General features: G+C 29.8%; 50 protein-coding genes, 8 tRNA genes and 2 riboswitches (2 of these 60 cut by a window edge). Of the genes, 7 read left to right on the top strand and 51 right to left on the bottom strand.

Features of this window, described 5'->3' with window-relative positions; genetic code table 11:
- The 10 genes from guaD to ACJDTP_RS07940 all read right to left on the bottom strand — a co-directional run.
- Positions 1–1,023, bottom strand: the 5' portion of a protein-coding gene (gene guaD / locus ACJDTP_RS07985; RefSeq protein WP_406760885.1) for a guanine deaminase. It extends 255 nt beyond the left edge of the window; the window shows 1,023 of its 1,278 coding nt (coding positions 1–1,023); the start codon lies at positions 1,021–1,023; the stop codon falls past the left edge of the window.
- Positions 1,024–1,104: 81 nt separating this feature from the next.
- The gene (gene dpaL / locus ACJDTP_RS07980; protein ID WP_406760884.1) at positions 1,105–2,319 is read right to left on the bottom strand and encodes a diaminopropionate ammonia-lyase; all 1,215 of its coding nucleotides are present in this window, start codon (positions 2,317–2,319) and stop codon (positions 1,105–1,107) included.
- 326 nt (positions 2,320–2,645) lie between these two features.
- Positions 2,646–3,182 (bottom strand): helix-turn-helix domain-containing protein, encoded by a 537-nt coding sequence (locus tag ACJDTP_RS07975; protein ID WP_039768184.1) that lies wholly within the window; start codon positions 3,180–3,182, stop codon positions 2,646–2,648.
- A 469-nt stretch (positions 3,183–3,651) separates the two neighbouring features.
- Complete coding sequence (locus tag ACJDTP_RS07970) at positions 3,652–5,655, bottom strand: methyl-accepting chemotaxis protein (protein ID WP_078115821.1); 2,004 nt, start codon at positions 5,653–5,655, stop codon at positions 3,652–3,654.
- 76 nt (positions 5,656–5,731) lie between these two features.
- Positions 5,732–6,736, bottom strand: coding sequence for a BMP family protein (locus tag ACJDTP_RS07965; RefSeq protein WP_078115820.1), 1,005 nt, complete (start codon positions 6,734–6,736; stop codon positions 5,732–5,734).
- Positions 6,737–6,811: 75 nt separating this feature from the next.
- Positions 6,812–7,753 carry an ABC transporter permease gene (locus ACJDTP_RS07960; RefSeq protein ID WP_078115819.1) on the bottom strand — a complete coding sequence of 314 codons (942 nt, stop codon included), beginning with the start codon at positions 7,751–7,753 and terminating at the stop codon, positions 6,812–6,814.
- Positions 7,753–8,823: an ABC transporter permease gene (locus ACJDTP_RS07955; protein WP_039773871.1), complete on the bottom strand. Its 1,071-nt coding sequence runs from the start codon at positions 8,821–8,823 to the stop codon at positions 7,753–7,755. Before ACJDTP_RS07955 ends, ACJDTP_RS07960 begins: the two co-directional genes overlap by 1 nt.
- On the bottom strand, positions 8,820–10,355 hold the full coding sequence (locus tag ACJDTP_RS07950) for an ABC transporter ATP-binding protein (RefSeq protein WP_406760883.1): 1,536 nt from the start codon (positions 10,353–10,355) through the stop codon (positions 8,820–8,822). Before ACJDTP_RS07950 ends, ACJDTP_RS07955 begins: the two co-directional genes overlap by 4 nt.
- A gap of 548 nt (positions 10,356–10,903) precedes the next feature.
- Positions 10,904–10,978: transfer RNA gene (locus ACJDTP_RS07945), tRNA-Trp, on the bottom strand.
- Positions 10,979–11,166: 188 nt separating this feature from the next.
- Complete coding sequence (locus tag ACJDTP_RS07940; protein WP_406760882.1) at positions 11,167–12,069, bottom strand: metal ABC transporter substrate-binding protein; 903 nt, start codon at positions 12,067–12,069, stop codon at positions 11,167–11,169.
- A gap of 447 nt (positions 12,070–12,516) precedes the next feature.
- Here ACJDTP_RS07940 and tsaE point away from each other — a divergent pair, with 447 nt between their 5' ends.
- Genes tsaE through rimI form a run of 3 tightly spaced genes read left to right on the top strand, consistent with a single transcriptional unit; the run spans position 12,517 to position 14,146 of the window.
- Complete coding sequence (tsaE, locus tag ACJDTP_RS07935; protein ID WP_011967818.1) at positions 12,517–12,978, top strand: tRNA (adenosine(37)-N6)-threonylcarbamoyltransferase complex ATPase subunit type 1 TsaE; 462 nt, start codon at positions 12,517–12,519, stop codon at positions 12,976–12,978.
- Positions 12,975–13,706, top strand: a complete 732-nt coding sequence (gene tsaB / locus ACJDTP_RS07930) for a tRNA (adenosine(37)-N6)-threonylcarbamoyltransferase complex dimerization subunit type 1 TsaB (protein WP_406760881.1) — start codon at positions 12,975–12,977, stop codon at positions 13,704–13,706. The genes tsaE and tsaB overlap by 4 nt, the downstream gene beginning before the upstream one ends.
- A complete protein-coding gene (rimI, locus tag ACJDTP_RS07925; protein WP_077841452.1) occupies positions 13,706–14,146 on the top strand; it encodes a ribosomal protein S18-alanine N-acetyltransferase in 441 nt (146 codons plus the stop codon). The genes tsaB and rimI overlap by 1 nt, the downstream gene beginning before the upstream one ends.
- A gap of 152 nt (positions 14,147–14,298) precedes the next feature.
- Here rimI and ACJDTP_RS07920 read toward each other — a convergent pair whose 3' ends face one another.
- The 7 genes from ACJDTP_RS07920 to kduD all read right to left on the bottom strand — a co-directional run bounded on the left by ACJDTP_RS07920 (position 14,299) and on the right by kduD (position 20,523).
- Positions 14,299–15,063, bottom strand: a complete 765-nt coding sequence (locus ACJDTP_RS07920; protein WP_077841451.1) for a DeoR/GlpR family DNA-binding transcription regulator — start codon at positions 15,061–15,063, stop codon at positions 14,299–14,301.
- Positions 15,064–15,258: 195 nt separating this feature from the next.
- Positions 15,259–15,420, bottom strand: coding sequence for a rubredoxin (gene rd, locus ACJDTP_RS07915; protein WP_023974876.1), 162 nt, complete (start codon positions 15,418–15,420; stop codon positions 15,259–15,261).
- A 772-nt stretch (positions 15,421–16,192) separates the two neighbouring features.
- On the bottom strand, positions 16,193–16,774 hold the full coding sequence (locus tag ACJDTP_RS07910; RefSeq protein WP_271812223.1) for an ECF transporter S component: 582 nt from the start codon (positions 16,772–16,774) through the stop codon (positions 16,193–16,195).
- A gap of 188 nt (positions 16,775–16,962) precedes the next feature.
- Positions 16,963–17,080: riboswitch (FMN riboswitch) on the bottom strand.
- A gap of 158 nt (positions 17,081–17,238) precedes the next feature.
- The gene (locus tag ACJDTP_RS07905; RefSeq protein WP_078115817.1) at positions 17,239–17,628 is read right to left on the bottom strand and encodes a bacteriohemerythrin; all 390 of its coding nucleotides are present in this window, start codon (positions 17,626–17,628) and stop codon (positions 17,239–17,241) included.
- A gap of 317 nt (positions 17,629–17,945) precedes the next feature.
- Complete coding sequence (locus tag ACJDTP_RS07900; protein WP_011967811.1) at positions 17,946–18,572, bottom strand: bifunctional 4-hydroxy-2-oxoglutarate aldolase/2-dehydro-3-deoxy-phosphogluconate aldolase; 627 nt, start codon at positions 18,570–18,572, stop codon at positions 17,946–17,948.
- An 88-nt stretch (positions 18,573–18,660) separates the two neighbouring features.
- Positions 18,661–19,608, bottom strand: coding sequence for a sugar kinase (locus ACJDTP_RS07895; protein WP_077841449.1), 948 nt, complete (start codon positions 19,606–19,608; stop codon positions 18,661–18,663).
- 132 nt (positions 19,609–19,740) lie between these two features.
- Positions 19,741–20,523, bottom strand: coding sequence for a 2-dehydro-3-deoxy-D-gluconate 5-dehydrogenase KduD (gene kduD / locus ACJDTP_RS07890; protein WP_406760880.1), 783 nt, complete (start codon positions 20,521–20,523; stop codon positions 19,741–19,743).
- Between the two features lie 243 nt (positions 20,524–20,766).
- Between kduD and ACJDTP_RS07885 the strand changes: the two genes are divergently transcribed.
- Positions 20,767–21,576 carry an IclR family transcriptional regulator gene (locus ACJDTP_RS07885; RefSeq protein WP_078115814.1) on the top strand — a complete coding sequence of 270 codons (810 nt, stop codon included), beginning with the start codon at positions 20,767–20,769 and terminating at the stop codon, positions 21,574–21,576.
- A gap of 242 nt (positions 21,577–21,818) precedes the next feature.
- Here ACJDTP_RS07885 and ACJDTP_RS07880 read toward each other — a convergent pair whose 3' ends face one another.
- The 3 genes from ACJDTP_RS07880 to ACJDTP_RS07870 all read right to left on the bottom strand — a co-directional run bounded on the left by ACJDTP_RS07880 (position 21,819) and on the right by ACJDTP_RS07870 (position 24,150).
- Positions 21,819–22,631, bottom strand: coding sequence for a Cof-type HAD-IIB family hydrolase (locus ACJDTP_RS07880; RefSeq protein WP_078115813.1), 813 nt, complete (start codon positions 22,629–22,631; stop codon positions 21,819–21,821).
- 131 nt (positions 22,632–22,762) lie between these two features.
- On the bottom strand, positions 22,763–23,380 hold the full coding sequence (locus ACJDTP_RS07875; RefSeq protein WP_406760879.1) for a DeoR/GlpR family DNA-binding transcription regulator: 618 nt from the start codon (positions 23,378–23,380) through the stop codon (positions 22,763–22,765).
- Positions 23,381–23,682: 302 nt separating this feature from the next.
- The gene (locus tag ACJDTP_RS07870) at positions 23,683–24,150 is read right to left on the bottom strand and encodes a methylated-DNA--[protein]-cysteine S-methyltransferase (protein ID WP_078115811.1); all 468 of its coding nucleotides are present in this window, start codon (positions 24,148–24,150) and stop codon (positions 23,683–23,685) included.
- Positions 24,151–24,903: 753 nt separating this feature from the next.
- On the opposite strand from ACJDTP_RS07870, the gene ACJDTP_RS07865 reads away from it, so the two are divergent.
- Positions 24,904–26,997: a glutamine synthetase III family protein gene (locus tag ACJDTP_RS07865; RefSeq protein ID WP_078115810.1), complete on the top strand. Its 2,094-nt coding sequence runs from the start codon at positions 24,904–24,906 to the stop codon at positions 26,995–26,997.
- 155 nt (positions 26,998–27,152) lie between these two features.
- Here ACJDTP_RS07865 and ACJDTP_RS07860 read toward each other — a convergent pair whose 3' ends face one another.
- The 8 genes from ACJDTP_RS07860 to ACJDTP_RS07825 form a co-directional block, all read right to left on the bottom strand.
- Positions 27,153–28,046: an ROK family protein gene (locus ACJDTP_RS07860; RefSeq protein WP_078115809.1), complete on the bottom strand. Its 894-nt coding sequence runs from the start codon at positions 28,044–28,046 to the stop codon at positions 27,153–27,155.
- Between the two features lie 548 nt (positions 28,047–28,594).
- Positions 28,595–29,518 (bottom strand): DMT family transporter, encoded by a 924-nt coding sequence (locus ACJDTP_RS07855; RefSeq protein WP_406760878.1) that lies wholly within the window; start codon positions 29,516–29,518, stop codon positions 28,595–28,597.
- A gap of 56 nt (positions 29,519–29,574) precedes the next feature.
- Entirely contained in the window at positions 29,575–30,531 is a 957-nt protein-coding gene (locus ACJDTP_RS07850; RefSeq protein ID WP_406760877.1) for a Gfo/Idh/MocA family protein, read from the bottom strand.
- 256 nt (positions 30,532–30,787) lie between these two features.
- The gene (locus ACJDTP_RS07845; RefSeq protein ID WP_406760876.1) at positions 30,788–32,965 is read right to left on the bottom strand and encodes a Tex family protein; all 2,178 of its coding nucleotides are present in this window, start codon (positions 32,963–32,965) and stop codon (positions 30,788–30,790) included.
- Between the two features lie 155 nt (positions 32,966–33,120).
- Positions 33,121–33,456: a hypothetical protein gene (locus tag ACJDTP_RS07840; RefSeq protein ID WP_406760875.1), complete on the bottom strand. Its 336-nt coding sequence runs from the start codon at positions 33,454–33,456 to the stop codon at positions 33,121–33,123.
- Positions 33,457–33,473: 17 nt separating this feature from the next.
- Complete coding sequence (locus ACJDTP_RS07835) at positions 33,474–34,385, bottom strand: site-2 protease family protein (RefSeq protein WP_406760874.1); 912 nt, start codon at positions 34,383–34,385, stop codon at positions 33,474–33,476.
- 198 nt (positions 34,386–34,583) lie between these two features.
- Positions 34,584–36,083, bottom strand: coding sequence for a sensor histidine kinase (locus ACJDTP_RS07830; RefSeq protein WP_078115804.1), 1,500 nt, complete (start codon positions 36,081–36,083; stop codon positions 34,584–34,586).
- Complete coding sequence (locus ACJDTP_RS07825; RefSeq protein ID WP_011967784.1) at positions 36,073–36,768, bottom strand: response regulator transcription factor; 696 nt, start codon at positions 36,766–36,768, stop codon at positions 36,073–36,075. The genes ACJDTP_RS07830 and ACJDTP_RS07825 overlap by 11 nt, the downstream gene beginning before the upstream one ends.
- A gap of 194 nt (positions 36,769–36,962) precedes the next feature.
- Here ACJDTP_RS07825 and ACJDTP_RS07820 point away from each other — a divergent pair, with 194 nt between their 5' ends.
- Positions 36,963–37,295 (top strand): hypothetical protein, encoded by a 333-nt coding sequence (locus ACJDTP_RS07820; RefSeq protein ID WP_017213034.1) that lies wholly within the window; start codon positions 36,963–36,965, stop codon positions 37,293–37,295.
- A gap of 138 nt (positions 37,296–37,433) precedes the next feature.
- On the opposite strand, the gene prfB is transcribed toward ACJDTP_RS07820, so the two are convergent.
- From prfB to ACJDTP_RS07745, 15 genes are all read right to left on the bottom strand, one after another.
- Positions 37,434–38,532, bottom strand: a protein-coding gene (prfB, locus tag ACJDTP_RS07815; protein ID WP_406760873.1) for a peptide chain release factor 2 whose coding sequence is annotated in 2 segments (ribosomal slippage) — positions 37,434–38,459 and positions 38,461–38,532 — 1,098 coding nt in all. Because the reading frame shifts where the segments join, the coding sequence is not laid out codon by codon here.
- Positions 38,533–38,702: 170 nt separating this feature from the next.
- On the bottom strand, positions 38,703–41,261 hold the full coding sequence (gene secA, locus ACJDTP_RS07810) for a preprotein translocase subunit SecA (RefSeq protein ID WP_168982696.1): 2,559 nt from the start codon (positions 41,259–41,261) through the stop codon (positions 38,703–38,705).
- 344 nt (positions 41,262–41,605) lie between these two features.
- Positions 41,606–42,139 (bottom strand): ribosome hibernation-promoting factor, HPF/YfiA family, encoded by a 534-nt coding sequence (hpf, locus tag ACJDTP_RS07805; RefSeq protein WP_077839666.1) that lies wholly within the window; start codon positions 42,137–42,139, stop codon positions 41,606–41,608.
- Between the two features lie 415 nt (positions 42,140–42,554).
- Complete coding sequence (locus ACJDTP_RS07800) at positions 42,555–43,211, bottom strand: ComF family protein (protein WP_171773313.1); 657 nt, start codon at positions 43,209–43,211, stop codon at positions 42,555–42,557.
- Positions 43,184–44,200 carry a hypothetical protein gene (locus ACJDTP_RS07795; protein ID WP_173711351.1) on the bottom strand — a complete coding sequence of 339 codons (1,017 nt, stop codon included), beginning with the start codon at positions 44,198–44,200 and terminating at the stop codon, positions 43,184–43,186. The genes ACJDTP_RS07800 and ACJDTP_RS07795 overlap by 28 nt, the downstream gene beginning before the upstream one ends.
- A gap of 18 nt (positions 44,201–44,218) precedes the next feature.
- Positions 44,219–46,447 carry an SF1B family DNA helicase RecD2 gene (gene recD2, locus ACJDTP_RS07790; protein WP_406760872.1) on the bottom strand — a complete coding sequence of 743 codons (2,229 nt, stop codon included), beginning with the start codon at positions 46,445–46,447 and terminating at the stop codon, positions 44,219–44,221.
- A gap of 284 nt (positions 46,448–46,731) precedes the next feature.
- Positions 46,732–47,907, bottom strand: a complete 1,176-nt coding sequence (gene metK / locus ACJDTP_RS07785) for a methionine adenosyltransferase (protein WP_077839670.1) — start codon at positions 47,905–47,907, stop codon at positions 46,732–46,734.
- Positions 47,908–48,143: 236 nt separating this feature from the next.
- Positions 48,144–48,240: riboswitch (SAM riboswitch) on the bottom strand.
- A 135-nt stretch (positions 48,241–48,375) separates the two neighbouring features.
- A tRNA-Tyr gene (locus ACJDTP_RS07780) sits at positions 48,376–48,460 on the bottom strand.
- Positions 48,461–48,472: 12 nt separating this feature from the next.
- A tRNA-Thr gene (locus ACJDTP_RS07775) sits at positions 48,473–48,547 on the bottom strand.
- Positions 48,548–48,577: 30 nt separating this feature from the next.
- Positions 48,578–48,653 (bottom strand) — tRNA-Val (locus ACJDTP_RS07770).
- Between the two features lie 9 nt (positions 48,654–48,662).
- Positions 48,663–48,747, bottom strand: a tRNA-Tyr gene (locus ACJDTP_RS07765).
- Between the two features lie 12 nt (positions 48,748–48,759).
- Positions 48,760–48,834 (bottom strand) — tRNA-Thr (locus ACJDTP_RS07760).
- Between the two features lie 31 nt (positions 48,835–48,865).
- Positions 48,866–48,941: transfer RNA gene (locus tag ACJDTP_RS07755), tRNA-Val, on the bottom strand.
- A gap of 9 nt (positions 48,942–48,950) precedes the next feature.
- Positions 48,951–49,035: transfer RNA gene (locus ACJDTP_RS07750), tRNA-Tyr, on the bottom strand.
- A 159-nt stretch (positions 49,036–49,194) separates the two neighbouring features.
- On the bottom strand, positions 49,195–49,599 hold the full coding sequence (locus ACJDTP_RS07745; protein ID WP_077842703.1) for a hypothetical protein: 405 nt from the start codon (positions 49,597–49,599) through the stop codon (positions 49,195–49,197).
- A 100-nt stretch (positions 49,600–49,699) separates the two neighbouring features.
- On the opposite strand from ACJDTP_RS07745, the gene yyaC reads away from it, so the two are divergent.
- Positions 49,700–50,236: a spore protease YyaC gene (yyaC, locus tag ACJDTP_RS07740; protein WP_077842704.1), complete on the top strand. Its 537-nt coding sequence runs from the start codon at positions 49,700–49,702 to the stop codon at positions 50,234–50,236.
- A gap of 67 nt (positions 50,237–50,303) precedes the next feature.
- Here the strand turns inward: yyaC and mreB are convergent, their stop codons facing one another.
- From mreB to atpD, 8 genes are all read right to left on the bottom strand, one after another.
- Positions 50,304–51,338 (bottom strand): rod shape-determining protein, encoded by a 1,035-nt coding sequence (gene mreB / locus ACJDTP_RS07735; RefSeq protein WP_011967774.1) that lies wholly within the window; start codon positions 51,336–51,338, stop codon positions 50,304–50,306.
- 79 nt (positions 51,339–51,417) lie between these two features.
- A complete protein-coding gene (gene spoIIID, locus ACJDTP_RS07730) occupies positions 51,418–51,672 on the bottom strand; it encodes a sporulation transcriptional regulator SpoIIID (RefSeq protein ID WP_011967773.1) in 255 nt (84 codons plus the stop codon).
- Between the two features lie 105 nt (positions 51,673–51,777).
- The gene (locus ACJDTP_RS07725) at positions 51,778–52,515 is read right to left on the bottom strand and encodes a M23 family metallopeptidase (protein ID WP_168982701.1); all 738 of its coding nucleotides are present in this window, start codon (positions 52,513–52,515) and stop codon (positions 51,778–51,780) included.
- A gap of 440 nt (positions 52,516–52,955) precedes the next feature.
- Positions 52,956–54,014, bottom strand: a complete 1,059-nt coding sequence (spoIID, locus tag ACJDTP_RS07720) for a stage II sporulation protein D (protein ID WP_078115797.1) — start codon at positions 54,012–54,014, stop codon at positions 52,956–52,958.
- 289 nt (positions 54,015–54,303) lie between these two features.
- On the bottom strand, positions 54,304–55,566 hold the full coding sequence (gene murA / locus ACJDTP_RS07715; protein WP_406760871.1) for a UDP-N-acetylglucosamine 1-carboxyvinyltransferase: 1,263 nt from the start codon (positions 55,564–55,566) through the stop codon (positions 54,304–54,306).
- Between the two features lie 161 nt (positions 55,567–55,727).
- Positions 55,728–56,378, bottom strand: a complete 651-nt coding sequence (locus tag ACJDTP_RS07710; RefSeq protein WP_077837984.1) for a hypothetical protein — start codon at positions 56,376–56,378, stop codon at positions 55,728–55,730.
- 214 nt (positions 56,379–56,592) lie between these two features.
- Positions 56,593–57,000: an ATP synthase F1 subunit epsilon gene (gene atpC / locus ACJDTP_RS07705; RefSeq protein WP_077837985.1), complete on the bottom strand. Its 408-nt coding sequence runs from the start codon at positions 56,998–57,000 to the stop codon at positions 56,593–56,595.
- A 15-nt stretch (positions 57,001–57,015) separates the two neighbouring features.
- Positions 57,016–57,671: the end of a F0F1 ATP synthase subunit beta gene (gene atpD, locus ACJDTP_RS07700; RefSeq protein ID WP_077837986.1), read on the bottom strand. Its footprint extends 736 nt past the window's final position; 656 of the gene's 1,392 nt are visible here — the last part of the coding sequence; its start codon lies off the right edge, out of view — the gene reads right to left on this strand; the stop codon is at positions 57,016–57,018.

The raw sequence follows: 57,671 nt of genomic DNA, 5'->3' as shown, positions 1-57,671 counted from the left end.
TCTTAATTTTGATATTCTAATTGCGCATGCCATTACAGAAAACATACTTAAACTTTCTCCACCAGCTATATCTGATCCAAGTCCTATTTGAACTTTTCTCTTTAATAGTTTATTTATCGGAGATATTCCACTTGATAAATTTACGTTAGAAGTTGGACAATGTGCTACTATAACACTATTTTTAACAATTGTGTCTATCTCTTCTTCTGTTAAATGAACACAATGAGCCATTATAGTTTTAGTTTGTCCAAAGAGATTTAATTGGTTATATACATCCGCATAATTTTTACATTCTGGGTGTAATTCCCTTACCCATTTAATTTCTGATAAGTTCTCTGATAGATGTGATTGAACTGGCATATTTCGGTTTGTTGCGATATTACCTAACGCTTTCATTAGGTATCCTGTACAACTTGGCACAAATCTTGGTGTGATTATAGGTCTTACGAATTTATATTTTTTACTACAATTCTCCAACCACTTTATAGTCATTTTTATTGACTCTTCACTGTCTTCTCTTAATATATCAGGACAATTTCTGTCCATATTCACTTTTCCCACATATGATATTATTCCTTTTTCTTCAATTAAGCTCATTAAAACTTCTGTAGCTTCAGGGTGAATTGTTGCAAAAATAACAGCTCTTGTAGTTCCTTCTGCATATAGGTCATCAGTAAATTCCTTATACACCTTTTTAGCGTAAGATAAGTCTTGAAATTTTGCTTCTTCTGGAAAAGTATATGTTTTAAGCCAAGGCAACAATTCTTTATCATACCCAATACCTTTTATGGCAAATTGAGAAGCATGAGTATGCAAATCTACAAAACCAGGAATTATAAGTTTGTTTCCATGATCATCAATCTTTATATTTTTATATCTTTCTGGCAACTCCCTATATACTCCCTCAACAAAATTCCCGCAAACTACTATATATCCACTTTCGACTATATTAAACAATTCACTTGTTTCTGTATATACTATATTTCCTTTTAAAATTTTAATATCATTTTTGCAACCTTTCATCTCATTCCACCCTCCTTAATTTTCCGGAATAAAAATTTTATAATTTCGGTAAGCGTCACATGAGTCTAAATTATATATTGTTTATCTATGGCTTGGGTACTTTCCATTCCATACTATATCTCTATAGCTTTCTTTATCTGTATTTCCTTCAGTGCTGAAGCAAAGTATTCTTGAATTTTCATCAAGCTTTAATTCTTCTTTTAACCATTGTAAATCCTTATTCTCGAAAATTTCTGCAATAAGCCCAATTGTAACTGCTCCGCTTTCTCCTGAAATAACCTTTTTATCACTCTCAACAGGATTTCCCATAACTCTCATGCCTTTTGCTGTTACATAGTCTGGACATGATACAAAATTATCACTATAGTCGCGTAGAACTTCGTACCCTATTCTGCATGGTTCTCCACAAGCAAGTCCTGCCATTATTGTATCCATATCACCTGTCACAAAATGGAGCTTTCCATCATTTTTCTCTGAAGTTCTATAAATGCAATCGGCCTTATTAGGTTCAACTATCGTTGTTATTGGTCTTTTTTCACCATAGACACTAGCAAAAAATCCTTGAACTGCTCCTGCAAAAGCTCCAACCCCTGCTTGTAAAAAAATATGTGTTGGCATATCTTCTTTCATTTCTTGCAACTGCATATATACTTCATATGCCATTGTAGTATATCCCTGCATAATCCAAGTTGGTATTTTTTCATAACCTTCCCATGCTGTATCTTGAACCATTACCCATCCATTTTTCTCAGCTAAATCATTTGAAAACCTTACAGCCTCATCATAATTCATATCAGTTATTGAAGCATCTGCCCCTTCGGCTTTTATATTATTTAATCTCTCTAATGAACTACCTTTTGGCATATATACTACAGATTTTTGTCTCAATCTATTCGCTGTCCATGCAACACCACGCCCGTGATTTCCATCTGTTGCAGTAATAAATGTTATATCCCCAAGTTCTTTTTTCACTTCATCAGAAGTTATTTTATCGTATGGTAGATTATCTATATCTTGTCCTAGTTTTTCAGCAATATAATTACCTATCGCATAACTTCCTCCAAGCACTTTAAATGCATTTAATCCAAATCTGTATGACTCATCTTTTACATATATATTACTCACACCTAAAGTACTAGCTAAATTCTTTAGTTCAGTAAGCGGAGTCATACTGTAATTATGAAAATTGCTATGAAATTTTTGTGCTTTTCTTGCAACATCAATATTTAAAAAATCTAATGATGTTTTCTTTTCATTTTTCCTTTTAAAATTAACATTCTTAAAATTTTCAGTCATTATGATTATCCTCTCTACTCTTAATACATAAAATCAATTGTTATTATTTTTACCTATACTTAATTTTTATGATACATCTTACTCTTATTAATTATTTAACAATAGATTACTGATAAGATGCCCCTTTGCACAAACCGTCTACTCTATGTTTATTTAATTAAAGAATACTATTCAATATCCCGTACCAATAAAAAAAAGCCACCACAAATGATCATGTGATGACTTCATCGTCAATATAAGTTTAATGTGACTAAATTTATTTAATGTATGTATAATATCATTTCTTAGAGATGTTGTCAATAAATTCATAATAATTGTATTATTTTTTAGAATTGAGGAGGAGTAATGGTTGAAATAAATATTAGTTCTTCTGAACCAGTATTAATAATTTGGTGTGGAGTTGTTCCAAAATAGTAAATTGTATCACCTTCTTCGAGGGTATACTCATCTGTGCCTATTTTTATCCACATCTTTCCCTTTAAAACATAGGTTACTTCTTCTCCGGGGTGAGTCAATGGTTCACTACAAGTCATGGCTCCTGGCTCCAGCTTAGCCATAAACATTTCAAGTTGCCTATCCATATCTGGGCATAGTAGTTCATATGTCATATGAGATTCTGAGAATCTTATTTTCTTCCTTTCATTATGTCTTACTACTGGGTTTTTAACCTTATTATCTATTAAAAAGTAAAACACAGCCACTCCCAAAACTTCTGCAATTTTTCGTAGTGATGAAATTGATGGCTCTGATAAATCTCTTTCTATTTGACTTAAAAAACCAGATGTCAAATCTGTTTTTTCAGCTAATTCCTTTAGGCTCAATCCTAATTGTTGTCTTCTTTCTCTTATTTTTTCTCCAATCATATAAAATCTCTCCTAATACTAAGAACATTTTTATAGAATTCCTCTAAAATCTCCTATTATCTATTATTTTATATAAGTAATAAATAATTTCAAACCATTATTCTATTTGGAATTCTAAATTTATAAAGTATAAAAAATATTATACTATTAAATATTCATTTTTAAACTATTTTATTGTTATAATATTATATAACAATAAAATTATAACGCAAAAACTATCTTTATGTATAAATTTACTTATTAATTTTTTTCGTTGATAATATCTAACTGTTATATCATATAAATCCTAATATCAACTATTAGCATTTAAATATGTATTACTTGTATCTTCCATAGTCATGATCTCAGTAAAAATGTTTTCTTATGACTCAAATGCGAATTTGAGCTGAGCCTACTTTATATAAACTATTATTAAATATTCGAAGCTTCGGTCGACACAAAACTATAGAAATTAAATTCATTGCATATCTTAATTTATCTTAAATCTTTTTATTTCTAAATTTAACTTTTCTGCTAATAATTGAAGCTCGTCTGCATATTCAGTATACTTATCCATAGCCCCACTTATTTCTTCTGTTGAAGCTGTCACTTCTTCTGATACAGCTGCATTTTCTTGTGATATAGATGAAATATTTTCAATTTCTGTTACTACTCTGCACTTTTTTTTATCTATATCAGCAACAGATAGTTTTACTTCCTCAACCTTATTGATCATCCCCCCAATTGAATTAAGAATTTCATTAAATATATCATGTGTGTTGTTAACTGATAAATCTTGTTCATTTATTACCTGTTCTGTAACTTTAATAGCCTTTACAACTGTATTTGACTTTTCTTGTATATTTACTATGATATTCTTTATTTCTTCTGTTGCCGTCTTAGACTGCTCTGCAAGTTTTCTTATTTCTTCTGCTACAACAGCAAACCCTTTACCAGCTTCACCTGCACGTGCAGCCTCTATACTTGCATTTAAAGATAAAAGATTAGTTTGCTCTGTTATTTGAGATATCTTTTCAGATATTGTATTTATTATTTTAGTACTTTCATTCATGTCCTGAACTATGTCGTTAACTTCATTAGACGCAAGTTTAGTTTTATTTGATTTTTCCGCTAATATATCTACCATAGATAATCCTTTAGATCCTAACTCTTTAGTTTTTTCAGAAAGCTTATCCATTTCATAAGAATTTTTACTAATTTTATCTAGTCTATTTGATAAATCATTCATTTCTAAAACTCCATTTTGGACATTTTGTGATTGAGTTGTTGCACCTTGTGAAACATCTTCTATTGCTTTTGAAACTTCACTTATAGAGGCTGTTACTTCCTGTGACATGCTAGCCAAATTTGATGAAGTTTCTAATACTGTTTTAGATGATTTTGTAACATTCTCCATAAGCCTTGATATATTTCTTATCATCTCATTAAAAGAGTTTGATAAATCCATAAATTCATCTTTTGTATATGTGACCATAGATACTGTTAAATCTCCCTTAGAAGCCTTTTCAAATACTCCTTTTAGTTTTTTTATATTTTCCGCTATACCTCTACTTAATAATAAGGATAAAATTATTGAAGTTAGACTTATAACTAAAGTTATAATTGATGTGGTAGTCAATATGGAATTCGTATCATTAATTATTTCTTTTTCATCTAATGTAGCTACTAATTTCCAGCCTGTAGCCTTATTGGTTTCATAAACTCCAAACCTCTTTACATTATTATCTTCATAAGTTACAAATCCCTTATCTTGAGTTTTTACATCTTGCCAAAATGATTGTTTAGATGCATTATCACTACCGATTAAATCTTTATTAGGATTAACTATCATATTTTTTCCTTCAATGTCAGAAATAAAAATATATCCTGTATTTCCTATTTTCTTTGTTCCTATCTTTTCTAAAAGAGTATCAACTGAAACACTCATTGCGCAGACACCTATTACATTTCCATCCCTTTCTACGGCTTTTGCTATAGCTACAACATTTTTTCCCGTTTGAGCATCTTGAAATGGTAAAGTTATTATTACTTGATGATTACCCTCAAGCGCTTTCTTATACCAACTTTTCTCTTTGGGATTATAACCATAGGGCATTTTTTCATTGGGGTATATTTCAAATTTTCCATCTTCTGTTGCAAAATATACACTATAAATATCTCTATTACTTTCTTTTACGTTCTGTAACATTGCTACTGTAAATGAATATGCTTCCTCCTTATCAGAATTAATAAAGTTATAATTACTTGATAACATGTTAGTCATGCTGCTAAAACCATTAAAATAATTATTAATTCCATCATTCATCTCTAAAAGTGTTTGCTGACTTGTTGTCTTTAATTTTTCGTTAAGAATTAACTTAGCTTGTTTATTAGAACCATATCCAAGAATAATTAATGGTATTATACATATTCCGAACAAACTAATAACCAGCTTAGTTCTAATACTATTTAATTTTAACTTATGTAACTTCATTTTTAACCTCCTTGATCTAAGTAAATTCTATATGATAAAAAAACCTCCGAGAAAACGGAGGCTTTTCATTTTTTAATTATTTTTTAATAAAGGTACCAGCCTTAATCTTATCAACTATCTCCAAATATTTACTCTTAATATCTTGTGGCACTTTATCACTTACTGTACCAACACTTAAAGATCCATTTTCAATATTTCCATATATAGTTTTATTACCAAACTTGCCGTTTATAACATCATCCATACAAAGTTTTATCATAGCTGCATTATCTGTCACTACACTAGAAATTATTATGCCAGATTTATCATCCTTTACAAGATCACTTGGCTGACCAATATCATATGTATTTGATTTATTAGCTAATGCTTGGCGTGCTCCTGAATCAACAGCACTTGCGTCACCAAACATTACGTCTACATTCTTAGATGTTATCATAGAATTTGCAATTTCCATCCCCTTTGCAGTGTCACTAAATGAACCTGCATAAGCTGATGCAACTTGGATATTTGGATTAACAGCTTTTGCTGCTGCTTCATAGCTTTCAAGTTTAGTTTTTGTAGTATCTAATTCCATACCTCCAATAAAACCAATATTATTAGTTTTGCTCATAAGACCTGCAAGAGCACCTGCCATTTGGCCTATTTGCTCTGCATCTGGTAAAAGAGAAACTATATTATCTGTTTCGACTGTACCATTTAATAATGCAAAATGTACATCCGGATAATCTTTGGCTACTTCCTTTACTGCATCTGAATATTGATTACCTGGTGCAAAAATCAAGTCATATCCTAAATCTGCATATGAACGTATGCTTTGAGCAAAATCCGCTGTCTTAAGGCCATCTGTATATTGAGTTTCAAAGCCCTTTTCTTTTGCAGCAGTAACCATCGCATTATAACATGCAGCTCCCCATCCCCCATCAGAAATTGAAGTATCAGAAATCATTGCAACTTTATAGGTTTTATTTTTTGCATCCTTTGAATCTTTTGTTGAAGTTTCAGTAGTTTTTGAACCTCCACACCCAGCTAGTAATGCAACTAATGTGCACATTGTTAATACTAATGATAATAATTTTTTCATATATTACCCCTCCATTTGTTTATTGCTTTTATCTATAATTATTGTAGGTAAAACCTATAATTTAGATTTCTTTTATTAACGTTCTTCTCTGAAATATGGTTTTCCATTTGCCTTTGGACCTGCCTTTTTTATTCCAAAGAATGCCAATGCAAATAGTGTACAAAGATATGGAATCATTGCAAGCAGCTGATAAGGAGTATCTGCGCTAGCTACCTGCATCCTTAATTGAAGAGCATCGGCAAATCCAAATAATAATGCTGCTAATAATACTCCGCCTGGCATCCATCTTCCAAATATTACTGCTGACAATGCAATAAATCCTCTTCCTGACACTACTCCATCGGAATATGTGTTAATATAACAAGTTGTAAGATAAGCTCCTCCAATACCAGCTAAAGCTCCACATATAATGCTTGCAATATATTTCTGTCTAACCACATGAATTCCTAGTGATTCTGCCGCCTTAGGATATTCCCCTACAGCTTTAAAATTTAAACCTGCCTTTGTCTTATTTAAAAATATTGCAGTTATAGGCACCATTAAATATGTGAAGTATACTATAGGTGTATGATCAAATAATACTGTACCTATAACAGGTATATCACTTAACAAAGGAATAGGCACCGCTTCCATTAAAGGGCCTTGTATTAATGATGAATTTATTCCAAAATATATCTTATAAATAAATGATGCTATAGCAGGTGCAAATATGTTAATCGCCATACCATAAACTATTTGTTCTGCACAAAGATGTATTACACAAAAAGCATAAATCATATTAACAAGTATTCCTCCAACTGCCCCTGCTAAAACTCCAATGTAAGGATTCCCTGTAGCATATCCTACTAAAAATCCAATAAGTGCACCAAAAGCCATAATTCCGTCAAGTCCAATGTTCACCAGTCCAGCACGTTCTGAATAAAGTTCAGCAATTGCTACCATTAAAATAGGAGTTGCCATACGCACTGTAGATAAAAGCAATTCTTGAATGAACGTTGCATTTAAAATGTCCCCCATTATCCTTCCACCACCTTTGTTTGTTTCTTTGAAGTTATATTAATAAAGAACTGTTTAACTTTTGGAAGATTAACAAGCGCACTTCCTGCAACTGCAAATACAATAACCAACGCTTGAATGATATCTATTACTGAAGTTGGCATACCAGTACCAACCTGCATTGTATTTGCTCCAGTACGTAATATTGCAAAAAGATACGCTACAAGCACAGTCCCTATAGGATTTAATTGGCCAATGAGTGCAATCGCCACACCGTCAAAGCCATATCCAGTTCCAAATCCAGACATTAGACGATATTGTACTCCGTGAAGTTCAACACTTCCACCTAGTCCAGCTATTGCTCCTGAAACTATAAATGACATTAACATAAATTTTTTAACAGAAAATCCATTATACATGGATGCTACTTCATTCATTCCCACTGCACGAAGTTTAAATCCTTTTGATGTGTAAAATAAAAAATAATATATTACAAGAGCTAAAACTATAGCAATTATAAAACCAGTATGTACGTTAGATCCAAACACTCGTCCAAGTTTTAAAGCATCACTGACAGCCTCTGTCTGAGGAACATTTCCTTCTCTTAAAGGACCTGTATAGAGATATCCCATAAAAAGTACGGCCACATAGTTGAGCATAATGCTAACTATCATTTCGTTTAATCCCCTTGTAATTTTCAATATTCCCGGAATAGCACCCCAAATTCCACCAGCTGCTGCTCCTAGCACTAAACTTAATATAATAAGCCAAACTCCTGATACACCTTTTAAAGTTACTGAAATCCATATACTAGTTACAGCACCAATAATAAATTGACCCTCTGCTCCTAAATTAAAGACACCACATCTATATGCAAAGGTTGCTGCAAGTCCCGTAAAAATTAAAGGTATTGCTTTAACTAATGTCTTCCCAAAACTTGTTAAATTTCCAAATGCACCTTTAAATAAATACAAGAAAGCCTCTCCTGGATTTCCTCCAATAGTTGTAATCAATATTGCACCCACTATAAAAGCACATATTATTGAAATGATAGGTATAAACATTTTAATTAAGACATTTTTTAATTTCATACTAATACTTCCTCCATATTTTCATTAGTTTTTCCAGCCATAGCAAGGGAAATTTCGTTAATTGGAGGATTTTCACCTGAAAATATACCAACAATTTTTCCTTCAAACATTACTAAAATTCTATCTGACAATTTTAATACTTCATCAAAATCTGCACTTATAAGCAAAACTCCACAGCCTTTATCTCTAGAGGCTATCATCTTATCATGAACATATCTTGTAGCTCCTACATCTAACCCTCTTGTTGGATGTACTGCTACCAAAAGTTCTGGATTTTCTTCTATTTCACGTGCTAAAATAATTTTCTGCTGATTACCACCAGAAAGGTTTCTTGTTTCCTGTTCTACTGAATCACATCTGATATCATATTTTTCTTTCATCTTGTTCGCATATTTCGTAATTTCTTTTTTCTTTAAAAACCATCCTTTACCCAGAGAAAATTGTGATTTTTCTATATCTTTAAGTACCATATTCTCCTTAATGGTCATATTTCCAATAAGTCCCATCTTATTTCTGTCTTCAGGTATATGTGAAACACTTGAATTTATAAAATTTTCCGGTAAGAATTTTGAAATCCTCTTTGATTTCAGCAAAACTTGTCCATTATCTGGTGAAATAACTCCTGTTACCAGTTGAGCTAATTGAGATTGCCCATTGCCATCAACACCTGCAATGCCAACTATTTCCCCTTTACCAATAGTTAATGAAATATCAAATAATCCATTATGTTTTGATTTCTTATTATAATCTACATGTTCTATTGAAATAATATTTTCTTTTGTACTTTTAACTTTCTTATATTTACTCTGAACTAACTCTCGTCCTATCATAAGATTTGCAAGTTCTTCTGAGTTTGTATTATTTTTATCTAATGTTTTAATTGTTTCTCCTTGTCTAAGAATAGTTATTTTATCACTAATTTCTAAAACTTCTCTCATCTTATGAGATATAAAAATAACGGACTTCTTTTCACTTATAAGCTTTCTAATAATTTCAAATAATCCAACAACTTCAAGATCTGTTAATGCTGCTGTCGGCTCATCTAAAATTAATAACTCCGCTCCTCTGTATAATGCCTTAAGTATCTCAACCTTTTGCTGTTCACCTAATGATATTTCTGTTATTTGTTTATCAAGTTCTACATTTAGTTCATACTTCTTCGCAAGCTCCATTATTTCTTTTCTAATAATGTCTTTTTTAATAAAAATAGATTTATCTTTTGTTATTCCTAATATTATATTTTCAAAAACAGTCATAGCCTCCACAAGCATAAAATGCTGATGTACCATACCAATTCCCATTTTAACTGCCTTTGCAGGAGAATCTATTTTCACTATATTCCCATTAATGTGTATATTTCCTTTCGTTGGTTGGTACAATCCCACAATAATATTCATAAGTGTACTCTTTCCTGCTCCATTTTCACCTAAAAGAGTATGAACTTCACCTTTGTTTATTATTAAATTAATATTATTATTTGCAAAAACATTGTTAAATTTCTTTGTCATATTTTCTATTCTAAGAAATTCCACTCTATAATTCCTCCCATATAAATATTTTTCTAGTAAAATAAAAAAGTCTTATTCCATAAATTACGGAATAAGACTTCTCTGTCTAATTTAAATTATATTAATTTTTTTTACTTATACTAAACTATATCCACATTATATATTCTTTATTTTTCATTGTCAACATTTTTCAAATTAATTATTTTAGTTCTACTATTGGTTTATAATAACATCTTATATCAACTTTTGCATTACAAATTCTTATAATATATAAATGTACAACTTATGTTTGATTAATATATCTTTAATTTGCTTATTAAAGCAAATATTCTACATTTTCATGCTGCAATAGCAACATATAATCAACTTTAAATATTGGCATACTATAAAATACTTTTTAATTTCTAAAATTACTTTGTATGAATTTCTTTTTGATTAAATCTTGCTCTATGATAAATATTAGGAAATAAATTCCGAAAACTTTTAATAATATAAAGCTACGTCTTTCACTAGGTCCTAAGAGTTTATTTTTGCAAGTAAAAAAATCGTAGTACAATGTACTACGATTTTTGTGGCAGGGGCAGTAGGATTTGAACCCACAACCAATGGTTTTGGAGACCACTACTCTACCGTTGAGCCATACCCCTAAGACAATAATCATTATATAACATATCTATAAAGAAATCAACTTATTTTTATAATTAATTATCATGAAAATAAAACTACACTAAATAGAAGATACTTTATATTTATATTCAAAATTTACAGATTCTTTAGTGCAGTATATAATCATATCTAATAATAAAAGGATATATAACTCAAAAAATAAGTAATTCTATTTTACATTACTAGAATTTACGACTTCATTGGGTTTAGCCCATTTTGATAATTCTTTTATATTGTATAAAATCAAATCATCAAAAGACATATCTCCATAATATTTCCACAGCTTTATAGTATTATAACCTGACAAATCTAATTTTGTTCCTTTTTCACCATCAACTATTATTATTATTTTTTTAGGATCTAAATTATTAATTTTTATAAACTCACTTAACTCATGATTATCAAGCTGAATAGTGTTTAAATTTAAAGACTTAGTTAAATAATCAAAATCATTATTTAATGTAATAAATTTATATTCACTTAAGGATTTTAGTTTTTCACTATATTCCTTTATGCTAGTATCAAAATTTTTGATAGCTTCATTATAATTTTCCTCATAATAATCTCTATTTTGAGGATCTCTATCTTGAATAGCTGCTTTTACATTGTATAATGCTATCTTATACTCTTCTATGCCTTCAAAATAGTAAGGATTTTCTTTAGTGTCATTATCATGCCCATAATTTAATAATTTTATGCCTCTAGCTAAATTTATTATCCCAAGGTTTCCTTTCTTCAATTCACTAATTAGTGAATCACTCCATGGTTCAAAAGATGTACCGGAATATATAAATAAATCCATATTGGATATATTATTTAAAACATCTTCACTATATTTAAATTCACTAATATCTTTCTCATTAGTAAACATATACTCTGCATTATTCTTTTCCTTTATAATTTTTTTAACCATATAATATTGTGGTTTATTAACTGTCATTATATTTAGATATTTATCTCTGCTTTCAGTTCTATTATTCTCAGTATTAGCTAATAAAGGATTTGAAAAAAAACTCATACCAAAAGACAATGCTATGGTTATTATAACCATGGCAAAGGTAATTTTCTTCAAAGACAAGTCACCTCCAAAATTTAACTGACTTCATTTATAACTTTATTTTTAATATGTACTGTAATTAATTTCTTAAGTTAATTATTAATTAACATTTATTAGGTTAAACATAAAATAATTCACTTTATATATATTGAGTTACATATGTTACCTCAGTAATTACTCTGTTAATTAAATTTTAGCATATACCTGTTCTTATTATACCAACTAATTTAAAATAAATATATACAAATTTATTACATTTTTTTGGATGCTTATTTCCTGTTTTATATAATTAAATTAGTTAATACATTATTAATTTGCTTTTATGCAATTTTGAGATAAAATAAAAAGATGAGAGTTTGTAGATTTAACAATTATTAGGTTCTATACATAATAACTATATGTAAGTTATTGATATAAAATTCTAATTAATAAGAATTAATTCTCACTTAAAGGAGGCACTTCATGGAATTTGAAATTTATAATGTAGATGATACTGCTAAATTAGGAATAAATTTAGGCAAATTATTAAATGCCGGTGATATAATCTGCTTAACTGGTGATTTAGGTGTAGGTAAGACTCATATTACAAAGGGCATAGCTAAAGGATTAGGCATTAACGATAATATTACTAGTCCAACATTTACTATAGTGAACGAATATGATAGCGGTCGATTAAAGCTCAATCATTTCGATGTTTATAGAGTAAGTGATCCTGATGAAATATATGCAATTGGATTTGATGATTATATATTTTCAGATGCAGTATCAATAATAGAGTGGGCAAATTATATAGAAGAAATTCTACCAAATGACTTACTTCATATAGATATAAAGAAAGATTATAGCAAAGGCGAAGATTATAGGAAAATCACGCTAAATGCTTATGGAAAAAGATATGATTATATAAAGGAGTTGAAAATATGATTATTCTTGCCGTAGATTCATCTTCTAAAGTGGCAACTGCTGCTTTGATGAAAGATGATAAACTACTTGGAGAAATTACATTAAACGATAAGAAAGAACACTCTATAATACTAATGTCTATAATTCAAGAGTTGCTAAACAATAACAACTTAAGTATTGATGATATTGATGGCTATGTTATTTCAAAGGGTCCCGGTTCATTTACTGGACTTAGAATAGGCATGGCAACAATAAAAGGTCTTAGCTTGGGAAGTAACAAGCCTTACATTAGTGTTTCTAGTTTAGATGCACTTGCATTTAGCGTATCTAATTTCGATGGTATAATATGCCCTATAATGGATGCTTTAAGAAATAGTGTTTATACTTCACTATATAAAGGAGAATATACTTGCAATAACAATAATGATTCAAATTCACCTATAAAATTGGAACGTCTATTAGATTATTCAGCATTGGATATTGATGAACTTATAGAAATAATTAAATCCAAAACTGAAAAAGTTATTTTTATAGGCGATGGTGTTGATAAATATAAAGATTATTTGATTGATAATTGTCCAAATTCATATTTTCCTCCTAATCACCTTAATTTAATTCGTGCCTCTTCATTAGGCGAAATAGGCAGCATACTATTAAAGAACGGAGAATATGACGATCCAAATTCCGCTCCAGTTTATCTTAAAAAATCTCAGGCTGAAAGAGAATACGAGCAAAGGATGAGATTATAGTGAATATAGCTATAAATTTAATGAAAGAAGAAGATATAGATGAAATTTTAGATATAAGCTCGTTGAGCTTTTCTATATGCTGGAGCAAAAGTTCTTATATGCAGGAACTAACCAATCCTGTTGCTAAATATTTTGTTGCTAAAGTTGATGATAAAGTTGTAGGATTTGCTGGAACATGGATAGTATTGGATGAGGCTCATATAACAAACATAGCAATACATCCAAACTATCGAAAACAAGGAATAGCCTCTAAACTCCTAGAAGAATTACTATCTTATTGTAAATCTCAAGGGTGTGTAGCATATACTCTCGAAGTTAGAAAAAGTAACGCCGCTGCCAAAGCCCTTTATGAGAAATATAACTTTAAACAAGAGGGAATTCGAAAAGGGTACTATGAAGATAACAAGGAAGATGCTATTTTAATGTGGTTAAAGGAGTAATATCTCAATTGCAAATTTCTGTGCTTAGGTAAACATATCAAAGAGACAATTAATGCAATCATTATGTTCAAATTGCATAAATTGTCTCTTTACACTTATCATCAATTTATATGTAGCAAAAAACTACCTCTACTAATTGATTCACTTCTATTCTATATCAATTCAATTTCATTACTTTCTAATACATCTATAATTTGTTGATTAGGCTTTTCATCCGTTATTATGGCATTTATATCATCAATCATTGCAAATTTATAATTACCATCTACAAAAAATTTCTTGTTCTCCATAACTAAAAATGTCTTTTTACTAGATTGTATTATTGTAGCCTTAGTGATTCCATCCTCAATTTCAAAAGTAGTTATACTTTTGTCAAAGGCATCAATTCCACAACTTCCTATAAAAGATTTATCGAATTTATATTTTTTAATAAAATCATTAGTTGAAGATCCAATAAAGCCATTAAGAGATTTATTTAAAACCCCGGCTGCAACTACAACCGTAATATTATTGGTTGCTTTTGCTAAAATATTTGCTATCTCCAACATATTTGTTACTACAGTTATTCTTTTTTGAGTTGTCAAAATAGATTTAGCTATAAGAATATTAATTGTTGATAAATCTAAAAATATAGTTTCCCTATCTTGTATTAGCTCTAAGGCTTTCTTAGCAATTATGCTTTTAGTTGAAATATCTATCTTCTCTCTTTCTGAAATGTCATACAACTGAGATGATTCCCTTATTTGGATCGCACCTCCATACGTCCTTTTTAGCTTTCCCGTATGCTCAAGCTGTTTTAAATCTTTTCTAATACAATCTTCTGTTACATTAAACTTTTTACTTAAATCCTTAACTTTAACTTTTCCATATGTATTTAAAATATTTAATATTTCGTTTAGTCTCTCTTCTGTAAACATATCTATGCATTCTCCCATTTTTATTATTTAGGACCTTGTGGTAAATAATTAATCTAAATATATTATAAGGGACTTTCAAAATCTAATAAAATTATTTTGATAGCCCCTTATATCTATTGTTTTTAAATATTTTATTCTTATTTATAAATTTTCTAAAATAATTATATAGTCAAATTTAAATTAAAACAATATCTATTATTGTTCTTTTTCAAAATCTGATTTTGGAACTCCACATAATGGGCAAACCCAATCGTCTGGAATATCTTCAAATTTTGTTCCAGGTGCAACTCCATTATCTGGATCACCTGCTGCCTCATCATAAATATAACCACATACTGTACAAATATATTTTTCCATAAAAAAACCTCCCTTAGATTTGATAATTAAATATTAATAAATACATATCTTACTATGTTAATCTATCATCTTGTAAAATATATATCAATTAAGCGCTTCTGCATTTATTGTAATGAGCTAATTAGAATGACCTTTAATTTAAAGGTTTCTATAATTATATCATTTTTGTGACTTCTTGCAGAGTTAATAATTTAACTACTACCTCTTTATTATTACTTGTTATTCCTTTTGATATACATTTAGCCATTCGTCTTGTTGCATTCCAAATGCTATGATAAATTATTATGATCTCATTTTCTTTATATTCACTTGATCATTAAATATCTTCTTTAATCTTTTAATGTTTTCTATATATATAATACCAAATAATCCATTATTGATCAATAATTATTATTAATTAATTTTAACTTTCTACTAATAAATTTACTTCATCACTTTTGGGATAATAAATATTAATACATCTAAAAACTATAATATATCTGTTTAAAGTTAATTATTTATATATTATTATAACCAGTATGCAAAATTAAATCTAAATTATAAATTTGAAAGGAGAAAGCACTCCTCTTTATTTCAATAGTTACTATTAAAATTTGATCCTACATTAAATAAATTATCATCTTTAGCTTATTTAATAATCATGTTAAAAATCAATTTAATATAAATGCTTATATATAATACTAAATTTATATACCAACCAATATACAATAAAAAGCTGTAACAAAATTCGAATTATTTTGTTACAGCTTTTTTTACTTATATTATTTTAAAATTATACAATTTTTGTCTTATTTTCTGAGCTACCAAAGTTTGGTTCAACCTTAAAAATTGAAACAGATACTTTTTTGTATAGAATATATGTTAATACTGACACCATAATGGCCTTTACTCCATTGAAAGCTAGTAATGCCCAAACATAATTCTGTAACATATCTGCTGGCATCTTCATCCCATAAGCTGGCAATAATAAATATATGTTACCCACAATTCCCATTGCCTCCATTGCAATTCCACCTATTATCATTCCTAATATTGCATTTTTCTTGTTCTTATTTCTATAGTAAATAAATGATGCTGGTAAAATTAATGCTGTTCCAAACAAGAAGTTTGCTGTCTCTCCAACAAAACCTGTTTGACTTCCTCTAATTAATGGAACCAAAAGATTTTTTATTAATTCTATTATTACCCCTGCTACAGGACCAAATCCAAAAGCACCCAACAATGCTGGTACATCACTCAAATCTATCTTAAGCCATGGAAACGCAGGTATTATTGGAAAATCAAAATACATAAGTATAATTGCAATTGCTGATAATAAAGAGATTTTGATTAATTTACTTGTTTTTTCATTCATATTCTTTGCCTCCCAAAAGATTATCTTCTTGGTGTAGCTTATTAGGAATTTAGTATCAAAGTATTCTTATTACATTATTTACTCCTGAATTATTTGCAATACTTATAAAAAAATAAAAAGCCCTGATGTAAAATACATCAGGGCATACATTCAGTAAGTAATAATAAATCAAGTTTCAATTCCTAATAGGTTACCTTCTTTCATCCAGACTATACTGTCGGCCTCGGAGTTACACCGAATCTGCTTTCTTAAAAGCTCGCGGGCTATACCGCCGGTAGGGATTTACGCCCTGCCCTGAAGATATATATTTTATTTTCTTTATTATATAACTTTAATCAATACTTTGCAACATCTATTTGAGTACTCTTTACATTTTTAAATTTATAATAAAAAAAAGAGTAAGATTTCTATATCTCACCCTCACCGCAAAATAATTATAATAAAACGTTTTTATTATAATTATACTATTCTCCTATGAGCTTATCAGTTTTCAATATATGCTCTGTTAACCAATCATTTAAAAAATTCAAAAGTTTTATTAAACTCTCATCTTGATTTTCATCAATGTTTTTGTAATCTATTTCTTCAAGACTTTTAATAAACTTATCATGCTCAACTTTTTGAGTAAAGAGTCTTTTATAATTTATGCTTTTCATATATTCTTCTTCTGACTTGAAGTGGAAAATTGTGTAATCCTTTAGTTCATCCATAATATGTATTATCTTATCATACTTATCAATTGCAAATTCATCTTTTAACAGCGTATAAGCTTTATCTGCCAATTCAAAAAGCTTTTTGTGTTGCTCATCAATCTGATCAATTCCGATTTTGTATTCTTCCTTCATTTCATACATGTATAATACCTTCCTTCTACTCATTATTTTAATTATACTCGGTCCATTTTTTATTAATATATCATTTTTTTAATATAAAGTCACTATCATTAGTCTTTTATTCAATAGATAAATTTCTAAATATAAATTGCAAATTGATATTATTTAACCCTACATTTTAAATAATATTAACAGTATCTGTTGCTTTCTAAAACAATCTGCCTTTTAACATAACTATTTTATAAATATCTAAAAAAAATAGCTCAGAAAATCATTAATAAAAAAAGATTTAAAGCACTTAATTTTATTGATTAAGTGCTTTAAATCTTTACTGAAAATTATAAATTTTTAACTTTACTTATAACATCTGCGCAATATTCTTTTACACCTGCAACACCGTTACTTTTATAAACTTTATTTAAATCGCTACCTATACCGCTACAATCTGCTCCTGCTTGTATCCATTCACTTATATTATCTTTGTTTACGCCTCCAGTAGGCATAACGCTAAGATCTGGGAATATTGATTTTGCTGCCCCTATAAATGCCTTTCCGACAACATTACCTGGGAATACTTTAATAAATCTCAAACCTAATTTGTAAGCCTTATTTAACTCTGACATTGTCATTAAGCCTGGAATTATTAATGCTTTTCTTTGATTTGCATAAGCAATTACATCTTCATCTATACAAGGAGAAACAATAAAATCAGAATTGTTTTCAATACATGCATCTACAGCATCTTTTGTTAACACTGTTCCAGCACCAACACAAGCATTTTTATATTCTTCTTTTAATTCTTTTATTAACTTTGGTGCATTTGGTACACTCATAGTTACCTCTATAATTTTCATTCCGCCTTCAATTGCTGCTATACTTATTTCTTTTGCTTCTTCATATGTCTTAGTTCTAATAACAGCTACTGCCTTTTCTTCTTTTAATGTATTATATATTTTTTCAAACATTATTTATTACACCTCATCTTTAATTTATTTTATTTAAAATTAATCTACATCATTCATAAAATACTTTATTAAATACAAATATCTATTCTTAACGTTCTATTTTCTTTGCTTGCCCTAAATGTACTAAAACATCATCATAGTAAGGTAGTCCCTCATTATCGCCTTCGACACCTACAACTAATGATCCAACTGCATTTGCAAATCTAACACAATCTTCTAGTGACTTACCTTTCAATAAGGCCGTTAAAAATCCTGCCGCAAATCCATCGCCTGCACCTACTGTATCAACTAAAGCTTTTGGTTTAATAGCTTCAATATCATAAATATTTTTACCATCTGAACCTATTGCTCCCTTGGCTCCTTTTTTAACTATTACTTTTTCTATTCCTTTATTATGGAAAACTTTTATTGCTTCTTCTATATTTGCATCTCCCAATAATATCTCTATTTCTTCATCACCTATTAAAAGAATATCAACATAAGGTAAAAGTTTTTCTATATAGTTTTTTGCTTCTTCCTTAGTCCACATCTTTAATCTGATATTTGGATCAAATGATATTATAAGATTATTTTTTTTAGCTAATTTTACTGCTTCTAATATAACTTCTCTATTATTTTCAGTTATTGAAGGAAAAACGCCTGTAATATGAAGCACTTTCGCATTTTTTATATATTCCTCATTCAATTTCTTTGCATCCATTGTACTAGTTGGTGATTTTTCTCTATAATAAAACGATCTACTTGATCCATCAGATAAAACTTCTCTGAAATACACTGAAGTTGGATATCCATCAACAAGTTGTACTTCTGATGTGTCTATCCCCTCACCTCTTACAGTCTTTAATATATATTTACCGAAATCATCATTTCCTAATCTACTTATCCATCCAGATTGCAATCCTAATCTTGCACATCCCATTGCAACATTTAATTCTGCTCCACCTACTTTTCTTTTGAATGTGTCACAAAATATTATTGGTCCTTTTTCTTGAGGACACATTGCAATCATTGCATCTCCTATAGTAATTACGTCCATAAATACACCACTTTCACTATATATTTGTTTTTAACCCTACCAAATAATCTAGAGATAGATTTCCATATCTATACTTTTGATAAGGCCATTTTTTAATTTTAGTCAATATTTATATATAATTTTGAATACTGATTATCTTACTAACCATCCTCCATCAACTGCTAGAATATGGCCATTAACATAATCAGATGCTCTACTTGCTAGAAATACTACTGCTCCCATTAAGTCAGATGGTTCAGCCCATCTATCTGCTGGTATTCTTCCCTGGATTTCTGCATTTCTTTCTTTATCTGCTCTTATTGGCTCAGTATTTGCTGTCTTTATATATCCAGGTGCTATCGCATTTATTTGAATATTTTTACTCGCTAATTCATTAGCAAATGCCTTTGTTATACCTGCAACTCCATGTTTACTTGCTGTATATGGAGGCACGAACTTTCCACCCTGAAATGATAACATAGACGCTATATTTATTATTTTACCAGAGCCTTGTTTAACCATTATTTTAGCAACTTCTTGACTTAAGAAATATACAGCATTCAAATTAATATCCATAACTGCGTTCCAGTCTTCTTCTTTATAATCAAGAAGAGGTGTTCTTCTTATAGTTCCAGCGTTGTTTACCAATATATCTACTTTCCCATAAGATTTCATCGCAGAATTAATCACATCCTGCCTTCCTTCTTTTTGTGTTAAATTTGCTTTCACAAATATGACTTTTCTGCCTTGTTTTTCTATCAATTCTCGTGTATCATCCCAATTATCACCGTGGGTAGAAATAACTAAATCTGCTCCTGCCTTAGCTAATGCAACTGCATATCCTTGTCCAAGACCTGTATTTCCTCCAGTAACTATTGCCACTTTTCCATCTAATCTAAAAAAGTCCATTGAAAACTGATCCAAAATGTTTTCCATTATCTATTCTCCCCTTTCCATATAAATATTTCCATCCTTATATGTATTATTAAATTTTTTCAACGCGCGCCATCGTTCCGTACTGTGGAACGCCGTTTCATTTATTATCTTAATTCTAATATCATCACTTACAATTGTCAATGATACTGATATAAAAATAAAATTTTTAACTTTTTATTTGTTAAAATTAAAATTAAACATTACAATGTAGTATAAAGATAAAACTATTTAGGAGGATTTTATATGTCAGAGGATTTAAGCAATCCAAACTTAGTTCAATCAGTGGAACGTGCTCTTGATATACTTGATTGCTTAGCCGAATATCCAAAAGGATGTGGAATTGCTGAATTGTCAAAAAATTTAGGTTTAAGCAAGAGTACCATACATAGAATAATTACAACTTTAAAATATAAAGAATATGTTACACAAAATACAGAAAACGATAAATATCAATTAGGAATTAAGCTTCTTAACTTATCTTCTTCTATAACAAATAGTATGGATTTAATAAATGTCGCCAGACCTCATATATATGACTTTGCTAATAAGTTTGATGAAGTAATACATCTTTGTATTCCTGACGAATCATTTAATAACATAATTTATGTAGATAAAGTATCTTCCGAAAATACTAGTAGAAATATAATAATGTCTTCTAGTATAGGAAAAAAAGCGCCTATTTATTGTACTGCTTCTGGTAAATTGATATTATCTCAATATTCTGATGATAAAATAAGAGAATTATTAAAAGATACAGAATTCATAAAATATGCTGAGAACACAATAACTGATATAAATGTTCTTATAGAAGAAATTCATGTTATAAGAAAGAACCTATATGCATTAGACAATATTGAATACGATACGGGTGTTATATGCATAGCTGTTCCTATTTTTGATAGAACTAATAAAATTATTGCCGCAACTAGTCTCTCATCTGTAACACTCTTTAATACTATGGATGATTTATTAAAATACAAAGACGAATTTATGAATGTAGCTAAAAATATTAGCCGACTTATGGGATATGCATATTATACAGATATAAAATAAATATTTGGAATAAAAGATTAATAAATTTCAAATATAAAAAGGCTGGAATTTAAATAAATTACATACATTTGCTTAAGTTTATAAATAAACATTCCGCAAGTGTATGTAATTCATTTTTATTTCACATAACTTCGATAGTATGAGTTAAAATTTAACTTTTTTATACTTATTATCTATGCTTACACATCTCTAAAAAAGCATTTTATGAAAGTTCTAAATACAGCAGACATAAAACATTTTCTTTATTTCTTGTTGATAACATATTTTATCAGTGCTTCTGCTACCCCATCTTCATCATTAGTTAAGGTTACATCATCAGCATGTTTCTTCACATCTTCTGGAGCATTTCCCATCGCTACTCCAACTCCTGCATACTCTAACATATCAATGTCGTTATAATTGTCTCCCATTGCTATTATTTCTGATTTATCTATACTGAATTTCTTTTGTAAGCAGGTTATTGCAGATGTTTTTGATGCTTTTATAGGCATAATTTCTAAGTATGTTGGCTTTGAAGGATATATATTTAAATCATTCCCATAAATATTTTCTTTCAAGAAGTTTATTTCTTTTGGATTAGACATACATAAAATCTTACTTGGTCCTACCCCTTCTCTTTTCCATTGTTCTATTAATTTATTAAAATCAATGATATTAGGAATGATGTTAGTTATTTCGCTTTCTTGTTTAGCCCAGTAATCTAATTTTTCTATATACCATTCATCTTCCTTGTATAAACTCATATGAATGTTATTTTCACTTGTTAACTTATATATTTCCTCGAAATTAGAAACATCAATTACTTCTCTAGCCAATACACTATTATCTTTATCTAAAATTAAAGCACCACTATAGCATATAATTGGTTCCTCTATTCCAAGTTCTTCTTGAAGAAATCTTATCCCTTTCGGCATTCTAGCTGAAACTAAAATTACAGGTATTTTCTTATCATTTGCAACTTTATTTATAGTACTTTTCACCTTTTCAGTTACTTCATGATTTGAATTTAACAAAGTTCCATCAATATCCAAGCAGACCATTCTAATTTTTTTCATTGACTCATCCCCTAACTATTTATAATAAAACATTCAATTGCTTATAATTACTTATTGCATTGAATACTTATAAACAAATAAAACTCAATTTTATTCTCTTAAATAACACTACTTAAATTAATATGTTTTCTTTATATAATCACTAGACTTTTAGGATTAATTTTAATATTATGCAATTCCATAATATCACTAAAAAAAGAAACCGAGATTGGATCAACAATAATAATATCTACCTGATCTAGGTTTAACCCTTTATAAAAGGCATCTTTTTCATACTTTTGATGTTCGGCAAGCAAAATAACCTTCTTAGCCCTTTTCACAATTTCCCCTTTAATATAAGCGTCTTCTTCATTTTCATAATAAATGCCATTACCTTTTATAGCTCCAGCACCTATAAATGCTGCCTCAAACTCAACTCCGCTGAAATACTCATCATAATTCCTTCTATAGAAAAAGCGATTTTTCTTATTAAATTTTCCATCAATCAAATTTACTACCATCCCACTCTTTTCTGAAAGTATATTAAAATTATCTATGGAATGAGTAAATATGGTTACTTTTTTATCTAATGATCTTGAAAGAAATTCAATACTAGTAGAAACATCAAAAAAATATGTTTTATTGTTATGAATAAATTTCATTGCCTTTTCAACAATCTTAGTTTTTTCATTAACATTTAATTTCAACCTCTCCTTATATGAAAATATATTGTCTTTATTAAAATTTTCATATCCTTCTTTCCCAATCATAAAACCACCCCTTATAAGTAATTATAAGCATATATAATTATTTTTTCAATACTTATAAGCGCTTTAATCATTATTCACCTAAAACACTTTATATAATAATTATTTTCATCTTCAAAACATTTCCTAAATTTTTAATAACCATCAAAAATTTAGTATTAATTATTTGAGCACTATAACTTTACTTGAAACAATGTTCTTTGTTTGTCGTAAATAAAAAAAGCAAATCTCTACAAATAGTTTACTATTCATAACGACTTGCTCACCTATATTATTAATATTATTAAATTATGTTATTTTTCAAGTTATATTTTATAATCCTTCTCAATTTCAAGAAGCTTTTCCTTTACATTAAGACCACCAGCATATCCAACCAATTTACCATTAGCACCAACCACTCTATGACAAGGTATTATAATTGGAATTGGATTTTTATTATTAGCCATACCAACAGCTCTCGCTGCTTTTTCATTGCCTACTATTTTGGCAATTTCACCATAACTCCTTGTTTCTCCAAAAGGAATCTCTTGTAGAGCACTCCATACTTTTCTTTGGAACTCCGTCCCCTTAGGCGCTAATGGTAAATCAAAACAATTTCGCTCTCCTTCAAAAAACTCTTCCAATTGTTTTATAGCTTTTCGTAGTAACTCTGTTTCATTTCCTTCTATATTAAGTTCATCTTTGCTTATGAAACAAATTTTTGTAATTGCTGTACCATTTTCCACTATGCTGATTTTGCCGATTTTAGTGTTATAGTAATATACATTTTCCATAATGCACTTCCTTTTCGCAATATTATTTTTTTTCTATTACAATTAAAATAGGTGCTTCTTCACTCCTATTTTGCAAAAATTCTTTAATTATATAGTGGGAAATCATGCTTATGTCACTAACATACCTGAACATACTTTTCATCTCCATCTAAAAACTAATGTCTTTAATCAGACTAGAAACTTTGTTACTTAATATATTATCATAAAATTAAATTCAAAATAACCAAACAATTTTATAAAAAATCAAATATTTTATTTTGAATTTATATACCTTAATAATATATCTTCTATGAATAAAGCCATATCAGAATAATTTTTTTAATTATAATTCTTATATTAAAATTAGTAAAAATATAATATAAATATTTAAATTTCTACTAATTTTTTACTGCAAAAAATCGGATTTTTGTATTGTACAACCTATAACAATATAGTATAATTGTTATAGAAAATACTTAAGGCTATGGCAGTCTTATCAGTGTTATATATTAACTATGTTTGATTTATTAATTGAATAAGATTTTAGCAAAGGAGCTAGAGAATATTAAAATAATTCTTTAGCTTTTTATTTTTTTAACATGAATTTTTTGCCATATATGAATTTATATGGCAGGAACTTATATGTAGCAATTTCTTATTTCTTGTTGACAATTTATCATTTATACTCTAAAATTTTTTTAAAATTATTAATGTTTTTAATTAGTTAATATTAATTTAAATAAATGTTGTGTATTCTGAAAGGGGATCTTATTAATGAACAAAATCAATGAAATTTTTGCTTCAAATGTATTCAGCGATGCTGTAATGAAAGAACGTCTTCCTAAAGCTACTTATAAAGCTTTAAAAAAGACAATTGAAAAAGGAACTACTCTTGAACCAGATGTAGCAGATGTTGTTGCAGCTGCAATGAAAGATTGGGCTGTTGAAAAAGGTGCTACTCACTTTACTCACTGGTTCCAACCTATGACTGGAATTACTGCTGAAAAGCATGATTCTTTTATAAATCCAACTTCTGACGGAAAAGTTATATTAGAGTTCTCAGGAAAAGAATTAATTAAAGGTGAGCCAGATGCATCTTCATTCCCTTCAGGAGGACTTAGAGCTACTTTTGAAGCTAGAGGATATACTGCATGGGATTGTACTTCACCAGCATTCATAAAAGATGGTTCTTTATGTATACCAACCGCATTCTGCTCTTATAACGGAGAAGCTTTAGATAAGAAAACTCCATTATTACGTTCAATGGAAGCTTTAAACAAACAAGCTCTACGTGTTTTAAAAGCATTAGGTAATACTACTACTAAAAGAGTAATTACAACTGTTGGTCCTGAACAAGAATACTTCCTAATCGATAAGTCAATGTATGATGCTCGTAAAGACCTTATCTTAACAGGAAGAACATTATTCGGAGCAAAACCTTCAAAGGGTCAAGAACTTGAAGATCATTACTTTGGAACAATCAAACAAAGAATTTCTGATTTCATGAAAGAAGTAGACGAAGAACTTTGGAAGCTTGGAATATTAGCTAAAACTAAGCATAATGAAGTTGCTCCTGCTCAACATGAGTTAGCTCCAATATTTAGCACAACAAATATATCAACTGACCATAACCAACTTACAATGGAAATAATGAAGAAAGTTGCTGCAAAACATGATTTATATTGCTTGCTTCATGAAAAACCATTCGCTGGCGTAAACGGGTCAGGTAAACACAATAACTGGTCAATGGGTACTGATGATGGAATGAATCTTCTTGAACCAGGTAAATCTCCACACGAAAATCAACAATTCCTTTTATTCCTTTGTGCTGTAATAAAAGCTGTTGATGAATATCCAAGCTTATTAAGAGTATCAGCTGCTAATGCTGGAAATGATCATAGATTAGGTGCTAACGAAGCTCCTCCTGCTATAATCTCTATCTTCTTAGGCGATCAATTAGAGGATGTATTAGAACAAATTGAAAAGGGTCCAGCTACAAGTTCTAAGTCTGCAAGTGAATTAACTATTGGAGTAAATACATTACCTCCACTTCCAAAGGATGCAACTGATAGAAACAGAACTTCTCCATTTGCGTTTACTGGAAATAAATTTGAATTTAGAATGGTTCCATCTTCTGCTTCAATTGCTGGATGTAACTTTGTATTAAATACTATAGTTGCTGAAACTTTATCTGAAATTGCAGATAAACTTGAAAAAGCTACTGATTTAGATACTGAAATTCAATCAATCTTAACAAATATCGTTAAAAACCATAAGAGAATCATATTCAACGGTAACGGATATTCAGATGAATGGGTTGCTGAAGCAGAAAGAAGAGGACTTCCAAACATCCACTCAACTGTAGAAGCTGCTAAAGCTATGATAGATGAAAAGAATCAAGCTGTATTAGAAAAGCATGGAGTTTTAACTAGAGTAGAATCAACATCTCGTTATGAAATCACTTTAGAAAACTACAATAAGATTATAAATATTGAAGCTTTAACAACACTTGAAATGGCAAAACGTCAAATTTTACCTGCTGTAATTAAGTTTGCTACAAGTCTTGCAGAATCAATTAATACTATAAAGGCTACTGGTGTGAATGCGGACATATCAGTTCAAACTGAATTATTAACTGAAGTTTCAACATTAACAGCTTCATTAAATAAGAATGTTGCTCTTCTTGAAAAATTAGTTGAAAAAGCTGATAACTTCGATGGAGATATATTCGATTTAGGAATGATGTACAGATATGAAGTATTTGAACAAATGAATACTTTAAGAGCTGATGCTGATAAACTTGAAACTCTAGTAGACCAAGAATTCTGGCCAATTCCAACTTATAGCGATATGTTATTCAACGTTTAATATAAAATCTTTATATAAAATGGAGTGATTCTTTTTAGAATCACTCCATTTTATATATTATTACTAAGTTAATTTGTATAATGTTATTATTAGAAAAGCTAAATGCTAATGATACCCTTCTAGAAAATATCATTAGCATTTAATACAATTATATTTTATTTGCTAGTTATAAAATTGTATAGTGCTCCTATGAGATTAGCATCATTTCTAAACTTACAGCTAACTACATTAGGTATTGGTAAATCATCAATTTCAAAACTCTTCTGATACTTGTCCACATTCCTCTTAATATATTGTATCAATATCTCTTGACTACTTATCCCTCCACCAATTGCAAATATTTCTGGATCTAATATACACTGTAAATTAAAAATTTGTACTGCTAGCTTATAAGTGAAATCATCTAAAATTTTAAGAATATCTGGATCGTTATTATTTGCATATTCAAATATTTTATACCCATCTAATTCATCTGTCGGAAGACTTTTTACCTTTGCAACTTCATTTATCAATGCTTTAGAACCACTTATAGATCCCCAACACTCATCCGTGTTCTCAGTATTATTTACATTTGTATTTATAAAGCTAAACTCACCTGCAAAGAAGTTTTTTCCTTTATGGATTTTCTTATTTCGAACTATTCCTCCACCCACACCTGTTCCTAGTACTATTACAACTCCATCATCGAAATCTTTTAAACTTCCTTTCCAAACCTCTGCTAAAGCTGCACATTTTCCATCATTCTCTATTGTAATCTTTATCGGGCATCTTTCTTTAAGAATTTTTACAATCTCTTTACCTTCATTATATGACAGTGCACCACCTGTATAAGTATAGCCTTTTTCACTATCTAATACTCCTGGCATACTTATAGCTATTCCTTCTATATCATCTTTATATATATCATAGATTTCACCTATTACATCTATAAAACTTTCAATTTTATCAAGTGGTGTTGGTTTTTTACCCTTTTCAATAAACTCCAAATCCTCTGTCATCAGTGCATACTTAATAGAACTTCCACCAACATCTAACACTAAATATCTCATCTTTACACCTCTCATTATTATCTTTAAAATTTAATTCACCCACACTCTATGCCCTAATATTTACAAAAATAACGTTTACTAAAATAATAATAGCATAATGTTAAACCTCTTTCAATTCAAAGTAAGTAACTTAAAATTATCAACATCTTCTTATAGTTATCCACACAATATGTCTATACATCCTGTTAATTCTTTACTAACTCTAATTAGTAAAAGCTCTATTAACAACCTTATTGTAGCTGGAATTATAATTTCTGCCAACCACAAATCTCCCATGCCTAATCATAAAAAAATACCATCTATATACTGTATACAATGCTTGTACAAATATAGCTGATTCTGATGGAATAAAGTATGATCTCTTTATAAAAGAAGACTTGCCTTAGAAGCAAATCTTCTTTTATAAAGCCAATACTCATAATGGTCCTATATCAATCTTAAATCACTCTCTCCTTACTTAGAATTTAATCATACATCTGTTCATGAGTTGAAAGAGTTCTTTACAAAATTAAGATTTCTAAATATATGTTATGCACAATATTCCTATTCTACTTTTCTTTCTTAACTCTATAAACTAGAAATATTCCATAACAAACTAAAATAAGCGCTATTAATATCTTAATATCAAATATATTTTCACCTAAGATTGATGCTGATAGCAATGTTCCAAATACCGGTATTAAAAAATTAAATACTGATATTAATCCTACTTTGTTATATTTTAATAATTGTGTCCAAACAGCAAAGGCTATTGATGATAGTAATGCCATATATATAAGTAGTAATGTTGATTTCGCTGTAAATCCTTCTAAGCTACCTCCCAATGTAAATCCTAGCGCTGTAAGAAGAATTCCTCCTATAAACAACTGAAAGCCAGTTACTATTGAGGGTTCTTGAGTTTGAGTTATCTTCTTCCCATATATTGCTGACACAGCAAATATTATTGCGGCAATCATTATAAACCCCTCACCTTTAAAAGTGACAGATGTTCCTCCTAATGATTCTCCATTTAAGTTAACAATTACTACTCCTATAAATCCAATAACGCATCCTATTATCTTATTTAAATTTAACCTATCATTCTTATATATAAAATGAGCTAGAATTATACTTACAAAAGTTCCTGTTCCATTTATTATAGATCCTCTAACCCCTGTAGTATATGACATTCCAACGTAAAAGAATATATATTGAAGTGCAGTTTGAGTTAACCCTAATAAGGTTATCTGCCCAAATTGCTTTCTAGTAAATTTAAATATAACTCTTTTTGATATAAGCTCAAATATAAGTATAAAAATACCTGCAAATGTAAACCTATATCCTGCAAAAATTAATTTAGAGCCTATGTCACTTATATTGAATAGTGAATATCCAACTTTTATAGCCGGATATGCACTTCCCCATAAAAAGCAACATAATGTTGCTAAAAGTACAATATTTTTTCTGTTAGTATAAACTTTTACTTCATCCATTTTATATGTTTCTCTCTCCCGCCTAATCATTGTAAGTAGTTCATCAAATCACTTTTTTATTCCGCATTCATTCTAATTCTATCTAATACTTCCATAACCCGAATTGATTCATTTAAAGTTAAATAATCACTTTCAAGCTTTGACTCTTTTAAACAGTTATGAACTTCTTTAATCTCTGCATACATGTCATCAAATTCTATATCTTTTTCAATTGTATATGACTTGCCCGAATTTAGATTAACAACAGCTTTGTTCGGTCTATTATACATCGGAATCTCCATCCATCCCTTTGTTCCTCTAATAATAGCTGTCCTTTCTTTATTTCTATCAATTGCCCCTTCTACAGTTCCTATTACTCCATCTTCAAAAGAAAGTATTGCTTTAAAATAGGAATCGACTCCTGATTCATTTATATCCATGTAAGACTTAACATTTACAACTTCTGAATTAATCATATCCATTACAAATGACAATGGATAAATTCCTACATCTAGTAACGCCCCACCTTGGTCTTTATCTAATAAATACGATCCCGGTTTAATGTTTTCTACATTATTGCAAAAATTAGCTTCTATAGCCGTTATATCTCCAATCTCTTTATTTCTTATTACTTTCTTAATATCACTAATTATCGGAACAAACCTTGTCTTCATTGCTTCCATAAAGAATGTATTATTTAACACAGCTTCTTTTTTTATTTCCTTCATTTCTTCCGAATTTATCCCTACAGGCTTCTCACAAAGCACAGCCTTTTTATGCCTTAAAGCTTCGATTGACCAGTGTTTATGAAAGCCGTGAGGCAATGCTATATATACAGCATCCACTTCTTCATCTCTTAATAATTCATTATAATTTTCATAAACTTTCTCGCAATTATACTTATCATAAAATTCATCACGTTTTTCCTTAGTTCTAGATGCTATAGCATATAGTTTACCTTCATTAGAATATGATAAACTCTTTGCAAATCTCAAAGCTATATTTCCAAGTCCTATAATTCCCCATCTAATCATTACTTTTCCTCCTTATTATAAACCTACAATTTTATTCATCTTTATTTATTAAAATACTATTCTATATTACTATATCATACTCTCCATTCATACACGCTAATCGCTAGTACAAAAATATCCACAATACTTAGAACATATTAAATAATTATTAGTATGCAATCATATATTTCTTCCTATAAAAAGTTTGTAAGCAGAAAAGTCTTAAGAATAAATATATCCATACTCTTAAGACTTCAAATTCAATTTATTATGTTAACTATACTTCTGCTGATTCATCGATATCTTTCATAGTTAATGATATTCTCTTTCTCTTTTCATCAACTTCCAATATCGCTACCTTTACTATATCTCCAACTTTAACTATATCTAAAGGATGCTTTACAAATCTATTTGCCATTTGACTTTTGTGAACTAATCCATCTTGATGCACTCCTATATCTACAAATGCTCCAAAATCAGATACATTCCTAACAGTTCCAGCTAAAACCATACCAGGTTTTAAGTCCTTAAGTTCTATTATTCCCGTTTTTAGTATTGGCTTTGGCATTTCTTCTCTAGGATCTCTGCCTGGCTTCTTTAATTCTTTTATTATATCCTTTAGAGTCATCTCTCCAACTTCTAATGTTTCACTTAATTTTTTTAATCCTTGAGATTGAGCTCTTTCATCAATGTCACCTAATTTATTATTCTTAAGGTCTTCTTTATTGTAACCAAGTAATTCTATTAGCTTCTTAGCTATAGCATAAGACTCTGGATGCACAGATGTATTATCCAAAGGTTCTTTGCTATCATCAACTCTTAAAAATCCAGCACATTGCTCATAAGCCTTTTGACCTAATCTCTTAACTTTTAATAGTTCTTTTCTTGAAGTGAATCTTCCTACTTCTTCTCTATAGTCAACAATATTTTTAGCGATAGATGCATTTATTCCCGAAATATGTGTTAAAAGCGATGGTGTTGCTATATTTAAGTCAACTCCAACAGTGTTAACTGAGTCTTCTACTACACCTGCTAAGGATTCTTCTAACTTTTTAGGAGTGACATCGTGCTGATATTGTCCTACTCCTATAGCCTTAGGATCTATCTTAACTAGTTCCGCAAGTGGATCTTGCAACCTTCTTCCTATTGAAATTGCTCCTCTTACTGTAACATCTAAATCTGGATATTCCTTAGTTGCAAGTTCTGATGCTGAATAAACTGACGCTCCTGCTTCAGATACTATTACATATGCTAATTCTTTTCCAGTTTCATTTTTTATTTCCGTAATCATTTCTGCAATAACTTCTTCTGATTCTCTTGATGCTGTACCATTTCCAAGGGATATAACATCAACATTATGCTTAGCAATAAGAGCTTTTAAAGTTCTCTTTGTTCCTTCGATATCTCTTTTAGGCACTGTAGGATATACTGCTGTATTTTCTAAAAACTTTCCTGTTGCATCTAGAATCGCTATTTTACAGCCAGTTCTAAACCCTGGATCATATCCCATTACTACTTTTCCTTTAATAGGCGCTTGTAATAATAATGCTTTCAAGTTTTCTTTAAATATCTTAATAGCACCTTCTTCACCTATATCAGTTAATTCACTTCTTATTTCTCTTTCTATCGATGGATAAATTAATCTTTTTAATGAATCTCTAATTGCAAGTTTTAATTTTTCATCTAAAGTTTCATTGCCTTTTAATACTTGATTTTCTAAGTATTGAATTATCTTATCTTCATTAACAGTTATCTTAACATTTAGGATTTTTTCTTTTTCTCCTCTGTTTATAGCTAATATTCTATGAGGTGGTATCTTATTTACTGCTTCAGAATATTCATAATACATTTCATATGGAGTTGGTTCATCTGAACTTCCCTTTGATTCTATATTACCTTCTCTAATAACAAATTCTCTTATATACTTTCTGTACTTAGCTTCATCAGAAATGCTTTCAGCTATTATATCTAAAGCTCCTTGGATAGCTTCTTGGTTATTTGTAACGCCCTTTTCTTCACTTATATACTTAGATGCCTCTTCATCTAGATCCCCATTGAATTTTCCTTCCAAAATTAGTTCTGCAAGAGGCTTTAATCCCTTTTCCACCGCTATTGTTGCTTTTGTTCTCTTTTTAGGTTTAAAAGGTCTATATATATCTTCAACTTCTGTTAAGGTCGTTGCATTCTCTAAAGCTTTTCCTATTTCGTCAGTATATTTTTCTTGTTCTTTTATAAGCCTTGTAACATCAGCTTTTCTTTCCTCTAAATTTCTTAGATACGTAAGTCTTTCAGATAATTTTCTTAAGACTTCATCTGAAAGTCCTCCTGTTGCTTCTTTTCTATATCTTGAAATAAATGGAACTGTATTTCCATCATCTAAAAGTCCAATAACATTTTGAACCTGACTTAACTTTATTTCTAATTCTTTTGCGATTCTTTCTTCAATTGAATTCATAATTTCCTCCTGCTTATATTAAATTACCTAAATAGTTATTGCCACAACAATACTATTTTACCATATAAATCATTATTGCCATTACTATTTTTAGTAATGGCAATAATCCTATATCACTATTAATATTATAAACTTATTTTAATTGAAAGCAATAATTATATATATTTTTCTTCTACAGTTGTCCTCACTTTCAGTTTCCCATTTTCCTTACCAATCTCAAGAATTAATTTTCTTAAATCCTTTTTGCTTAATTCATTATATACTACGATTTCTTGTTTTTGCCCATCGTTATAATAGCAGAGTTTAAGCTCTGTTACTCTATTCAAATAACTTAAAACTAAAGTCTTAACTACTTGCCCATCCTTTCTTATATTAGATATCTTTAATGGATGTTTTTCAATTCCCTCAAAACTTAAATATATATCCTTTAAGTCTTCACCGGTCAAGTTTTTAATAAGAATATCTTTTGCTCCTGGTATATTAAAATACATATTTACCCCTCCAATTTTTATTGAATAAGTACAGAAGAATGAATCCCATGGATATATGTTATTCCAAGTCCCAAAAGTAACATTAATCCGAAATAACTTAATGCAAACATACACCTAATAGATGTCTTTACTTCATAATACGATTTATCTGAATTTCTATATTGTTCAATAACTTTTGCAATTCCAAGTATAAGTAATAATACAATAATTGGATTGAAAGCCTTAAAGAGAGCAATTATACCAATTGGTATTCCTATGAGCCATAACTTTGGTGATATAGCCGAAACCACTCTTCCACCATCAAGCGGATGAACAGGTATAAGATTAAATAGATTTAACATAAAACCTACATAGGCTAGTGCTGCCAAAAAGTCTTCTCCAGTTATAAAGTAAAACAATAAACAAATTAGTGCACCTATACTTCCTAACACAGGCCCTCCTATAGCAACTTTCGCTTCTGTTGCTGCATCTTTAGGTTCTTCTTTCATGCTAATAAAAGCACCTACAAAAGGAATGAAAATTGGAAGGCTTACATCCAATTTAATTAATTTAGCCATAAGATAATGTCCCATTTCGTGAATCAAAAGCAGTAATACAAAGCCAACTCCAAATGCCACTCCATACATCTTAGCGTATATGACGATCATTAGTATCATAGATATAAAGGTAGATGCAAATTTACCAAGCTTTAATAATATTATTAAGAATTTTAATTTTCCTAGCACTAAAAATAAAATAGCTTTAAATTTCAAAAGTACTAATAAAAAAGCTCCTACTACTCCTAAAATTCCTTTTTTATCTTTTAATTTTGCAACTAAACCATTTTCCTCAAAGTGTTCTTCCGTATTAATGGTATCAGTTTCTTCTTTCAAATTATCATAATCTATGTTTGAATCAATATTTTCTAATTCATTTTTATCGTTGTCCATAAATTTTCCTTCTCTTTCTTATACATGATATTAAAGCATTAAGCTAAAGTTACTTTTAATAAACTATACTAAGAATAATGTATAATGCCTGCTCAAACTCCTCCTCCACTATACTTAGTATAAATGCATTTTATTAAAAGCTGCTTACAACAATATTAAATTAACCTAAAAAATAAATTGCTAATCCAAGCTTTAAATTTAGATTTTATTCTTAAACACAACAAGTGGCAACATAATCTCAAAAGTTGTCCCTATTTCACTATCTATAATTCTAATATCGCCATTATGTTTATTTAGTATTTTCTTTGTTATAGATAATCCAAGTCCTGTTCCTCCAGTTTTTGAATTTCTTGATTTATCAACTCTAACAAATGGATTAAATATATTTTCTCTATATTTTTGAGGAATACATTCACCGTTATCTGATAATATAATATAGAAATAATTATCTCTCACTTCTGTTTTTACTCCTATTCTACTTCCTACAGGATTGTATTTAACTTTATTGTCCAAAACATTATTTATAGCTCTAGATAACTTTTCTTCATTTATCATTACATAATAGGGTTCTTCAATTATTTCAAAATCATATTCGAACTTTTTATGATCAAATTCCGGGATATAGTTTGCTATTATTTGTCTAACAAATTCAGCTATATCTGCTTTTACGGTAATCATTTTATAATCAGAATTATCATATAATGAAAATTCAAACAAGTCTGTTATTAATTTATTTGCTCTTTGTGAATTCTTATTTATTATGTTTAAGTATTCTAACTTTTCCTTTTCATCTAAATCATTATTATTAATTAAAATCTCACTATATCCTAAAATTGATGAAAGAGGGTTTTTTAAATCATGCGATATATCTAATATTAAATCCTCTTTTATCTTCTGTAATTTTTCCTTTTGACTTTTTTCATTTTGTATAGTTCCTGCCATCATATTAAATCCATTTGCTAATTCAAGAAATTCATTCTTTTTATCTATATCTAAACGTATATTATAATTGCCATGAGATATCTCTATTACTCCAGCCAATAATGTCTTTATTGGTTTTATAAATGCGCTAGAAGTTGCTTTAGCTAAAATATACACTATCGAGAGAATTAATAGAACATTGAACGCACCCATTATTTTTATTATTAGATTATGAGGAATTACTTTGGTGATTCTATTCGGCTTTGTAATCTCTGAATACGGGAAGCCAACTACCACTAAAGAATCCTCTTCTTTTAGATACTTGCTATATAGTGAATATTTAACATTATCTTTTGTTTCAATTATTGAATTATTGAAATCTGATAATGCAAACATTGTTCTAATATCATCATTTAGTGATTCTTCATTATCCTTTGTTAATCCAAATAAATACATATAGCTTTGCAAATTTATATTTTTAAATTCCTCGATAACATGTCCCCTCATGTAAAGAACTTTATTCTCATTATTTATTTTTACCATAAAACCATCTATATCAGACAAATCCCCATCAGTTATACTCGTATAATCTTTTACAAGCTTATTTTGTAGCCCTCCAAAATAAGAATTATATGTATTAGGTCCGCATAAAGTTCCATAAACAACAATTGAGCCAATAATCGCTATTAATAGTATTATGTTTATAGCTATATATCCCAAAAAATATATAAAAAATAACTCTGTTGTAACACTCCTTTTTATTCTTTTAGCTTTCATGCATTGCAACCCTCTCAATTTTATAACCTATCCCTCTTATGGTTTTTATGTAGATTGGATTCTTAGGATCATCCTCTATTTTCTCTCTAATGTGGCTTAAATGAACCATTATATTATTAGAGTCGCCAAAATAAGCTTCTTCCCATACTTCTTCATATATTTGTTTCTTAGTAAATACTTTCCCTAAATTTGAAACTAATAACTTTAAAATTTTGAATTCCTTTGGATTTAGATCAATCTTTCTGTTCCCCTTATAAACTTCAAAAGTCTCAGTAAATAGTTTTAATTCTCCTGTCGAATAAATTATGTCCTTATGCTCAGCATATTTGTAACATCTTCTAAGATTAGATGCCACTCTTGCAGATAATTCAATTGGACTTATAGGCTTTACTAGATAATCATCAGCTCCAAGTCCTAAAGCCAAGACTTTATCAGAATCGTTCCCCATCGCTGTAATACAAATTATAGGAATAGTAGAGATGGCTCGTACCTTTTGTATCACTGAAATCCCATCAACATTTGGCATCATTATATCTAATAAAATTAAATCTATTTTTTCATTTTCAAATATATTTAAAGCTTCTCGTCCATCGGAAGCTTCATAAACTTCATAGTTTTCCTTTCTCATATGCAATGAAATAAGATTTCTAATATCTCTTTCATCTTCAACTATTAGAATATTCATAAATTCAACTCCTCCACTAATATGAATATATTTTATCATATTTATATACCATTTTAGGAATTAATTTCAATTATTAATTCTGATATTATATGCTAATCATATAAGAATACTTATTTTATATAAATTTGTTATTGATTGAATAAAGATCTAACGGTATAATTATTATGTAAATAATTACCAGGAGTGATGGGTTTATGGTTAAAAATATTAGTAGAATTTGCTCTTTCTCATTATTATTTTTACTCTCAATACTTGCATTAAACGAATTTCAAATAATGAGTTACTCAGTTAACTTAAAAAATATATTTTACTTTCTAGTATTAATTTTGATTATGTTTTCGTCTGTCACAACTCTTCTAACAAACAAATCAGGCTTTTTTAAATTTGTTAGTGTAGTAATAATGACAGCATTGGTAGTTGGGGGAATCATGTCTATACTAAAACCTGGACTTAATATTTCCCTATATGTGTGCATAATTCTTATTGCCGTCTATTCTTTAATCGATATATTTTATAAAGCTGCTTAGCTATACAGATATGCCAGTTTATTTTTACTATTTATTTTATATAAACTTTACTTTTAGAAAATTTCTCTTAATAAAAAGGCTTCTATCATAAAATCATTTAGATAGAGGCCTTTTTCATTAAGAGAATATATATTCTTTTTATTGTTGCTTTAGATATGCATTTATAAACATATCGATCTCACCATCCATTACTGATGTAACATTTGATGTTTCGACATTAGTTCTATGATCTTTAACCATGCTGTATGGATGAAATACATATGATCTTATTTGACTTCCCCATCCCATATCTTTTAATTCTCCGGTTAAATCCTCAATTTTTTCTTTATGTGCTCTTTCTTTTAGTTCAACAAGTTTAGATTTCAGCATTTCCATAGCTGTATCCCTGTTAGAGAATTGACTTCTTTCATTTTGGCACTGTACTACTATTCCAGTTGGAATATGAGTTATCCTAACTGCTGAGTCCGTTTTATTAACATGCTGGCCTCCAGCTCCTCCTGATCTATAAGTATCTATCTTTAGATCATCAGATCTTATTTCTATATCTTGTTCCTTTGTAAGTTCTGGAAGAACTTCCATAGATGCAAATGATGTTTGTCTTTTACCATTGGCGTTATATGGCGATATTCTAACCAGCCTGTGAATACCTTTCTCCGCTTTTAAGTAACCATATGCATATTCCCCAGTAACTTTTAAAGTAACGCTTTTAATTCCAGCTTCATCTCCAGGAAGTAAATCTAGAGTTTCAATACTATATCCTTGTTTTTCACACCATCTTGTATACATTCTTAAAAGCATTTCTGTCCAATCATTAGCATCGGTACCTCCAACACCAACATGAAGCGTCAAAATGGCATTGTTTTTATCATATTCTCCGCATAGTAGTACTTTCATATTATAGTCATCAATCTGTGCTTCTATATCTCTTAAAGTTTGTATTATTTCATTAGCAGATTCTTCATCATCATCTTCCATGATTTCTTTTAGTACATATATATCCTCAATCTGAGACTTCAGCTTATCGAAATTTTCAATTTTGTCTTTTATCAACTTACTCTTTTTTGTAACTTCTTCTGCCTTTTTTATATTATCCCAGAAACCTGATTCTTGCATTTGATATTCTAACTCATTGAGCTCCTTTTCTAACCTATCTCGGTCAAAGTGAAGCCCCCATTTCTTCTATAGATTTTTTTATACCTGGAAGTTTAACCAATTCCTTTTCAAGTTCAATTATCATCTATTATTCACCTCTTTCAAAAAATCCAGTATTAATAAGAATTCCGCAGAAGCCTTCTTAAAACTGTATTTAATTCTAAATAACAATTCTTCAAACCTCTACGGAATTTATTATATCATATTTATCATTTTTCAAACTCTTTAGAGCTTATTACAAAATTTCAAACTTGTTTATGCTTCTCTTCCACAACAATTTTTAAATTTCTTACCACTACCACATGGGCATAATTCATTTCTTCCATGCTTATCTAGATTTCTAACTGGAGCTACTGGCCCTGCACCAGGTCCACCTGGTTGATTTTGCCCTGGCCCTGGAGCCGCAGCACTTGAAGATTCCGCATGAATTGCTGCAGTTTCTTGAGCAACCCTTACTCTTTCTGGTGCAACTTCTATTCTAACATGGAATAACAGCCTAACTGTTTCTTCTTTGATTGCTTTAATCATATCATTAAACATTTCGCTACCTTCCATTTGGTACGCTTGAACTGGATCAATTTGTTTGAATGATTGAAGCCCTATACCTTGTTTTAAATGATCCATATTATCTATATGATTCATCCATTTAGTATCAACAGCTCTTAAAAGAACAACTCTTTCAACTTCTCTTAATCTTTCTGCACCAAACTCTTCTTCCTTTTGTTCATAGAACTTACGTGCTGATTCAAATAAGCTTTCGATTATTTCCTCATTTGACAGATTTTCAAGACTAGGTAAATTAACTGTACCTGGAGCTATACATATATCTTGTAAAGCAACCATTAGATGCAAGAATTCTTCTCTATAATCTTCTGATTCACCTGTAACATAAGTATTAACAGCTTCAGCAATAATATCCTTTGTCATTGATAATATTTCTTCTTTTACATCTTCGCCTTCAAGAACTTCTGATCTTTGTTTGTAGATAACTTCTCTTTGGATATTCATTACATCGTCATAACCCAATAATTGTTTTCTAATGTCAAAGTTATTACCTTCAACCTTCTTTTGAGCATTCTCAATAGCTTTTGAAACCATTTTACTTTCAATTGCTTCTTCTTCTTGAAGTCCTAATTTTTCAACAACACCTTGAATCTTCTCTGATCCGAATATTCTCATTAGATCATCTTCTAAGGAAATAAAGAATGTTGATTCACCTGGATCTCCTTGTCTTCCTGAACGTCCTCTTAACTGGTTATCTATTCTTCTTGATTCATGTCTTTCAGTACCTATTATTTTAAGACCACCAAGTTCAACTACACCTTCGCCAAGCTTGATATCAGTACCTCTACCTGCCATATTAGTAGCTATAGTAACCATGCCCTTTTCACCAGCATGACTTATTATTTCAGCTTCTTGTTCATGGAATTTAGCATTTAATACTTGATGTGGTACTCCTTTTTTCTTAAGCATACTTGATACAAGTTCTGACTTTTCAATACTTACTGTACCAACTAACACTGGTTGCCCTTTAGCATGAGCTTTTTCAACCTCTGAAGCAACTGCCTTTATTTTTCCAAGCTCTGTGCTAAATACTAAGTCTGGATTATCTTTTCTTGCTATTGGTCTATGTGTTGGTATAACAATAACATCTAGCCCGTAAATTTCTCTAAATTCATTTTCTTCTGTTAATGCAGTACCAGTCATACCTGATAACTTTTTATACATTCTAAAATAGTTTTGGAATGTTATAGTAGCCAAAGTTTTTGATTCTCTAGCGATTTTAACTCCTTCTTTAGCTTCTATCGCTTGATGAAGACCATCTGAATACCTTCTTCCCTCCATAAGTCTTCCTGTAAATTCATCAACAATTATTACTTCGCCATCTTTAACCATGTAATCTTTGTCTCTTCTCATAGCAAAGTTTGCTTTTAACGCTTGAGTTACATAGTGTTGTAATTCAATATTTTCAGCATCTGCATAATTGGCTACTTTAAAGGTTACTTCTGCTTTTCTAACACCTTCATCAGTTAACATTACTGCATTTGCTTTTTCATCTCTAGTAAAATCTTTCTCTGCAACTAACTTCTTTGCAAAATAGTCTGCAACTTTATAAAATTCAGTAGATTTTTCACCTTGACCTGAAATTATAAGCGGAGTTCTAGCTTCATCTATTAATATTGAGTCAACTTCATCGACTATAGCAAAATTTAATGGTCTTTGAACTCTTTCCTCTTTGTAAATAACCATGTTATCTCTTAAGTAGTCAAATCCAAATTCATTATTAGTTCCATAAGTGATATCTGACGCATATGATTCTCTTCTTTGATCATTATTTAATTCATGTACAATAACACCTGTAGTCAATCCTAAGAAACCATATAACTCACCCATCTGCTCAGCATCTCTTTTTGCAAGATAGTCGTTAACTGTTACTATGTGAACACCATTTCCACTTAACCCATTTAAGTACGCTGGTAAAGTAGCAACTAGAGTTTTACCTTCACCTGTTTTCATTTCTGATATTCTACCTTGGTGAAGTATCATACCACCCATAAGTTGTTCATCATAGTGCTTCATTCCTAAAACTCTTTTTGAAGCTTCTCTTACAACTGCGAATGCTTCTGGCAAAATATCATCTAATGTTTCACCATTTGCTAATCTTTCTTTAAACGCTGGAGTTTTTGCCTTTAACTCCTCATCAGAAAGCTTTTGCAGCTCTTCATCTAGATCATTTATTTTTTGTATAGTAGGTTTGAGCCTTTTAACTTCTCTTTCACTATATGTTCCAAATACGGCATTTAATAGTCCCATAATGTCATCCTTTCGAAATTATATATTTCACGTTAATTTCCAATATATTTTAACTATCCATAATTCATAATCTGTAATTTATTTTATAAATCACGTATTTTATAATTATAACATTTTACTTATCTTATTTTCAATAAAACTCATGATTTTTGTATTAAATCCTATATAAAGCACCCAATTTTAACTTTTTTTTAATATTTTAATCACAAATTATTAATATTAATTGAAAATTTTATGTAAAAATATTGTCATCATCTATTCAATCATTTGATATGAAAAATAACTGTCCAATGATGCAAATTAAATAAGCACATTGGACAGCCATTATTAAAATCTCTTATATGTTATATGAATTCTGGTTCTAACAAACCATAATCCCCATCTTTTCTCTTATAAATTACATTTACTTTACTACTATCTGCATCTTGATATACAAAGAAATTATGTCCTAATAAATCCATTTGAAGAATTGCCTCTTCAGAATTCATTGGTTTTACCCCAAATTTCTTTACCTTAACCAATTTACCTTCTTCCTCTTCTGATGGCTTAATATCTATATTATTTATTTCTCCAAATCTCAATGACCCACTATGTTTTCTAGATAATCTAGTTTTTTGTTTTCTAATTTGTCTTTCTAATTTATCTTCCACTAAGTCAAGAGATTTATACATATCGGAAGTTGATTCTTCGCCTCTTAATACTACTCCATTAAACGGGATCATAACTTCTATTTTATGTCTATTTTTTTGAACACTTAGTGTAGCCTTAGCTTCTACATTCATTTCAAAATACTTTTCCAATTTGCTTATCTTTTTTTGCACTATTTCTTTTAGCGCATCTGTTAGTTCCATATTTTTTGCTATAACTGTGACTTTCATAAATTCCAGCCCCTCTCATATGAAAAAGTTTTTAAACTTAATATCTTTAAGTTATTAATATTCTATCACTTTTTTATTAACTTAACAAGATAATTATCAGTAAATTCTGAAAACTAAAGACAAAAAATAAATCTAATCGCAAACTTTAGATTAGATTCCTCACATTTCCTATTAATGATAATTTTAAAATAAATAGAGGTAAAGCTAGTTGACCTGGTTTTTGACCCCACACTCGCCTGCTGGAGCTTTTGCTAATAGAATTTAATCCCTCACTACTAACCCTCTCAGAATACAATCTGGCAGGACTTACTTCTATACCGCACCATGCTCCTTAGACATTTTGTCTAAATTACGTGGATCGTTTTGCCTGCGACTAGCTTCGACTTTCAACCACAAACCTAGCTTTACATTAATATTATATATGACTTTTAGCTAAGGTCAAGAGTTTTATGTCTTTTACTTGATATTTTCTTAATAATTTATAAGCTTCTTTAAGAGTTGCACCTGTAGTTGTTACATCATCTACCAATATAATATTATATTTCCTAATTTCTAATCCTTTTTTTATTTTGAAAGCATCCTTTATATTCTCATATCTTTCGTCCTTCTTTAATCTTTTCTGTTCTTTTGTTTCCTTATCCTTTATCAAAATTTCTAGAACTTCAATTGATAAATCCTTAGCTATTTTCTTCGCTATATACTCACACTGATTAAATCCTCTAATCTTTTTAGATTTTTTTGATAGTGGTATATAAGTTATTACATACTCCTGATATTTCAAGTTTCTTATAATATATTCTTCTAAAAATTCTGCTAATATATCTCCTGCTGTAAAATTGCTTTTATATTTAAATTTAAGTATTAAATCTTTTAATACGCCTCCATAATACCCATAACTTATTATTTCATCTTGATATGAATCTGCTATTGTTTTTATACTTTTCCTACAGTGCTCACATATACCAAAGCAGTTATCTTCTTTACATATAATGCAATAATTTTCCCTTGGATATATTACTTCAATTAATCCTTCTAATATCCTTCTTATAATTCTATTAAACGCTTTTCCCATACTTTTTTATTGAAATCTCTTGCCATATTCTTCGCCTTCTCAATATCTTCTGATATATCGTTTGATACCAAAAGAACCTCTGGTAATTTTAGATTTACATTTCTTATTTGGCCACATATATACAAAAGCTTTTTATAAGTATATCTTTCATTATCAGCAAAAAGTACTACTGCATCATCCATATAGCAATATTCAAGTAACTCCTCTATTTTATTAGTTATTATAAATATTGCCTTATCCTTATATTTTGATACTTTTTCACTCTTTTTTATATCATCATTCCCTGAAGCTTTTATTACTTTCACATTTGAAAGTTTTAGCTTATTGCAAAAATAATCATATACTATGTCAAGCTTCTCTTTATTAGGCACATAAATAGCCACCTTATGACTATTTTCCCTGAACCATTTAAGATAGTCATATAGAGAAAATGGAATATCTGAATTCAAATCTATTCGCGTAGTTAGCACCCTAGGTTCTACAAATGGCTTTTTATAATTATATGCTGCAAGTTCGAATTTTTCTCCTACTAAAGCCGTCTTTTCTATGCTATATAACAAAACTCTTTCTCCTATGTTTGAACACCTTTCTAACATTTCTCTTATATTTACACTGCTTAGATTCGAAAAATATGTTATATCATCAAAAATAATTAAATCATAGTTCTGTTTGATCTTAGCCAGGTTATTATAGTGTGCAAAAGTAAGTTTAGTATTTGAAATTTCTTTTACAATATATGAATGAGTTATATCAGAATACATTTCTCTTGTTATATTTACTAATTCTTTGTTTTCACCTTCTTTTCCCCATACATACAAGATTTTCCCATTACTTTGCGAAACCTTGCTTATTATCTTTGAAAAAACACATGATGTATTAAATGGAACTGTTATTATTGTTAAAAATTTAATATTTTTTTTATACCAATAATCTATCTTATCAAATGCATACTTTAAATCTTCTAAAGTTACTTTACATAAATTCCTCATACACCTATCTCCTTTCTCTTATTCTTCAAATTCATCTTTGGTTATTATATCTCTTATTCTGTATTTCAAAGATGAGTATCTTTCTATACTATTTGTATTATTGATCATATACATTAATGCTTTTTGAAACCCAACAACAACTACTAATTGTTTTGCCCTTGTAATCCCTGTATAAAGCAAATTACGATTCATAAGAAATGGCGATCCCATAAATACTGGAATTATTACAACTTTAAATTCACTTCCTTGGCTTTTATGTATTGTAGTAGCATAAGCCAAATCTAATTCGTCTAAAAAATTAAAATCGTATATAACTTTTCTTTCTTCATCAAATATAATTGTAAGTGTTTTTCTTTCTTCATCGATGCTTTCTATAAATCCTAAATCACCATTAAAAACTCCTACTCCTTCATTTTCGCCATAACCACTGACCCTAATCCACTTTAATGTATAATTGTTTTTTGTTTGCATCACCTTATCACCTTCTCTGAAAATTATATCCCGAGAAGTCTTTTCTTTTTTGTCTTTTGATGATGCATTAAACATTTCTTGAAGCTTTGTATTTAAATTTGTGACCCCAAGCACACCTTTTCTCATAGGAGTTAAAACTTGCATATCCTTCAGTTTATTCCAAGACTTATTAAACTTAGGAAGTCTCCTATTTATTAGATCCATTATAGTATTTGCAATTCTTTCTTGATTATCTTCGCTAATGAAGAAAAAATCTCTATCCTTTTGATTTAACAAAGGCATCTGTCCCTCATTTATTCTATGAGCATTTACTACAATTAAACTTTCTGCACCCTGTCTAAATATCTCTTTTAATCTTACTACCTTTATATAATCGCTTTCTATAAGATCTTTTAGCACATTTCCTGGTCCAACAGAAGGTAATTGATCAACATCTCCAACAATTATTAGCCTAGTGCCCAAATTAATTGCTTTTAGTAGATTCTGCATTAGTATAATGTCAATCATAGACGCCTCATCAATTATTATTACATCACAATCTAGAGGTGATGATTCTCCCTTTTCAAACACTGATTCATCATCCTCAGAAATTCCCATTTCTAATAGTCTATGTATTGTTTTAGCTTCTCTCCCCGTTGATTCAGTCATTCTCTTTGCAGCTCTTCCTGTTGGTGCCCCAAGTATTACTTTCATTCCATTATTCTCATATATATGTATTATTGCTTTTATAATAGTAGTCTTCCCTGTTCCTGGACCACCAGTAATTATTTCTATACCATTATTAAATGCGCCAATAATTGCTTCTCTTTGTGATTCTGCAAATTTTATATTTTGTTCTTTTTCGAAAACATTAATTTCAAAATCAACATCCGAATTTATAGTTTGTATTTGCTGTAATCCTAAAGTTATTATTTTACTAGTAACACCTAGTTCGCAATAATAATATTGAAGCAAAAATCCCACTTCAATATCATTTATTTTTTCAACAATAATTTTTTGCTGAGCAGCCATATCATATATATTTTTTTCAATTAGTTCTTTAGGTATTAACAAATTATTTTCGCATTCTTCTATTATATTATTTTTAGGCATAAATGTGTTTCCTGCAGAACAAAATTGATTCATAACATATTTAATTCCACTTTGAATTCTGAAATCCGAATTCTTTTCAATGCCAATGCTCATAGCAATTCTATCAGCTGTTTTAAACCCGATTCCTGATATTTCATCACATAATATATATGGATTATCAGATACTATCTGCCTTGCGTTTGGACCAAATTTCTTATATATTTTTACACACTGATTATTAGTGACCCCATGTTTATGAAAATATAAGATTATATCTTTTAAACCCTGTTGCTCTATATAGGATTCATATATTATTTGAAATTTCTTTTCTCCTATACCCTCTATCTCCATAAGCCTTTCAATATGGTTTTCCATTATGTCTAAAGTTTCTTCACCAAATCTCTCTATTATTTTCTTAGCTGTAACTGGTCCAATTCCATGTATTATTCCTGCACTTAAATATTTTTCTATGCCATCTAATGAATTTGGAAGAAGTTCTTCATAATCCTGAATATTAAATTGATTACCAAATTGTTTGTGTACTGTCCAGTATCCTGTTAACTTTACATTTTGCCCCTCTTTTAAGAAAGGCACTGTGCCTACAGCACTAATTAATGTCTTTTCGTTTCTAATCCTACAAACGACATAACCAGTATCTTCACTTTTAAAAACAATATTCTCAACAAATCCATTTAGAACTTCCATATAGAATCTCTCCAAATCTTTATATATTTACCTTAAACTTTCTAAAATTAAAATTTAGCGTCAGATTTAACTTTAATTTTTTCTTATAATTATATCATAAATATTTATAGCAATTTAAAACTAATCATTTATAGCTCATAATCTTTTCCTATTCTTGCCTATATATAATTATAAATTTCTCCATAATAAAAAGCCGTCTATATTTAAGACGACTTTTTACCATTCTACAAAAACTTTTATTATATATATAAATATTGATAATAAAAATTTATTTAAGAATTATCTTATAGATTTTTTCTTATTTCATCTACTTTATTTAATTGTTCCCATGGCAAGTTAAGATCATTTCTTCCAAAATGTCCATATGCAGCAGTTTGCTTATAGATAGGTCTTCTTAAGTCAAGATCTCTAATTATAGCTCCTGGTCTTAAATCAAATACCTTTTCTACTACTTCAACAATCTTATCTTCATCTACTTTTCCTGTTCCAAATGTTTCAACTTCAATTGAAACTGGCTTTGCAACACCAATTGCATATGCTAATTGAATTTCTAGCTTATCTGCAACACCAGCTGCAACTAAATTCTTAGCAACCCATCTTGCAGCATATGCAGCTGATCTATCAACTTTAGTTGGATCTTTACCTGAGAAAGCTCCACCACCGTGTCTGCCATATCCACCATAAGTATCAACTATTATCTTTCTTCCTGTTAATCCTGAATCCCCTTGAGGTCCTCCAACAACGAATCTTCCAGTTGGATTTATGAAATATCTTGTCTCACTGTCCAATAATTCTGCTGGTACAACAGCATCTATAACAAACTTCTTAAGATCTTCCTGAATTTGCTCTAAAGTAACTTTCTCATCATGTTGTGTTGATATAACTATAGTATCAATTCTCTTTGGCACATTATCTTCATATTCAACTGTTACTTGAGTCTTACCATCTGGTCTTAAGTAACTTAATGTACCATTCTTTCTTACCTCTGTAAGTCTTCTTGATAATTTATGAGCCATATATACTGGAAGCGGCATAAAATCTTCAGTTTCATTAGTTGCAAAACCAAACATCATTCCTTGGTCTCCAGCACCAACTGCTTCTACTTCATCTTTTTCACCTTTTTTTGACTCAAATGCTTCATCTACACCCATAGCTATATCTGCAGATTGTTCATCTATCGATGTAAGAACTGAACATGTATCACAGTCAAATCCAAATTTTGCTCTATCATATCCAATTTCTCTTACTGTTTCTCTAACTACCTTAGGAATGTCAACATAACAATTTGTTGTTATCTCTCCCATTACCATAACCATACCTGTTGTTGTGCAAGTTTCACAAGCAACTCTAGCCATTGGATCTTTAGATAGAATAGCGTCTAGTATAGCATCTGAAATTTGGTCACACATTTTATCAGGATGTCCCTCTGTAACTGATTCTGAAGTAAATAATCTTCTCATATCTTTTCTCTCCTTAGATTTAAATATTATAATTATCTTCACGAATAAAATTATTTTATTAAAAACTATACATAGTTTTATAGAATAGTACTCGTTTATAAAAACTTTACCTTATTTAAATACAATAAATAATAGTTAAACTATTTTATTAATTGTTTCTTTTATAATTTAAGCATGCGCAAACTTAAAAAAATAAAAAAGCTCTTCGATAAGAAGAGCGCAATTTAGCAATCATTTTCTTATCTTGTAGAAACTCTACAGGAATTGGCACCTTATATAATACAGGTTGCCGGGTTTCACAGGGCCCTTTCCCTCCACCTCTCTTGATAAGAGTAACATAATTCAATTTTCAAAAGTATTTTATCATATGCGGTACAATTAGTCAACATTATGAATCTACTTTTTCCATCATTTATTTTTCATTTTAAATAAAAAATAAAAAAGAATAAACTTAAGTTTATTCTTTATTGGTGGAGGAAGATGGATTCGAACCATCGAAACGAAACGTAACAGATTTACAGTCTGCCCCCTTTGGCCTCTCGGGAATTCCTCCGCATTATTTTATTGGAGCTGGCAATAGGAATCGAACCTACAACCTGCTGATTACAAGTCAGCTGCTCTACCGTTGAGCCATGCCAGCATATATTAATTAAATTTAGCATTTTTATAATGGTGGGCACAACAGGGCTCGAACCTGTGACCCCCTGCTTGTAAGGCAGGTGCTCTCCCAGCTGAGCTATGCGCCCATTATAAATTGGTGGAGGAAGATGGATTCGAACCATCGAAACGAAACGTAACAGATTTACAGTCTGCCCCCTTTGGCCTCTCGGGAATTCCTCCGTATTATTTTATTGGAGCTGGCAATAGGAATCGAACCTACAACCTGCTGATTACAAGTCAGCTGCTCTACCGTTGAGCCATGCCAGCATATATTAATTAGATTTAGCATTTTTTATAATGGTGGGCACAACAGGGCTCGAACCTGTGACCCCCTGCTTGTAAGGCAGGTGCTCTCCCAGCTGAGCTATGCGCCCATTATAAATTGGTGGAGGAAGATGGATTCGAACCATCGAAACGAAACGTAACAGATTTACAGTCTGCCCCCTTTGGCCTCTCGGGAATTCCTCCGTATTTATTTTTTATATCTTGTTGCCTCATTTGTCGGTCAACAATGATTAGTATATCGGTAAAGCGATTTTATTTCAACTCCAATATACACCCATATGGATAATTTAAATTCATATTGCTCTCATTTTCTACAATATACTCTCATTTAATATAGTAATCTTAATTATTTTTTATTCTTTTGTTAATCTCTTGTATATCTAAAAAGGAAGATGATATTTCTTGAATTTTCTTATAATCTTCTGTTGTTAATCTCTTTTTTAAGAGACTAAATATTTCTATTAGGCTTTCATTATCATTAGTATCCTCATAATATTCTTTTATTTTACCTATATCAAATGCAGATAATTTTTTTATTATCTTTTCAAGTTCCTTTTTATTATCTGTAGATAATTGACTTAACGCCTTTTCCTTATTCATTTTATATAATGGCTTCGAATATGAAACATTTTCTTGTACAACAACTTCTTTTGCAGAATTTTCATCTTGCGGTTGCCAATATAACAGAAAATACATATTTATTATTATTGTAGGAACTAAAACTAAATATATTAAAACTTTTTTCATAGGCACCTCCTCATTTACTATTAATTTCCAAAAAATATTTTTTTATACTATCTTCTGTTAATTACTCATATATATATTTTATAAAGGAGGTATATGTCCCTTGAGCAAGCCAGATATTAAACTTGATCCTAAATTTTATTATGATTTAGCTTTAGAAGTTAAAAAATTTATATCAAAAGACACCATAATAGTTTGTATTGGTACTGACAAATGTATTGGGGATTGCTTAGGTCCTCTAGTTGGATCTATACTCACAGAAAACTTTTTCCCTTTACCTGTTTATGGAACTTTATCTTCTCCAATTCATGCTTTGAACATAGATGAACGTTTAAATGAAATATATAGTAATCACCCTAATGCATCAATAATTGGTGTTGATGCCTGCTTAGGTGACGAAGATGATATTGGTGAAATTCGTATAAGGGACTATGCCATACATCCTGGTAAAGGAGTCGGAAAAGAACTTCCTGAGGTAGGAATTGCATCAGTTATAGGCATTGTAGACTCTAGTGATAATGCTGAATTCTTTTTTTCACGGAGCATAAGACTCTCATTCATTATGGATATGGCTAAAATTATATCTAAAATATTTATTGATGCCTATAGTTTAAGTCACGGAAAATATCCTAAAATTTAAGCATTTTATAGTCAACCAAATAAATAGCAGTCAGTAGTAAAATTACTAATGACTGCTATTTATAAAGCTATTCTATAAGAACTATTTGCTGAGAATTAACTTGACTATCTAATTTGTCTATATAATTAAGCACTTTACCTGTACCATTTGCAACACATTCAACTGAATTCTCAGCTATAGTTGCTACTACGCCAGTCTTAAACTCTATAAGTTTATCTAACCCATGTATTAAAGCTCCCCCACCGGTCATTAATATTCCTCTTTCGATTATATCCGAGGCTAATTCAGGCGGTGTTCTTTCTAATACCTTTTTTACAGTATCAACTATTATTTCCACAGGTTCTTTTATTGCATTTCGGATTTCTTCTGTTGTAATTTCTATTTCATCTGGTAATCCTGTAATGAGGTTTCTACCTTTCATCATACAAGTTAGATTTCTAGAGTTTTTAAATGCTGATCCAATATTTATTTTTAAATCTTCAGCTGTTTTCTCACCTATCATTAATTTATATTCATTACGTACATATTTTATTATGGCTTCATCGAACTTGTCTCCTGCTACTTTTATTGACTCTCTTTCTACCACTCCACCTAATGAAATAACAGCGATATCACAAGTACCTCCGCCAATATCCACTACCATACATCCATTCGGCTTGGTAATATCTAATCCTGCTCCAATGGCTGCTGCTAGCGGTTCCTCAATTAAATGGACTGTTTTTGCTCCTGAATTCATAGCTGCATCAATAACAGCTCTCTTTTCTACTTCTGTAGCTTGAGATGGTACACAAACAATTACTTTAGGTGCACTTATACTTCTTTTTCCGCACGCTTTTTTTATAAATTCCTTTAGCATTTTTTGTGTTATATCGTAATCAGAAATCACTCCATCTCTTAATGGTCTTACTGCAACAATATTTCCTGGGGTTCTGCCTATCATTTTTCTTGCTTCTTCCCCTATAGCCAACAATTTATTATTATTTTTATTTATAGCTACAACAGAGGGCTCTTTTAATATTACCCCTTTACCTTTTACGTAAACTAGTACAGTTGCCGTTCCTAAGTCAATTGCGAGGTCTATCCCCGTTCTCCAAAAGCACATTTTTTATTCACTCCTATAATACATATTAATACCTATATTTACATAATTCTACTAATAATATATTATAGACTTAATCCTACTAAGATTCAATAATTTTATACTTCATTTGTGTAGCTTTTCCACCTCTAATATGTCGTTCAGCCTTATTTAATTCCAAAATAGAATGAGTTTCTTGAGCAATTTCTGGGTTAATTTTTAACAATCTCTCTGTCATATCTTTATGGATTGTACTCTTGCTAACACCAAAAACCTTAGCTGTTTTTCTTATTGTAGCTTTTGAATCTATGATATATCTTGCAACATCTAAAACTCTTTCTTCAATATAGTCTTTCAAAATACCACTTCCTTGATTTTATCATTTTATTGTCATTTATTTTTTGATTTATTAGTCATTTATTTCAATGAAAAACAAATGACTAATATATATTTTCATAAAATTTTATTTAGATTTTAAATTAAAATATTTTTCTGGATTAACTTGTTCTCCATTAGCATCAATTACTTGTAAATTTAAAAATTCACCAAATACATCTTTACTAAATACCTTTGCGCTATCTCCTACTTTTGCAATAACTTGATTTGCTTTAACCTTATCTCCTTTTTTTACTGATAAGTTTGCATCAAGATTTCCATATCTTGTCTTTAGGCCATTAGCATGTTTAATTTCTACCACAACACCTTCTTCAACACCAGTATTTTCTGCAACTTCCACAACACCATCTGCTGCTGCCTTTACTTCTGATCCTACTGTTGATTGTAGATTTATACCTCTAATAGTTCTGAAAACTCCTTCTTCCATCTTAACTGGTGCAGGATAAGTATATTTTCTACTTTCTACTCCATCTATAGGATTTACAAATGTTACTGTATTATTTGTAGATACTGATGCAGCCTTTTCTGTTTTTGTTTTATCTGCATTATCTTTATTACTATTATTTTGAACATTCTCTACTCTTTCAGCATTTTGAACTGAATTATTAGAATTTCCTTCATTTCCAGAATTCATTGTTAGATCTTTATTTACGTCTTCTGTTTTATTAACTTGGTTTTTGCTGTTGAGCATTTTATAAGAGATAGTTCCAACAGTTACTACAATACAGAGACATAGGAATAAGGCGATATAAAATCCCTCCTTCCTAAATAAGTTTTTAAGTTTTTCTTTTAAATTTTTGTCCAATATGAACACCTCCAATTGTTATAGTTCCCTTTTTATGAAAAATAATACATAAATTTGCTTTTTTATCATGCATTATTTACATTTAAAGGCATTTTAAAATTATTTTTACAAGTGTATATCTAGTGTTAAAAAGTACATATAATTTAATTATTAAACAATAGATATATCCATCAGGGATTTAGACCCTAATTTAAGAAGTTCTACTTTATAATTTCTGTTTTAAGTAGTGATGTTCTAAATTATGTCCATCTCCACTTTTTTTAAACATAGATATACAAAAATTCAATTAATTGGAGTATATAATCCATGCTAAGTTATAGACAAAAATAGAAAAAGATACTTGCTATAAAAAAATAAACAAGTATCCTCTTTACATTTATTCAATTGTTTATATAAAGGTATGCCAAACCTATGTCTAAGTTAACGTAAATACTCTCTCCTTAGTTGTAATTTATTTCTTGGATTTCGACTCCGCTATAGTAATGTTTAAGAATTTCATCATACTTCGATCCACTCTTTGCCATCGCATTAGCTCCCCATTGGCTCATCCCTACACCGTGGCCATAACCCTTACAGTTGACTTTTACAGAATCTTGTTGAAAGTCTAATGTGAAATTGGTCGAATTCAAATTGAACAATGTCCTAAATTCAGTTCCTTTAACAGTCTCATTCCCTATTTTTATTTCTTTTACACTTCCAGCTTCTGTAAAGCTTAATATCTTAATTAATGATGATAAATTACTTTTATTAGCATTAACACCTTTATATCTAGAATTAATTTTATCTATAAAATCGTTTATAGGAATTTGTGTGCTTGTCTTATATTTAGGTGCAATTTCTTCACCCTTACTATCCTCTGATTTTAAATATGGTACATCCATAGAAAATACATCTTTTGCATCTTCTGTTTTTCCAGAGCTAGTTGCAAAAAATTGAGGGTATTCCAACACTGAACCATCATAGGTAAGAACTTGCCCTTTTGTATCCAGAACTGCTTTTTGTATCTTCTCCCAATTACTTTCAGCTTCACTTTTACTCCATTTAGAGATTCTCTCATCCTTACTCATGTATACTTGGCAGTGGGTTGTATCACAAATTTCAGCTCCTTTCTCTTTTTCTTCTTTATTAGGGTTATTTCTTTTACTCATATAAAATGTTCTTGCTGCAACAGCTTGAGCCTTCAAAGCTTCTTCCTCAAAATTAGCTGGTACTTCACTCGCAACTACTCCCATTACATACTCTTCCAAATCTATTTCCTCAACTCTATCTTCTGACCTATGATATAGCTTAACTTTACCATTAGAGGGAAATGTTATTTTTGAACTCTTCATTATATCTTTGTCTCTCAAGTTAAACGAATCAATCTTCCCTTTGCCATTTTCTAAGAAAGCTATTGGTAATGCTATTAATATAGTAAAAATGATCAAAGTCATAGCTGCAATTATTTTCACATTATTGCTAATCTTTATACTTGTAGTCCTCGCATTAATTATCTTCATATTCTACCTCCTAAAGCCTGCACTCTAAAGTATATTGTCTTAGCCTAATAATTATGTTAACTTTAAACTACTCAAATTTAGATAAACCATAACTTTCTTAATTGATCTTTCCTATAACTCACCCGCAGATTTTACTGGAATATAAATTCCTAAAGAATAAAAAAAGCATAATTAGGGATAGGTAATTAAATTTCATGTAAATTCTTCTATAAAATTTACACGAAAAATTTTTATACCTTGTTCATAACTACGAACCCTAATTATGCATATACATAATTCATATCTTAATCTATATATTTATTCTATATATTTCTGCTCCTAAACTCCTAAACTTTTCTTCAATACTTACATATCCTCTATCAATATGATAAACATCATTTACCACTGTTTCACCATCTGCTACTAATCCACTTAGTATCATCGCTGCCCCAGCCCTTAAATCAGTTGCTTTAACTTCACAACCTGTAAGTTTTGGCCTGCCTTCAATTATAGCAGTTCTTCCATCAATCTTGATGTTAGCTCCCATCCTCTGCAATTCAGCAACATGCATAAATCTATTTTCGAAAACTGTTTCTGTAATAACACTAACTCCCTCAACAATAGATAATAAACTCATCATTTGAGCTTGCATATCTGTTGGAAATCCTGGATAAGGAAGTGTTTTGATATCCAATGGCTTCTTACTTCCCCTTCCATCTACTACAATGGAATGATCTTTGTAATTGCTGAATCCTATACCACATTCTCTTAATTTTTCTATTACAGGTCTTAAATGCTCTTCATTTACTCCATTTATTTTTATTTTACTATTTGTAATAGCTGCTGCTATCATGAATGTTCCTGCTTCTATTCTATCATATATAGGTGTATAACTAATTCCTTTTAGATTTTTAACACCAGTTATAGTTATCTTTCCAAATCCTGCTCCTTCTATTTTAGCCCCCATCTTATTTAAGAATTGTGCTAAATCCCAGATCTCTGGTTCTTCCGCTGCATTCTCTATTATAGTTGTTCCTTCAGCAGAGACCGATGCCATCATAATATTTTCAGTTGCGCCAACAGATGGAAAATCAAGGTAAATCCTGTTACCCACCATTTTCTTTGCTATCACCTCTACAAACCCATGACCTATTACAACATCTGCTCCAAGTAATTTAAACCCTTTAAGGTGCAAATCAATTGGTCTGCTTCCTATGTTACATCCGCCTGGTAATGATAATTTACAATATCCAAATCTAGCAAGCATAGGTCCCATAATTAAAAATGATGCTCTCATTTTTCTCATAAGTTCTTCATTAGCATCCATTTCTACTATATTTTTTGTATTTATCGTCAATCTATCATTTACGTTTGAAATATTAACGTCACAGTTTAGTTCGCTTAATAATTTACAAATAACCTCAACATCTTCTAACTTAGGTGCATTATCAATAATTATAGGCTCTGGGCACAATATAGTTGCCGCAATTATTGGTAAAATTGAATTTTTTGCACAACTTATATTAACTTCCCCTCTCAGTTCTTTTACACCTTTAACCACTATTTTCTCCATATTATCCTCCATAATGAATTGTTAAGCATATGAAAAATAACTGTCCAAAATATTACATATACTCTGCTTTAGATAAATCCAATAAGATTTCGCTAATAAACAAATCTATATTATACCCAAAGCAAAATAAAGGTTATATTGAAAAGCTTTTTCAATATGTCTTAATATGTTGTAAATATTATTGGCGTACCAATTATTATATGTGAACCAGTATCATAATCAACTAATGCAAAATTAATTTTTTCTCCATCGTTCAAATAACCTGTTGCTGAGTATCCATTACTGATTTTCATAAGTTGTGCCTTCCTTATGTTATATTCACTGACTAATCCATTTGTAAAATAATCACTATCTAATCCTTTTTCTTTACCTTCATAGTAAAGAAAATATTGCGTATTTTCTAATTTTGAATTTTCAATATTCTTAAGTATGTTTTTCAAATACTTTGTCCCATATTTAGGATTCTTGTTCGTTAATATAATTTCAACATAACTATATACATCTTCACGCCATATTTTTATATTAATATCCAAATCACTGTTAAACGCTTCAAACTCATCATTCCCATCATCCTTATAAGAGAAATTCATATTTGTGGGTAAACTTTCTTTTATTCTATACCCTTCATCTGCAATATTATTTTTCGTCCTATACTGAAGTTTTACACCATTTTCCTGAAACTCACTTATATCTTTCACTTTCATTTCTAAAGTATTGAATGAATTTTGAGCGCTGACTATATCGCTGGAAATAGCACCTATATTAAAAAAAGATAATAATATAAAAATTACTATACTCATTTTTATATTCATATTAAGCCCCCCTTAATTTATCTTCTTAATTATGGCCATCTCCTTTAACTTTTATTCTCTTTTCTATCCAGCTATATAATATATAATATAAATTTCTTAAAATTTTGTGATAGATTGTCAATATCTAGAATAAAAAATAATAAAAAATAAAGTGTAGCATCTTTATACGGTATTTACCTATATAAAAGATGGTACACTTTAATTTATAGTAATATTATCTATTAGATTTTTTTAGAGCTAATCTTTGCTTTGCCCTAAAGAATGCTGCTTCTGCTCTTCCTCTATTGTAGTTTTCTGAGTTTTTTAGTCTATCTTCTGCTCTTCTAAGAGCTCGTTCCGCTCTTTCTTCATCAATATCTTCCTCAAACTCAGCAGCATCACTACTTATAACCATTTCGTTATTATTAACCTGAACAAGTGACTTAGAAATAAATAACTCTTCATCATTTCCCTTAGCATCTTTGAATTTCGCGATGCAAGGTATCGTAGTAGATATTAGACTTTGATGATTTGCAAGTACTTGAAATTCTCCATCTGCACTTTTTAAAGTTACTTTTTCTACTTGATCATTATAAACTTCACGACCAGGTGTTATAATTTTTAGTAAAAAGGTATTAGCCATAATTGCTCATCCCCTTTATCCTAATTTTTTTGCTTTTTCTATAACATCATCTATAGTTCCTGCAAATAAGAAAGCTGATTCTGGTAACTCATCGTATTTACCTTCAAGAATTTCTTTAAATCCTCTTACTGTTTCTTTTACTGGAACATACTTACCTTTTAATCCTGTAAATTGTTCACCAACTGTAAATGGTTGAGATAAGAATCTTTGAATTCTTCTTGCTCTAGCCACGATAGCCTTATCTTCATCCCCTAATTCGTCAACACCTAAGATAGCTATGATATCTTGTAATTGCTTATACTTTTCAAGAACGTGTTTAACATCAGCTGCTACTTTATAGTGCTCTTCTCCAACAATTCTTGGATCAAGGATTCTTGAAGTTGATTCTAATGGATCAACAGCTGGATATATACCAAGTTCCGCAATACCTCTAGATAAAACTGTTGTTGCATCTAAATGCGCAAATGTTGTTGCTGGAGCTGGGTCTGTTAAGTCATCAGCTGGAACATATACAGCTTGAACTGACGTAATAGAACCGTTAACTGTTGATGTAATTCTTTCCTGAAGTGCACCCATTTCAGTTGCAAGTGTTGGCTGATATCCAACCGCTGAAGGTGTTCTTCCAAGTAATGCTGAAACCTCTGAACCTGCTTGAGTATATCTGAATATAT

The organism is Candidatus Clostridium helianthi (genome assembly GCF_045310795.1).
Lineage (GTDB): Bacteria > Bacillota > Clostridia > Clostridiales > Clostridiaceae > Clostridium > Clostridium helianthi.
This window is presented reverse-complemented; position numbering and strand designations above follow the sequence as displayed.

Excerpts from the sequence above, each read along its gene's own strand:
- ACJDTP_RS07920 (WP_077841451.1), bottom strand. The coding sequence starts at position 15,063 with ATGTTTACAGAAGAGAGACTAAACGAAATATTAAATATTTTAAATACA.
- ACJDTP_RS07835 (WP_406760874.1), bottom strand. The coding sequence starts at position 34,385 with ATGGACAACGATAAAAATGAATTAGAAAATATTGATTCAAACATAGAT.
- ACJDTP_RS07955 (WP_039773871.1), bottom strand. The coding sequence starts at position 8,823 with ATGAAATTAAAAAATGTCTTAATTAAAATGTTTATACCTATCATTTCA.
- spoIID (WP_078115797.1), bottom strand. The coding sequence starts at position 54,014 with ATGAAGATAATTAATGCGAGGACTACAAGTATAAAGATTAGCAATAAT.
- ACJDTP_RS07840 (WP_406760875.1), bottom strand. The coding sequence starts at position 33,456 with ATGTATTTTAATATACCAGGAGCAAAAGATATTCTTATTAAAAACTTG.
- ACJDTP_RS07970 (WP_078115821.1), bottom strand. The coding sequence starts at position 5,655 with ATGAAGTTACATAAGTTAAAATTAAATAGTATTAGAACTAAGCTGGTT.
- ACJDTP_RS07795 (WP_173711351.1), bottom strand. The coding sequence starts at position 44,200 with ATGAGGAATTTATGTAAAGTAACTTTAGAAGATTTAAAGTATGCATTT.
- secA (WP_168982696.1), bottom strand. The coding sequence starts at position 41,261 with ATGGGACTATTAAATGCCGTATTTGGAACATATAGTGAAAGAGAAGTT.
- kduD (WP_406760880.1), bottom strand. The coding sequence starts at position 20,523 with ATGGAAAACATTTTGGATCAGTTTTCAATGGACTTTTTTAGATTAGAT.
- ACJDTP_RS07855 (WP_406760878.1), bottom strand. The coding sequence starts at position 29,518 with ATGGATGAAGTAAAAGTTTATACTAACAGAAAAAATATTGTACTTTTA.
- ACJDTP_RS07905 (WP_078115817.1), bottom strand. The coding sequence starts at position 17,628 with ATGTATGAAATGAAGGAAGAATACAAAATCGGAATTGATCAGATTGAT.
- ACJDTP_RS07710 (WP_077837984.1), bottom strand. The coding sequence starts at position 56,378 with ATGAATATAAAAATGAGTATAGTAATTTTTATATTATTATCTTTTTTT.
- ACJDTP_RS07845 (WP_406760876.1), bottom strand. The coding sequence starts at position 32,965 with ATGAATTCAATTGAAGAAAGAATCGCAAAAGAATTAGAAATAAAGTTA.
- ACJDTP_RS07745 (WP_077842703.1), bottom strand. The coding sequence starts at position 49,599 with ATGAAAAAAGTTTTAATATATTTAGTTTTAGTTCCTACAATAATAATA.
- ACJDTP_RS07960 (WP_078115819.1), bottom strand. The coding sequence starts at position 7,753 with ATGGGGGACATTTTAAATGCAACGTTCATTCAAGAATTGCTTTTATCT.
- ACJDTP_RS07870 (WP_078115811.1), bottom strand. The coding sequence starts at position 24,150 with ATGGAAAATGTATATTACTATAACACTAAAATCGGCAAAATCAGCATA.
- dpaL (WP_406760884.1), bottom strand. The coding sequence starts at position 2,319 with ATGACTGAAAATTTTAAGAATGTTAATTTTAAAAGGAAAAATGAAAAG.
- ACJDTP_RS07895 (WP_077841449.1), bottom strand. The coding sequence starts at position 19,608 with ATGGACGTAATTACTATAGGAGATGCAATGATTGCAATGTGTCCTCAA.
- tsaB (WP_406760881.1), top strand. The coding sequence starts at position 12,975 with ATGATTATTCTTGCCGTAGATTCATCTTCTAAAGTGGCAACTGCTGCT.
- recD2 (WP_406760872.1), bottom strand. The coding sequence starts at position 46,447 with ATGGAAGTTCTAAATGGATTTGTTGAGAATATTGTTTTTAAAAGTGAA.
- ACJDTP_RS07875 (WP_406760879.1), bottom strand. The coding sequence starts at position 23,380 with ATGATTGGGAAAGAAGGATATGAAAATTTTAATAAAGACAATATATTT.
- tsaE (WP_011967818.1), top strand. The coding sequence starts at position 12,517 with ATGGAATTTGAAATTTATAATGTAGATGATACTGCTAAATTAGGAATA.
- ACJDTP_RS07965 (WP_078115820.1), bottom strand. The coding sequence starts at position 6,736 with ATGAAAAAATTATTATCATTAGTATTAACAATGTGCACATTAGTTGCA.
- ACJDTP_RS07880 (WP_078115813.1), bottom strand. The coding sequence starts at position 22,631 with ATGAAAAAAATTAGAATGGTCTGCTTGGATATTGATGGAACTTTGTTA.
- ACJDTP_RS07865 (WP_078115810.1), top strand. The coding sequence starts at position 24,904 with ATGAACAAAATCAATGAAATTTTTGCTTCAAATGTATTCAGCGATGCT.
- atpC (WP_077837985.1), bottom strand. The coding sequence starts at position 57,000 with ATGGCTAATACCTTTTTACTAAAAATTATAACACCTGGTCGTGAAGTT.
- hpf (WP_077839666.1), bottom strand. The coding sequence starts at position 42,139 with ATGAAAGTCACAGTTATAGCAAAAAATATGGAACTAACAGATGCGCTA.
- ACJDTP_RS07860 (WP_078115809.1), bottom strand. The coding sequence starts at position 28,046 with ATGAGATATTTAGTGTTAGATGTTGGTGGAAGTTCTATTAAGTATGCA.
- rd (WP_023974876.1), bottom strand. The coding sequence starts at position 15,420 with ATGGAAAAATATATTTGTACAGTATGTGGTTATATTTATGATGAGGCA.
- ACJDTP_RS07975 (WP_039768184.1), bottom strand. The coding sequence starts at position 3,182 with ATGATTGGAGAAAAAATAAGAGAAAGAAGACAACAATTAGGATTGAGC.
- ACJDTP_RS07900 (WP_011967811.1), bottom strand. The coding sequence starts at position 18,572 with ATGTTTGAAAAAATATATAATACATTAAAAGAAGAAAAGGCAGTAGCT.
- metK (WP_077839670.1), bottom strand. The coding sequence starts at position 47,907 with ATGAGAAGATTATTTACTTCAGAATCAGTTACAGAGGGACATCCTGAT.
- ACJDTP_RS07850 (WP_406760877.1), bottom strand. The coding sequence starts at position 30,531 with ATGATTAGATGGGGAATTATAGGACTTGGAAATATAGCTTTGAGATTT.
- mreB (WP_011967774.1), bottom strand. The coding sequence starts at position 51,338 with ATGTGCTTTTGGAGAACGGGGATAGACCTCGCAATTGACTTAGGAACG.
- ACJDTP_RS07910 (WP_271812223.1), bottom strand. The coding sequence starts at position 16,774 with ATGAATGAAAAAACAAGTAAATTAATCAAAATCTCTTTATTATCAGCA.
- ACJDTP_RS07800 (WP_171773313.1), bottom strand. The coding sequence starts at position 43,211 with ATGGGAAAAGCGTTTAATAGAATTATAAGAAGGATATTAGAAGGATTA.
- ACJDTP_RS07820 (WP_017213034.1), top strand. The coding sequence starts at position 36,963 with ATGGTTAAAAATATTAGTAGAATTTGCTCTTTCTCATTATTATTTTTA.
- ACJDTP_RS07885 (WP_078115814.1), top strand. The coding sequence starts at position 20,767 with ATGTCAGAGGATTTAAGCAATCCAAACTTAGTTCAATCAGTGGAACGT.
- ACJDTP_RS07825 (WP_011967784.1), bottom strand. The coding sequence starts at position 36,768 with ATGAATATTCTAATAGTTGAAGATGAAAGAGATATTAGAAATCTTATT.
- ACJDTP_RS07830 (WP_078115804.1), bottom strand. The coding sequence starts at position 36,083 with ATGAAAGCTAAAAGAATAAAAAGGAGTGTTACAACAGAGTTATTTTTT.
- murA (WP_406760871.1), bottom strand. The coding sequence starts at position 55,566 with ATGGAGAAAATAGTGGTTAAAGGTGTAAAAGAACTGAGAGGGGAAGTT.